Annotated in this window: 63 protein-coding genes and 1 other annotated feature (2 of these 64 running past the window's edge); of the genes, 16 read left to right on the forward strand and 47 right to left on the reverse strand. The window is 46.6% G+C overall.

Features of this window, described 5'->3' with window-relative positions:
- The 17 genes from AC0YNT_RS02195 to AC0YNT_RS02275 all read right to left on the reverse strand — a co-directional run.
- On the reverse strand, positions 1-583 hold the 5' portion of the coding sequence (locus AC0YNT_RS02195; RefSeq protein WP_475803123.1) for an SDR family oxidoreductase. It extends 197 nt beyond the left edge of the window; 583 of the gene's 780 nt are visible here — the first part of the coding sequence; its start codon is at positions 581-583; its stop codon lies beyond the left edge, outside the window.
- Between the two features lie 23 nt (positions 584-606).
- Entirely contained in the window at positions 607-1,314 is a 708-nt protein-coding gene (locus AC0YNT_RS02200; RefSeq protein WP_475803124.1) for a Cthe_2314 family HEPN domain-containing protein, read from the reverse strand.
- A 32-nt stretch (positions 1,315-1,346) separates the two neighbouring features.
- Positions 1,347-3,107, reverse strand: coding sequence for a UbiD family decarboxylase (locus AC0YNT_RS02205; protein WP_475803125.1), 1,761 nt, complete (start codon positions 3,105-3,107; stop codon positions 1,347-1,349).
- Entirely contained in the window at positions 3,104-4,036 is a 933-nt protein-coding gene (locus tag AC0YNT_RS02210) for a COX15/CtaA family protein (RefSeq protein WP_475803126.1), read from the reverse strand. Before AC0YNT_RS02210 ends, AC0YNT_RS02205 begins: the two co-directional genes overlap by 4 nt.
- Before the next feature lie 197 nt (positions 4,037-4,233).
- Positions 4,234-4,578: a thioredoxin family protein gene (locus AC0YNT_RS02215; RefSeq protein ID WP_475803127.1), complete on the reverse strand. Its 345-nt coding sequence runs from the start codon at positions 4,576-4,578 to the stop codon at positions 4,234-4,236.
- 31 nt (positions 4,579-4,609) lie between these two features.
- Complete coding sequence (locus AC0YNT_RS02220; protein ID WP_475803128.1) at positions 4,610-6,154, reverse strand: copper amine oxidase N-terminal domain-containing protein; 1,545 nt, start codon at positions 6,152-6,154, stop codon at positions 4,610-4,612.
- Positions 6,155-6,309: 155 nt separating this feature from the next.
- A complete protein-coding gene (locus AC0YNT_RS02225) occupies positions 6,310-7,950 on the reverse strand; it encodes a putative polysaccharide biosynthesis protein (RefSeq protein ID WP_475803129.1) in 1,641 nt (546 codons plus the stop codon).
- Positions 7,951-7,988: 38 nt separating this feature from the next.
- Positions 7,989-8,714: a ThuA domain-containing protein gene (locus AC0YNT_RS02230; RefSeq protein WP_167280506.1), complete on the reverse strand. Its 726-nt coding sequence runs from the start codon at positions 8,712-8,714 to the stop codon at positions 7,989-7,991.
- 13 nt (positions 8,715-8,727) lie between these two features.
- On the reverse strand, positions 8,728-9,213 hold the full coding sequence (locus tag AC0YNT_RS02235; protein ID WP_475803130.1) for a DUF456 domain-containing protein: 486 nt from the start codon (positions 9,211-9,213) through the stop codon (positions 8,728-8,730).
- Between the two features lie 7 nt (positions 9,214-9,220).
- Positions 9,221-9,973: a Cof-type HAD-IIB family hydrolase gene (locus AC0YNT_RS02240; protein ID WP_475803131.1), complete on the reverse strand. Its 753-nt coding sequence runs from the start codon at positions 9,971-9,973 to the stop codon at positions 9,221-9,223.
- A 179-nt stretch (positions 9,974-10,152) separates the two neighbouring features.
- Positions 10,153-11,025 (reverse strand): metal ABC transporter permease, encoded by an 873-nt coding sequence (locus tag AC0YNT_RS02245; protein WP_475803132.1) that lies wholly within the window; start codon positions 11,023-11,025, stop codon positions 10,153-10,155.
- Positions 11,022-11,978: a metal ABC transporter permease gene (locus AC0YNT_RS02250; protein WP_475803410.1), complete on the reverse strand. Its 957-nt coding sequence runs from the start codon at positions 11,976-11,978 to the stop codon at positions 11,022-11,024. The genes AC0YNT_RS02245 and AC0YNT_RS02250 overlap by 4 nt, the downstream gene beginning before the upstream one ends.
- A 7-nt stretch (positions 11,979-11,985) precedes the next feature.
- Positions 11,986-12,798 (reverse strand): metal ABC transporter ATP-binding protein, encoded by an 813-nt coding sequence (locus AC0YNT_RS02255; protein ID WP_475803133.1) that lies wholly within the window; start codon positions 12,796-12,798, stop codon positions 11,986-11,988.
- 23 nt (positions 12,799-12,821) lie between these two features.
- Positions 12,822-13,742: a metal ABC transporter solute-binding protein, Zn/Mn family gene (locus AC0YNT_RS02260; RefSeq protein WP_475803411.1), complete on the reverse strand. Its 921-nt coding sequence runs from the start codon at positions 13,740-13,742 to the stop codon at positions 12,822-12,824.
- Positions 13,743-13,978: 236 nt separating this feature from the next.
- Positions 13,979-16,039 (reverse strand): peptidoglycan D,D-transpeptidase FtsI family protein, encoded by a 2,061-nt coding sequence (locus tag AC0YNT_RS02265; RefSeq protein WP_475803134.1) that lies wholly within the window; start codon positions 16,037-16,039, stop codon positions 13,979-13,981.
- A gap of 20 nt (positions 16,040-16,059) precedes the next feature.
- On the reverse strand, positions 16,060-17,214 hold the full coding sequence (locus AC0YNT_RS02270; protein WP_475803412.1) for a transglutaminase domain-containing protein: 1,155 nt from the start codon (positions 17,212-17,214) through the stop codon (positions 16,060-16,062).
- A gap of 46 nt (positions 17,215-17,260) precedes the next feature.
- Positions 17,261-17,719, reverse strand: coding sequence for a hypothetical protein (locus AC0YNT_RS02275; protein ID WP_475803135.1), 459 nt, complete (start codon positions 17,717-17,719; stop codon positions 17,261-17,263).
- 165 nt (positions 17,720-17,884) lie between these two features.
- Here AC0YNT_RS02275 and AC0YNT_RS02280 point away from each other — a divergent pair, with 165 nt between their 5' ends.
- The 3 genes from AC0YNT_RS02280 to AC0YNT_RS02290 all read left to right on the forward strand — a co-directional run bounded on the left by AC0YNT_RS02280 (position 17,885) and on the right by AC0YNT_RS02290 (position 19,790).
- Positions 17,885-19,048, forward strand: a complete 1,164-nt coding sequence (locus AC0YNT_RS02280; RefSeq protein ID WP_475803136.1) for an MFS transporter — start codon at positions 17,885-17,887, stop codon at positions 19,046-19,048.
- A 127-nt stretch (positions 19,049-19,175) separates the two neighbouring features.
- Positions 19,176-19,295: a dihydroorotate dehydrogenase gene (locus tag AC0YNT_RS02285; protein WP_139230780.1), complete on the forward strand. Its 120-nt coding sequence runs from the start codon at positions 19,176-19,178 to the stop codon at positions 19,293-19,295.
- A 141-nt stretch (positions 19,296-19,436) separates the two neighbouring features.
- Positions 19,437-19,790, forward strand: coding sequence for a toprim domain-containing protein (locus AC0YNT_RS02290; protein ID WP_475803137.1), 354 nt, complete (start codon positions 19,437-19,439; stop codon positions 19,788-19,790).
- Here the strand turns inward: AC0YNT_RS02290 and AC0YNT_RS02295 are convergent.
- The 3 genes from AC0YNT_RS02295 to cyoE form a co-directional block, all read right to left on the reverse strand.
- Positions 19,768-20,706 carry an AEC family transporter gene (locus AC0YNT_RS02295; protein ID WP_475803138.1) on the reverse strand — a complete coding sequence of 313 codons (939 nt, stop codon included), beginning with the start codon at positions 20,704-20,706 and terminating at the stop codon, positions 19,768-19,770. The two genes, AC0YNT_RS02290 and AC0YNT_RS02295, sit on opposite strands and share 23 nt — an antisense overlap.
- 3 nt (positions 20,707-20,709) lie before the next feature.
- Positions 20,710-21,330: an SCO family protein gene (locus AC0YNT_RS02300; protein ID WP_475803139.1), complete on the reverse strand. Its 621-nt coding sequence runs from the start codon at positions 21,328-21,330 to the stop codon at positions 20,710-20,712.
- Between the two features lie 95 nt (positions 21,331-21,425).
- Positions 21,426-22,301: a heme o synthase gene (gene cyoE, locus AC0YNT_RS02305; RefSeq protein ID WP_475803413.1), complete on the reverse strand. Its 876-nt coding sequence runs from the start codon at positions 22,299-22,301 to the stop codon at positions 21,426-21,428.
- 224 nt (positions 22,302-22,525) lie between these two features.
- Here cyoE and AC0YNT_RS02310 point away from each other — a divergent pair, with 224 nt between their 5' ends.
- On the forward strand, positions 22,526-22,708 hold the full coding sequence (locus AC0YNT_RS02310; RefSeq protein WP_475803140.1) for a hypothetical protein: 183 nt from the start codon (positions 22,526-22,528) through the stop codon (positions 22,706-22,708).
- A gap of 42 nt (positions 22,709-22,750) precedes the next feature.
- The gene (gene gerQ / locus AC0YNT_RS02315) at positions 22,751-23,299 is read left to right on the forward strand and encodes a spore coat protein GerQ (protein ID WP_475803141.1); all 549 of its coding nucleotides are present in this window, start codon (positions 22,751-22,753) and stop codon (positions 23,297-23,299) included.
- On the opposite strand, the gene AC0YNT_RS02320 is transcribed toward gerQ, so the two are convergent.
- Positions 23,290-23,559: a hypothetical protein gene (locus AC0YNT_RS02320; RefSeq protein ID WP_475803142.1), complete on the reverse strand. Its 270-nt coding sequence runs from the start codon at positions 23,557-23,559 to the stop codon at positions 23,290-23,292. The genes gerQ and AC0YNT_RS02320 overlap by 10 nt on opposite strands.
- Before the next feature lie 157 nt (positions 23,560-23,716).
- Here AC0YNT_RS02320 and AC0YNT_RS02325 point away from each other — a divergent pair, with 157 nt between their 5' ends.
- Complete coding sequence (locus AC0YNT_RS02325; protein ID WP_475803143.1) at positions 23,717-24,703, forward strand: metal-dependent hydrolase; 987 nt, start codon at positions 23,717-23,719, stop codon at positions 24,701-24,703.
- A 138-nt stretch (positions 24,704-24,841) separates the two neighbouring features.
- On the opposite strand, the gene AC0YNT_RS02330 is transcribed toward AC0YNT_RS02325, so the two are convergent.
- Entirely contained in the window at positions 24,842-25,069 is a 228-nt protein-coding gene (locus AC0YNT_RS02330; protein WP_441890839.1) for an alpha/beta-type small acid-soluble spore protein, read from the reverse strand.
- 130 nt (positions 25,070-25,199) lie between these two features.
- On the opposite strand from AC0YNT_RS02330, the gene AC0YNT_RS02335 reads away from it, so the two are divergent.
- On the forward strand, positions 25,200-25,382 hold the full coding sequence (locus tag AC0YNT_RS02335) for a DUF5325 family protein (RefSeq protein WP_475803144.1): 183 nt from the start codon (positions 25,200-25,202) through the stop codon (positions 25,380-25,382).
- 42 nt (positions 25,383-25,424) lie between these two features.
- Here AC0YNT_RS02335 and trpS read toward each other — a convergent pair whose 3' ends face one another.
- A complete protein-coding gene (gene trpS, locus AC0YNT_RS02340) occupies positions 25,425-26,414 on the reverse strand; it encodes a tryptophan--tRNA ligase (RefSeq protein ID WP_475803145.1) in 990 nt (329 codons plus the stop codon).
- 69 nt (positions 26,415-26,483) lie between these two features.
- Positions 26,484-26,750, reverse strand: a binding site (T-box leader).
- Positions 26,751-26,905: 155 nt separating this feature from the next.
- Here trpS and AC0YNT_RS02345 point away from each other — a divergent pair.
- Together AC0YNT_RS02345 and AC0YNT_RS02350 are read left to right on the forward strand one after the other, a co-directional pair.
- The gene (locus AC0YNT_RS02345) at positions 26,906-27,931 is read left to right on the forward strand and encodes a permease (protein WP_475803146.1); all 1,026 of its coding nucleotides are present in this window, start codon (positions 26,906-26,908) and stop codon (positions 27,929-27,931) included.
- The gene (locus AC0YNT_RS02350; protein WP_475803147.1) at positions 27,928-28,356 is read left to right on the forward strand and encodes a DUF1980 domain-containing protein; all 429 of its coding nucleotides are present in this window, start codon (positions 27,928-27,930) and stop codon (positions 28,354-28,356) included. The genes AC0YNT_RS02345 and AC0YNT_RS02350 overlap by 4 nt, the downstream gene beginning before the upstream one ends.
- 48 nt (positions 28,357-28,404) lie before the next feature.
- On the opposite strand, the gene AC0YNT_RS02355 is transcribed toward AC0YNT_RS02350, so the two are convergent.
- Positions 28,405-28,812 (reverse strand): O-methyltransferase, encoded by a 408-nt coding sequence (locus AC0YNT_RS02355; protein WP_475803148.1) that lies wholly within the window; start codon positions 28,810-28,812, stop codon positions 28,405-28,407.
- Between the two features lie 242 nt (positions 28,813-29,054).
- Here AC0YNT_RS02355 and AC0YNT_RS02360 point away from each other — a divergent pair, with 242 nt between their 5' ends.
- Both AC0YNT_RS02360 and AC0YNT_RS02365 read left to right on the forward strand, forming a co-directional pair.
- Positions 29,055-30,320: a methyl-accepting chemotaxis protein gene (locus tag AC0YNT_RS02360; RefSeq protein WP_475803149.1), complete on the forward strand. Its 1,266-nt coding sequence runs from the start codon at positions 29,055-29,057 to the stop codon at positions 30,318-30,320.
- 335 nt (positions 30,321-30,655) lie between these two features.
- On the forward strand, positions 30,656-31,465 hold the full coding sequence (locus AC0YNT_RS02365; RefSeq protein ID WP_475803150.1) for a polysaccharide deacetylase family protein: 810 nt from the start codon (positions 30,656-30,658) through the stop codon (positions 31,463-31,465).
- A 28-nt stretch (positions 31,466-31,493) separates the two neighbouring features.
- Here AC0YNT_RS02365 and AC0YNT_RS02370 read toward each other — a convergent pair whose 3' ends face one another.
- The 4 genes from AC0YNT_RS02370 to AC0YNT_RS02385 form a co-directional block, all read right to left on the reverse strand.
- On the reverse strand, positions 31,494-32,129 hold the full coding sequence (locus tag AC0YNT_RS02370; protein ID WP_475803151.1) for a 3D domain-containing protein: 636 nt from the start codon (positions 32,127-32,129) through the stop codon (positions 31,494-31,496).
- 115 nt (positions 32,130-32,244) lie between these two features.
- On the reverse strand, positions 32,245-33,060 hold the full coding sequence (locus AC0YNT_RS02375; RefSeq protein ID WP_475803152.1) for a CAP domain-containing protein: 816 nt from the start codon (positions 33,058-33,060) through the stop codon (positions 32,245-32,247).
- Positions 33,061-33,438: 378 nt separating this feature from the next.
- Positions 33,439-34,458 (reverse strand): Gfo/Idh/MocA family protein, encoded by a 1,020-nt coding sequence (locus tag AC0YNT_RS02380; RefSeq protein WP_475803153.1) that lies wholly within the window; start codon positions 34,456-34,458, stop codon positions 33,439-33,441.
- A gap of 39 nt (positions 34,459-34,497) precedes the next feature.
- Positions 34,498-35,265, reverse strand: a complete 768-nt coding sequence (locus AC0YNT_RS02385) for a sugar phosphate isomerase/epimerase family protein (RefSeq protein ID WP_475803154.1) — start codon at positions 35,263-35,265, stop codon at positions 34,498-34,500.
- Between the two features lie 367 nt (positions 35,266-35,632).
- Here AC0YNT_RS02385 and AC0YNT_RS02390 point away from each other — a divergent pair, with 367 nt between their 5' ends.
- Positions 35,633-35,860 carry a 3-dehydroquinate dehydratase gene (locus tag AC0YNT_RS02390; RefSeq protein ID WP_167280533.1) on the forward strand — a complete coding sequence of 76 codons (228 nt, stop codon included), beginning with the start codon at positions 35,633-35,635 and terminating at the stop codon, positions 35,858-35,860.
- A gap of 83 nt (positions 35,861-35,943) precedes the next feature.
- Here the strand turns inward: AC0YNT_RS02390 and AC0YNT_RS02395 are convergent, their stop codons facing one another.
- From AC0YNT_RS02395 to AC0YNT_RS02420, 6 genes are all read right to left on the reverse strand, one after another.
- Positions 35,944-36,600 carry a hypothetical protein gene (locus tag AC0YNT_RS02395; protein WP_475803155.1) on the reverse strand — a complete coding sequence of 219 codons (657 nt, stop codon included), beginning with the start codon at positions 36,598-36,600 and terminating at the stop codon, positions 35,944-35,946.
- 75 nt (positions 36,601-36,675) lie between these two features.
- On the reverse strand, positions 36,676-39,153 hold the full coding sequence (locus AC0YNT_RS02400) for a CoA-disulfide reductase (RefSeq protein ID WP_475803156.1): 2,478 nt from the start codon (positions 39,151-39,153) through the stop codon (positions 36,676-36,678).
- 38 nt (positions 39,154-39,191) lie between these two features.
- Entirely contained in the window at positions 39,192-39,482 is a 291-nt protein-coding gene (locus tag AC0YNT_RS02405) for an ArsR/SmtB family transcription factor (protein ID WP_475803157.1), read from the reverse strand.
- A gap of 125 nt (positions 39,483-39,607) precedes the next feature.
- The gene (locus tag AC0YNT_RS02410; RefSeq protein WP_475803158.1) at positions 39,608-40,840 is read right to left on the reverse strand and encodes an MFS transporter; all 1,233 of its coding nucleotides are present in this window, start codon (positions 40,838-40,840) and stop codon (positions 39,608-39,610) included.
- 125 nt (positions 40,841-40,965) lie between these two features.
- Entirely contained in the window at positions 40,966-41,307 is a 342-nt protein-coding gene (locus AC0YNT_RS02415; RefSeq protein WP_475803159.1) for a hypothetical protein, read from the reverse strand.
- Positions 41,308-41,439: 132 nt separating this feature from the next.
- Positions 41,440-42,720, reverse strand: coding sequence for a glucuronate isomerase (locus AC0YNT_RS02420; RefSeq protein ID WP_475803160.1), 1,281 nt, complete (start codon positions 42,718-42,720; stop codon positions 41,440-41,442).
- A 163-nt stretch (positions 42,721-42,883) separates the two neighbouring features.
- Between AC0YNT_RS02420 and AC0YNT_RS02425 the strand changes: the two genes are divergently transcribed.
- Positions 42,884-43,753 (forward strand): helix-turn-helix transcriptional regulator, encoded by an 870-nt coding sequence (locus tag AC0YNT_RS02425; protein WP_475803161.1) that lies wholly within the window; start codon positions 42,884-42,886, stop codon positions 43,751-43,753.
- On the opposite strand, the gene AC0YNT_RS02430 is transcribed toward AC0YNT_RS02425, so the two are convergent.
- The 8 genes from AC0YNT_RS02430 to AC0YNT_RS02465 all read right to left on the reverse strand — a co-directional run bounded on the left by AC0YNT_RS02430 (position 43,750) and on the right by AC0YNT_RS02465 (position 49,018).
- Entirely contained in the window at positions 43,750-44,325 is a 576-nt protein-coding gene (locus tag AC0YNT_RS02430; protein WP_475803162.1) for a TetR-like C-terminal domain-containing protein, read from the reverse strand. The two genes, AC0YNT_RS02425 and AC0YNT_RS02430, sit on opposite strands and share 4 nt — an antisense overlap.
- A gap of 45 nt (positions 44,326-44,370) precedes the next feature.
- Positions 44,371-45,096 carry an MBL fold metallo-hydrolase gene (locus AC0YNT_RS02435; protein WP_475803163.1) on the reverse strand — a complete coding sequence of 242 codons (726 nt, stop codon included), beginning with the start codon at positions 45,094-45,096 and terminating at the stop codon, positions 44,371-44,373.
- A 374-nt stretch (positions 45,097-45,470) separates the two neighbouring features.
- The gene (locus AC0YNT_RS02440) at positions 45,471-45,854 is read right to left on the reverse strand and encodes a C40 family peptidase (RefSeq protein WP_475803164.1); all 384 of its coding nucleotides are present in this window, start codon (positions 45,852-45,854) and stop codon (positions 45,471-45,473) included.
- A gap of 3 nt (positions 45,855-45,857) precedes the next feature.
- Positions 45,858-46,565, reverse strand: a complete 708-nt coding sequence (locus AC0YNT_RS02445) for a hypothetical protein (protein ID WP_475803165.1) — start codon at positions 46,563-46,565, stop codon at positions 45,858-45,860.
- Between the two features lie 495 nt (positions 46,566-47,060).
- Entirely contained in the window at positions 47,061-47,204 is a 144-nt protein-coding gene (locus AC0YNT_RS02450; RefSeq protein ID WP_475803166.1) for a hypothetical protein, read from the reverse strand.
- Between the two features lie 142 nt (positions 47,205-47,346).
- On the reverse strand, positions 47,347-47,991 hold the full coding sequence (locus tag AC0YNT_RS02455; protein WP_475803167.1) for a peroxiredoxin-like family protein: 645 nt from the start codon (positions 47,989-47,991) through the stop codon (positions 47,347-47,349).
- 54 nt (positions 47,992-48,045) lie between these two features.
- A complete protein-coding gene (locus tag AC0YNT_RS02460) occupies positions 48,046-48,738 on the reverse strand; it encodes a cytochrome c biogenesis CcdA family protein (protein ID WP_475803168.1) in 693 nt (230 codons plus the stop codon).
- A gap of 25 nt (positions 48,739-48,763) precedes the next feature.
- On the reverse strand, positions 48,764-49,018 hold the full coding sequence (locus tag AC0YNT_RS02465) for a thioredoxin family protein (protein ID WP_475803169.1): 255 nt from the start codon (positions 49,016-49,018) through the stop codon (positions 48,764-48,766).
- Between the two features lie 192 nt (positions 49,019-49,210).
- On the opposite strand from AC0YNT_RS02465, the gene AC0YNT_RS02470 reads away from it, so the two are divergent.
- Positions 49,211-49,924: a response regulator transcription factor gene (locus AC0YNT_RS02470; RefSeq protein WP_475803170.1), complete on the forward strand. Its 714-nt coding sequence runs from the start codon at positions 49,211-49,213 to the stop codon at positions 49,922-49,924.
- Positions 49,921-50,955 (forward strand): sensor histidine kinase, encoded by a 1,035-nt coding sequence (locus tag AC0YNT_RS02475; RefSeq protein ID WP_475803171.1) that lies wholly within the window; start codon positions 49,921-49,923, stop codon positions 50,953-50,955. The genes AC0YNT_RS02470 and AC0YNT_RS02475 overlap by 4 nt, the downstream gene beginning before the upstream one ends.
- Before the next feature lie 197 nt (positions 50,956-51,152).
- Here AC0YNT_RS02475 and AC0YNT_RS02480 read toward each other — a convergent pair whose 3' ends face one another.
- Genes AC0YNT_RS02480 through AC0YNT_RS02495 form a run of 4 tightly spaced genes read right to left on the reverse strand, consistent with a single transcriptional unit; the run spans position 51,153 to position 55,118 of the window.
- Positions 51,153-51,977: an AraC family transcriptional regulator gene (locus AC0YNT_RS02480; protein ID WP_475803172.1), complete on the reverse strand. Its 825-nt coding sequence runs from the start codon at positions 51,975-51,977 to the stop codon at positions 51,153-51,155.
- 1 nt (position 51,978) lies between these two features.
- A complete protein-coding gene (locus AC0YNT_RS02485) occupies positions 51,979-52,842 on the reverse strand; it encodes a sugar phosphate isomerase/epimerase family protein (protein ID WP_475803173.1) in 864 nt (287 codons plus the stop codon).
- Between the two features lie 29 nt (positions 52,843-52,871).
- Complete coding sequence (locus AC0YNT_RS02490; RefSeq protein ID WP_167279481.1) at positions 52,872-53,945, reverse strand: Gfo/Idh/MocA family protein; 1,074 nt, start codon at positions 53,943-53,945, stop codon at positions 52,872-52,874.
- A 15-nt stretch (positions 53,946-53,960) separates the two neighbouring features.
- On the reverse strand, positions 53,961-55,118 hold the full coding sequence (locus tag AC0YNT_RS02495) for a Gfo/Idh/MocA family protein (RefSeq protein WP_208420404.1): 1,158 nt from the start codon (positions 55,116-55,118) through the stop codon (positions 53,961-53,963).
- Positions 55,119-55,705: 587 nt separating this feature from the next.
- Between AC0YNT_RS02495 and AC0YNT_RS02500 the strand changes: the two genes are divergently transcribed.
- Complete coding sequence (locus AC0YNT_RS02500; protein ID WP_475803174.1) at positions 55,706-55,936, forward strand: hypothetical protein; 231 nt, start codon at positions 55,706-55,708, stop codon at positions 55,934-55,936.
- A 135-nt stretch (positions 55,937-56,071) separates the two neighbouring features.
- Here AC0YNT_RS02500 and AC0YNT_RS02505 read toward each other — a convergent pair whose 3' ends face one another.
- On the reverse strand, positions 56,072-57,127 hold the 3' portion of the coding sequence (locus tag AC0YNT_RS02505; RefSeq protein WP_475803175.1) for a serine hydrolase domain-containing protein. It continues 81 nt past the right edge of the window; the window shows 1,056 of its 1,137 coding nt (coding positions 82-1,137); its start codon lies beyond the right edge, outside the window — the gene reads right to left on this strand; the stop codon is at positions 56,072-56,074.

A 57,127-nucleotide genomic window follows, 5' to 3' on the forward strand; every position in this document is an offset into this window, starting at 1 on the left:
GTCCTCGAATATCGCCGGGTGCAATCATGTTGACGGTGATGCCATGTGGCGCTTCTTCTACTGCCAATGATTTAGTGAAAGAGACCAGCCCCGTTTTAGCTGCTGCATAGACAGCCCTGTGAGGCCACGCTCTTGCTTCGTCCGCATGGCCAAAGCCAAGGTGCACAATCCGTCCCCAGCCTCTCTCACGCATGCCAGGGAGCAGCTTATGATCAAGCAGCATCACACCAAGCAGATTACCGTTTAACAGCTGTATAATCATCTCTTCGCTGTATTCGGCGAACAGACGACGCTCCCGCATGAACGGACCAGCGTTATTCACCAGAATATCGACGCCGCCATTCCAGGCTTCCGCAGCTGCTGCAAGCTTTGCTACACCAGCAGGACTTGCAATATCGCCTTGTATAGCCGTCGCTTTTACACCTAGCTTCTCGATCTCACTCTGTAACTCCAGCGCCTCTTGCCCGCTCTCCAGGTAGTTTAACACGATGCTGCAGCCAAGACTTGCGAGCTGCAATGCAGTTCGTTTGCCAAGCCCTTTGGCGCTCCCAGTTACAAGCGCCGTTCTGCCCATCAGCTCCACGAGCAATCCCCCTCGCGATTCGCTTACCTGGTTCGTATAAATTTGCAGGCATAATCAAAGGTAAGACGTAATGATCCTGTCACCAACTGTAATCCATCCTGAAGATCCTGTGACTGTCCTTCAATATTCTCAAGATGCACTTCCTCACCATACATCGTATGGCTTTGGGCTAGGTCATCCTGCATTTCCGTATTCATATAGTGAATCTCCGTGTTACGGCGCTTCCGCAGCCGGCCCATCGGCTCCTTGAGGCTTTCCTTGATATCGCTAAGCTTCCAGGTCAGATCCGGATGCGCCTTCTTGTCACGCATATTGCGAAGAACGGTGAAGTAGGAGAAATGTGGCTTGATCCGCTCCGTCTTCATTCCGAGCATATCATTGAGCAATATGCTCAATTTATCAAGCAATGCGAAAATCCGGATAAACGCATTTTTGTCGAAATACACATAGCGCTGGTAGTTCAGCATCTCTTCCTCCGACATCTGACTGACCGATGATGCCTTAATCTTCTCCTTGAAGCGCCGAGCGGCATAACAGCTCTGCTCGATTTCGTTCAAGGATGCGAGTAAACCCTTCGTCCATACTTCGTAGGTACGCAGTTTATGGTCCGTATCCTTGCCCGCCTCGATCTTCTCGTGAAGCAGTGACACGAACTGATTCATCAGCTGTATCGTTTCAGCAAGACGACCTTCCGGCTCCCGTTCCGGTTCATTGAATAGAAAACGCAGCATCGGCCGCTCCCGCCTCTCTTAGCGATTCATGATTAGAAGTACTCGTTCCATCTGCGATCAACCAGCTCGGTAATATCCTCACGTGTGAATAGTTCATCCGGATAACCCGGCTTCATTCTTGCATCAATCACGATTGGCAGTTTATAGCCAAAATGATGACGGCGAATATCGGCATTGGCATAAATATCATCCGCCGGATTGAACCGAGTAAATACCGTCCATAAGAATGACGTTTGGCCATGAGCAATATCAGCGTCATCAACTAGGAAGATAAGCGGCCACTGCGTACCGCGTTCCGACAATCTTGCAAGCAGGCGTTCCGCAAGCTGCGGCTCTGCTTCATAGGCTGCTCCGGATACAACAAGACATCCTCGGCAATAGACTTGTGCATTATTGATTTCTTCAATAACGCCTTCCTCATAGCTCGATGGCAGCTCTCGAATGGGCTCACCAACACCAAGCATAACCGCTTTACTGCCATGATTAAATTTGCCGCTTGTATAGTCCAGCGTATCATGTGACGTTTCATCAAAGACAAACAGATCGGTCTGCGGCTGGAACCGCTCAAGCACCGTTTCGAGCAAGACGTCAAAGCGCGACAAGTCGATTGGCTGATCAGTCAGTATGAGGAACTTCGTTAAGGTCAACTGACCTTGGCCAAGAATACTGAATGCCGTAGAAAGCGCCTCACGGGAATACGATTCGCGTACGACTGCTGCTGCCAGCGCATGTACGCCGGCTTCCGCGTATGCCCACAGCTCTCTGACGCCTGGCATAACCATCGGGAATGCCGGTGCCAGCAGACGCTGCAAATACTCGCCTAAATAATAGTCTTCTTGACGAGGCTTGCCCACGATCGTAGCCGGGTAGATCGCATCCTTACGATGCCAAACATGATTAACATTAAATACAGGGAAATCATGAACAAGCGAATAATACCCAAAGTGATCGCCAAACGGCCCTTCAGCCCTGCGAATATGCGGCGGTACGTGACCGCTGATCACAAATTCTGCTTCTGCTGGAATCCGATGTTTGCTATGTGGATCAGCTACAACCGGTAGCTTACCTCCCAAGATAAGGGAAGCCATAAGCAGCTCAGGTAGATGTTCTGGCAGCGGTGCGATCGCAGAAGCGATTAGAGCTGGAGGACCACCAAGGAAGACAGACACCGGCAGCGCTTCGTTCCGCTGCTCCGCTTCGTGATAATGGAAGCCGCCGCCTTTATGTATTTGCCAATGCATGCCCGTAGTAGAATCATCAAAGATTTGCATACGGTACATCCCTAGATTATGCGCTTTGCGGGATTTTAAGCTCTCCGTATAGACAAGCGGCAGCGTTACAAACGGTCCGCCATCCTCCTGCCAGCTGGTTACTCTCGGGAGATCCTTCAGCGGGTTTTGACGTTTCAGAGACTGCAGGATCGGCGCCGTACCGCTTGGCACCTCTTTCATGCCTACCTTAAGCATGTCCCAAATCAGCTTTTTCTCGCCCCATAAGGCTTTAGGCGTTGGCGGCATAATCCGATCTGCGGCACCAACAATCTGTTTCATAATTTCTTCGGGACGTGGTCCAAAAGCCAAATCGACACGACGGCTTGTCCCGAACATATTTGTAAGAACAGGGAATGGAGTACCCTTCACATTGGTGAAAAGCAACGCCGGCCCTTCCTCTTCAATGACGCGGCGGTGAATTTCCGCCAGCTCCAAATATGGATCAACCTGCACGTCAATGACGAGCAGGTCCTTTTCTTTCTTTAATACCTCAACAAATTCACGCAGGTTTTGAAAACTCAAACTTTTTCCCGTCCTTCCCGCAGCCGCCAGGAACGTATCAGCATATCACTCAATATTCCAAACAAGCCCGTAATAATCAGATTATGAAGCAAGTTCGTAAACAGGAACCAATCTTCGTTCCCAATTGTCTCTGTTAGCAGCGCACCACTCAAGATCTGCGCAATGACAAGGATAAGCGCCCAGCCGGCAGATTTCGTAAGGCCTTCGCCTTTGCGGCTGATTTTCCGTACATGTACATACAATCCAATGAGAGCAAGACCAAAAATAAGTGCCCCTATACGATGAATAAAGACTGCTGCTGTTGCACCTTCGAGCTCCGGTACAACTTCACCGTTGCAAAGCGGCCAGCCGAGACAGCCACCTGCCGAATCGGTATGGCGAATATAAGCACCGAGGTAAACCACGATATAACAAAATATAGAGACAGCCAGCATACGAGGAAAAATAGCGCGTGGCACTACAAACTCCGCAGGCTTGCCGTTCTTCGCACGGTAAGACCATACAACCAAAAGCAGCGTAAAAGCAAATGCGATCAAGGATATGCCGAAATGAATCGCCATTACCGCAGCAGACTGATACCAAACAACAGCTGCAGCGCCCATCAACGCTTGAACAATCGTGAAGAGTAAAGCTCCGCTTGCATATACAAACGGTTCTTTGTAATCAGGCTTATTTTTCCGAAACAGCAGGTAGATTGCACCAAAGGCAGCCACAACGAGCAGACCTTCGAATCCGGTAATTAAACGATGTGAAAATTCAATCGCAGTTTCCATTGTATAAGAAGGAATAAACTTACCGTTGCAAAGCGGCCAATCATCTCCGCACCCGCGTCCCGAATCGGTATTTGTAACAAGTGCTCCGGCGAGCAATACAAAAAGCATTCCGATGCACGATGCGAGAGCAAGCGTGCGAAAACGGCCGGTAACCATAATAAAATCACCTTTTTTCGGGGTTTTGTTGTCACCTCATTATAGCGATTATAAGGGTCAAAAGCCATGTTGAAAATGTGACACTTCCTAGGGTGTGACAGTTCCGTGGCAATGATGCAGACGAGGAAAATCTTTAATAACAAAAGCCCAAACCTCCTTCAATTTAGAAAGAGAATTCGGGCTTTTATGTGTGTCTTTTAGTTCGGAAGTGCGTTCGCTATCTGCACCGTACGCTCCAGGAATTGTTCAATTTCATCCCGTGTTTTACGCAGCTTGCTGACGAACCGAATCAATTCTTTGCCATTCCGGAAAGCAACGAAGCTTGGAATGCCAAGAATGTTCAGCTCGGAGCATAGATCAGGCAGCTCATCACGGTCAATTTCGTAGAATGAAATTTTCCCGCTGTACTGCTGCTCTACATCCGGCATAAACGGATCAATATAATGGCAGTCTGGACACCAGGTCGTCTTAAATACCGCCATTGTAATACCGTCGCCTTGAACTGCTTCACGGAAAGCTGCATCTGTTGATAGTTTGATCATGGTGGTCATCCTCCCTGCTTAACTACAATGATTAGCTCACTTCACGGTCAATAACAAAGGTATCACTGCCATAGCTGTCATCCCAATGAACTTTCGCACCAAGTGCATTTGCAAAGTCACGGCCTGCTACATACAATGCGCCATCAACGGACTTCGCTACGAACGACCATGTAGCGGCCTTACCGTTAACCGTTACTTTGTCCGAGCCATCCTTCAGAACGATTGTTGTATTCGTCGCTTCATCATAGACTGTAACACTTTTTGTCTTTTTATCATATTTCACCGTAGCGCCAAGCTCTTCAGCGACAGTCCGGAGCGGAACAATCGTCACATATTTTGGCGTTACAATTGCCGGATATCGGCCATAATCAACAGACAGCTCAACCGTTTGTTTGCCGATATGCAGCTGCTGCAGAAGAGCGTACGCAGCGGATTTCGTATCAAACATTCTAAGTACTTGATAGCCTTGCAGCGAATCAAGCTGATCCGATGTAATGGCCGCTTCAGGAATGACTGGAGCATCCGCTTTTACGTCGCCATTTACATTCCACATTTCGCTCTCCATATGGAGTACCAAGCCTTCAAGTGGGAACAGCGCCTGCTCACTTGGTTTAAACGTAACATCAACCGCCTGCTTACGAATATCCAGCTTGTTGTCCACATACAGATCGGCTTTGATCGATGAATCATCATTGAAGATCTGCTTAAGATCCTCTGCACTTTCTTCTTCCAAAGCTTTAAGTTCATCCTGAAGAGATACAATGGCCGCCATAAGTTCATCTGTAGCTTCTTTGATCTGATCCTCTGTTGTTGGCATATCAAGACCAGTCTGCTCGAATGGATTCACGCCAGTATCTTCCCAAAGCTCAGGGTGGCTGCTAACAATCGTAACGATCTGCTTTACAAACTTTTCCATACCATCATGGTCGTTAGCAAGCACGTCTACATATTTTTTCACCCACGCCCAAATTTCGGTGCCACTGAGTTCAGCCTTCACATGGAAGAGCGACGTATTAACTCCGTTAATTGGCTCTTGAACAGTGTTAACCGACAGCTTATCCGGATTAGGCAGATTGTTGATGAAGAAGTCCGTTGCGCTGTCCATAACCTCTTTGCCAATCGCTGTTAATGCTTCTTCGTCCGGTCCAGCTGCAGCATCTGCATCAAGCTCTGCTGTTCCAAGCATGGAACCCAGGCCAGAGCCACTCACATCCAGAACGATCGGAAGCTTTGCACCTTCTACCTCGATCACAGCTGTTGTGTCCGACTGTTTGATCGCGAAGCCTATGTTAACATTTCCGCCAAGAACCAGCTTACCCGCGTATGAAGCGTGGCTAGCATCTTGTACTTTTACGCTATCTAACTGAATCTTAAAATTCGAGAATAATTTCAACAATGAGGCTTCTTCTTCGGACATACCTTCAAAAGCTTCTTCATTCAAGAGAAGCTTCAGTTCTACCGACTGTTTACCTTCGGAAGAAGTCACTTTAAGCGTGTTTTTCAGAACCGCATTAAAGTCAATGCCTGAGATCGCTTGACAGCCCGCCACAATAACGAGGGCCAGAGACAGAATCAATATGATCCCCCTCTTAAACCTTTTCATCCTTTTCAATTTACAAATCTCCCTTCACTACTAGTAATAGGGTAATAGAGTAATAGACCTATAACCCTATTTATTGTAACTGAGGAAAGGGTGTATTGTAAATGTATGGAAAAAGTAGATTTATGTCACTATTTCTGCGTCTCAGAACGGTTAAACAGCTTTAGAAGCAGGATAAACAGCTTACGCAGTGGTCCCGGGAAGGATCTTGCATCTTCCATTGTGACAACACGGAGCAATACCAGGAGCACGAGATATAGCACTCCAATAACGCCACCTGCTACAGCAGCGGATACGAAATAAGTAAGCTTGTCCGGCCAGCTGTCTGTCAGATGTCGAACCCCAACCTCAGCTCCCCAGCCAGCAGCAACAGAAACAACGATCGTTACGATATAAGAAGGCCAGCGACTGCCAAGCACCGTAAATTTCACTTCTTTACGGATCGCTTCCATATTCATCCACGTCATAATAACAAAGCATACGCTTGTTGCCATAACAACACCGTACACCCCATAGACCGGAGCAAGCGCGTAGCTGCATATGATTTTGAGACCAATACCTACGAAGGTGTTCATCATCGGAATACGCTGCTTGCCTAGACCGAACAGAATCGAATTGCTTGTCATCATCGTAATTTGGAAAATCGTCCCTGCTGTTAAAGCAGCTACAACACCGTAACCACTTGCATCAGCGAAGATCAGCCCCGTTACCGAATAAGATGCTGCCGCAATACAAAGCGCTGCTGGCACACCGGTAAATAGAACAATCCGCATAACGAGTGAGGTTTGTCGTTCAACTTCCCTCATATTACGAAGGGAATACGCTGACGATATAACCGGAATGATCGAGGTGCTGAGTGCAATCGCAAGGATTGGCGGAATACCCGCAATCGTCTGTGCTTTAAAGCTAAGTTCCCTCAATACGGCCTTCGCTTCGTGATAACCGCCGTAATAATCTTCCGTTAACCGAATGAAAAGGGAAGAATCAAACGTATAAATAATTTGAACGGTCATCGCCGTAATGACAATCGGAATTGATATCGTGAAAATCTCACGGTAGATCGAACGGAACGGAATTTTCGAAGCTGCTTTTACCGCCTCAATATCTACCACAGGCCGTTCCGCTAAGTCGCCGCGGCGCAGCTTACCAGCATAATAAACCATGACCAGCAAAGCGCCAACGCCACCAATAACGTTACCAAATGATGCCGCTGCTGCTCCCCACTTCTCGCCCCAATCGATGGAGACAACGTAATAAGCAAGTGCAACCCCTACGATAACGCGCAGGATTTGCTCCATGATCTGGGACATGCCGCCCGCCATCATAAATTGACGGCCTTGGAAGTATCCTCTCATCATCGCGATGATCGGGAAAATCAGAAGCGTTGGTGCCACTGCCCGGATCGCAACCTCTGCGCCCGGCGTTTTGGCGATATGAACAGCATAATATGGAGCCGCCGCATACAAGGCAATCGTTAAGATAACCCCAGTTACGATGCCAAATAACAGCGCAGCCTGATAGACACGCTTCGCCTCATGCTCACGTCCAAGCGAATAACGCTCTGCTACCATTTTGCTAATGGCACTAGGAAGTCCTCCGGTTGCGACCACAAGCAGCGTCAAATATACGTTGTTCGCTACTGCAAAATAAGTCCCGCCGTCTCCCTTAAGGATATGATCAAGCGGCACCCGTTGAAAAATCCCGAGGAACCGCGCTATAAGCGCGGCTGCCGCCAGGATTAATGTACCTTTTATAAGCGAATCTTTTTTCATGATTTCCTTCTCTTTCTGCGATTACCTGCCTAAGCAGATTAGGCATTACCCTTGATTGGCTCAAGCGGCTGATGGTTGCCGCGGACAGGTTTCGCTGCACCAGATGGTGCTGCCCAGTTGACGCCGTTGCGAATGATCTGAAGCACCTCTTTGTTGTAGTAAGTAGGGTAAGTTTCATGACCAGGACGGAAGTAAAACACTTTGCCTTGTCCACGGAAGAACGTACAGCCGCTGCGGAATACTTCGCCGCCTTCGAACCAGCTGACGAATACGAGCTCATCTGGTGCTGGAATATCAAAGTGCTCGCCGTACATTTCCTCATGCTCAAGTGTTACATATTCCGGAATGCCTGCAGCAATTGGATGGGCCGGATTAACTGTCCAGATCCGCTCTTTTTCGCCTGCTTCACGCCATTTCAGATCACAGCCGGTACCCATCAGCTTTTTGAAAATTTTCGAGAAGTGGCCGGAGTGCAGAACAATCAAGCCCATGCCGTCCATAACACGTTGATGAACCCGCTCAACAATAGCGTCTTCAACCCGCTCATGGCCCATATGTCCCCACCAGATCAGAACATCGGTGTTGTTCAGTTTTTCCTCGGTCAAGCCATGCTCCGGCTCTTCCAGCGTTGCAGTTTGAACCACGATTTCTTCCGTACGAATGCCTTCCGCCAATGCGTTATGAATACCATTTGGATAAACCTGTCTTACTTCCTCATGCTCTTTCTCATGCAAAAACTCGTTCCATACTGTAACTCTAACCATCGTTTTCATCTCCCTAATTGGACATTAGCCAAATAATAAATAAAACAATCATAACGGCTTGAAGAATAACTTTTACAACAACACTTGTCAATAACCCAACTAATGAGCCGATGCCAACCTTAAACGATTTTTCGATATTTGACCCAACAGCAAGCTCACCAATCACAGCTCCGGCAAATGGACCAATGATAAGACCAAAGGCTGGTATAACAAATGGACCCAAAATAAGGCCTATCGTACTACCGATAATCGACGCCTTGGAGCCGCCGAATCGATGTACGCCCCACGCACTGACCGCATGGTCGGCTATGATGAGGACGATAAGAATTAACGATTGTATCGTCCAGAATACCCAGCCAAACGGCTCAAACGAGAAGAAGAACCCGTATACGAAAAAAGCACCATAGATCGCAAATACGCCGGGCAGTATCGGCCAGATAGCCCCAGCCATCCCGACTACAAATAATATGACGACCAGCGACCAGCCTAAAATATCCACTTAGGCATCAACCTTTCAATACATATTGTTTGATGAGCTCTGCGACGCCGTCCTCGTTATTGGATAACGTCACGACATCAGCCGCTTCTTTCACAGCCAGCTGCGCATTGCCCATCGCTACTCCAAGTCCTGCTTCACGAATAGCGGCAATATCGTTCAAACTGTCACCGGCAGCTACAACCTGCGACATCTCGATACCAAGCATCGTACAAAGCTCACGAATTGCACTCGCCTTCGTGATGCCTTTCGCATTCAACTCAAGGTTCTGTAAGGAGGAGTTGGTAATCTCAAGTGCTCCCCACTCGGTTACTTCGTGCAGGATGCGGTTACGAACGCCGTCATCCTCCGTATAGTAGCCAAACTTGAGCCAATGATGGTCTTCATAGGTCGTCGATGGATCAATCCACTTTTCAAGATTATAGATCCCCTCTGTTGAGTAGGCCCAAAACCATGTCCCTTCATGCTTCAAAGCAAGCTCATGCAGCTGCTTGATATACACCGGGCTCATCAATGTACGCTTGTGCAACACATGCGGTTTCTGCCAGATCTCGCTGCCATTGACCGTAATCATTGGTGTCTCCAGCTTTAGCTGCTCCGCAAACGGTAGCGCCCCGCGGAACCCACGCCCCGTCGAAAAGCTGACCGTGATACCGGCATCAAGCGCGCGCTGAATCCATTCGGCATTCTCCTTGCTGATCTCGCTTTGCTCGTTCAGCAGTGTACCGTCCATATCAAGAGCTATTAATTTGTAATTCCCCATGTATGTAACCTCCTGCCTATATCTACTATGCAATATTTTAGCACAGATTAGGGAGATTCCAAACGTAAGGAACTGCCTATAGTTATTAACGTTGAATAACCTAGGAAAGGTTCAACGAATATGGGACACAAAAAAGCCCCGCCCTGTTAAGGGGCGGGGCTAAAGGGCGAGGCTTATTATTAAGCGGCAAGCTTGCGCAGGCGCAGCTTCTTGGCAACGAGGCCATGTGATGGTGAGAATAGAAACGCCAGCACGAACAGGATGCCTGCCGCGCATACGATACAGCCAGCTATGGAAGCATCTATAATAACAGCAGCTCCGTAACCAATGAAAGTGCTCGTGATACCAACACCTACGCTTAGCAGGATCATCATCCCCAGCCGGTCGGTCAGAAGATAAGCGGTCGCTGCCGGGATGATGAGCATCCCAACAACCAGAATAGCACCAACACTCTCGAAAGAGCTCACCGTTGCCATGGATACCATGCCCATCAGCAAATAATGGAACAATGCAACCGGAATACCTAAGGCGGCAGCAAGCGCCGGATCGAAAGAGATCAGCTTGAACTGCTTATAGAACAAGCTGATTACCGTTACGATTATGATCAAAGTCCCACCGAGCAGCCATACCGCTTTTGGCCCTAGATCAATTCCGTTTACAATCCATGTATTCCAGTGCACATAGGCGATTTCGCCATACAAAATGGCGTCTTGGTCCAGATGCACCTGTCTAGCAAACAAGCTGACGAGCAGCACCCCAATTGCGAATAACGCGGTGAACACCACGCCAATTGAAGCATCAGCCTGCACGCCTTTTTGCTGGAACAGCTGTATGAGGAATACCGCAAATAGGCCACAGGCCATCGCAGCAACCATCATGAGCAGCGAATCCCGCGAGCCGCTTAGCAGGAACGCAATAACGATACCCGGCATAACCGAATGACTGATCGCATCACCGATCATCGCCATTTTACGCAGAACGAGAAAGGCACCAAGGATACCGCTGCAGCTTGCAACCAGTACGCCGGTAAGTAAAATCCAGAAGTCGCTCATAATGCCGCCTCCTTGTTTATCCGCTCATCCACACTTGCTGTTGCTGCCTGTTCTTCATAAGCGAATCCGAGTCTCCGCTTCATTCTCTGCTGGACCAGTCTTCTGATAAGCAGCCCTCGTTTCGAGCCAATCAATAGTGATAGTACAAATAATGTTGTTGCTGCAAGGACGGTAAGCGGCCCCGTTGGCAGACTCGATGCAGTCGAACTGACAATTGCCCCCGTTGCACCACTTATCGCTCCAAATACACCGGATACGGCCACCATTACACCAAGCCGGTCCGTCCAGTACCTGGCGGATACTGCAGGCGTAATGATTAAGGACGCAACCAGAATGACACCAACAGCCTGAATGCCTACAACAACGGCGACAACCATCAGAAGCATTAACAGCTGCTCGTAAAAGCCAACCGAATAACCGATCCCTTTGGCAAAGCCAGGATCAAACGATACTAGCTTGAACTGCTTGAACAAGAAGTAGCAAATTGTTATCAGGAATAGACTTACGATTGACAGAGTCAGCACATCCGAACCAATCATCGACGCCGCCTGGCCAAACAGAAACTTATCAAGCCCTGCCTGATTACCATAGCCGCCATGCTGAACAATTGTCAGGAGAACGATGCCAAGGCCAAAAAATCCGGATAAAACAATCCCCATGGCCGAATCATGCTTAATACGCGAATGCCTCGTGATTAAACCAATACCAAAGGTCGCCACCACTCCCGCAAGACCTGCTCCGATCAGAAAGTACAGAATAGATTTTGTACCCGTCAGCATAAACGCAATACAAATACCCGGCAGCGCAGCATGAGCAAGCGTATCGCCCATGAGGCTTTGCTTACGCAAGTATGAGAAGCAGCCAATAACGCCGCTGCTTAGACCAAGCAGCGTACAGCTGATAAAAATCCAACGCATGTTCGGGTCATGAAGAAGCGTCCATAACGTATTCATAATCCGCTCACCCTTTCGTGATGTCCGGCTGCGCCAACCCGCTCCGGTCAAGAAATGCCAATCTCCCGCCATAAGTACGTTGTAATAAATCCTGTGTAAAAACATCCTTTGTCTTGCCGTAGCCCATTACCTCTACATTAAGCAGCAGCACGGAATCAAAATATTCCTCAACCGTCGCAAGGTCATGATGCACGACAATAACCGTCTTCCCTTCCTGCTTCAGCTCCTGCAGCAGCGTAATGATGGCTTTCTCCGTGGCAGCATCAACGCCGGCAAATGGTTCATCCATAAAGTACAAGCTCGCGTCCTGTGCAAGAGCACGTGCGAGGAACACACGCTGCTGCTGCCCACCGGACAACTGGCTGATCTGACGCGAAGCGAAGTCCGCCATTCCAACCTTAGCCAGGCATTCCATGGCAATTCCACGTTCCTTTGCGCCTGGACGGCCGAACAGGCCTAGATGACCGTATCTGCCCATCATGACGACATCAAGCGCATTCGTTGGGAAATCCCAGTCGACCGATTCACGCTGCGGGACATAACCAACCAGCTTCCGCTGTTGTTTGTAAGGTTTGCCGTATACCAGCACTTCGCCGCTAAGACGCGGAATAAGGCCAAGAGCCGCCTTCATCATCGTTGATTTACCTGCCCCGTTAGGACCGATGACGCCTACCAGCTCTCCCTCCGTAACCGTAAAGGAGACGCCGCGTAATACCGGTTTTTTCTGATAAGCTGCGGTAAGCCCATTAACCGTTAACGGAGGAGCAATAGCCTCCCGTTCCATCACAAATGTTGTAGACTTTGAATCTGTTCTCGACATCACCATCACTCGCTTTCATCCGTTTATCGCAGTGCTCGAACAACCGTATCCACATTATGCTTAACCATTCCGATATACGTGCCTTCCTCTGTACCGGCTTCTCCCATCGCATCAGAGAACAGCTCTCCGCCGATCTTAACTTCATGTCCCATTGATCGTGCGCCTTCGATTACGGACTCAATCGCTTTCTTCGGAACACTGGACTCAATGAAGACTGCTTTGATCTGTTTCTCAACCAGGAAATTCCGAAGGGAGCTAACATCCTTAGAGCCATACTCTGACATCGTGTTCATTCCCTGCAGACCCGTTACCTGAAGCCCATACTCATCACCGAAGTAACCAAAAGCATCATGAGCGGTAACGAGGATTCGGCTTGCTTCCGGGATTGTAGCAATTTGCTCACGAACATATTGGTCTAGCTCCTCCAATTGTCCGATATACGAAGTTGCACGCTCTCTGTATCCGTCAGCATGATCAGGATCCTTCTCGATCAGGGAATCCCTGATGACTTCCGTTGCCGAAATCCACATCTTCACATTGAACCAAATATGCGGGTCATGCGACTGACTCCCTCCACCAGGGAATGCTCGCAGCTGTGACTCCGGTATCCGTGAAGAGATAGCAACCGTAGGCTTTCGCTTCTCCAGCTTCTCGAACATCTCAGCCATTTTCCCCTCCAAATGCAGTCCGTTATAAAAAATAATGTCCGCACGGTCCAGCTTCTTCACATCACCATACGACGCTTTATATAAATGGGGGTCTACTCCAGCTCCCATCAGGCCGGTCACCACAACATCGCCGCCTCCTACTTCCTTCACCACGTCTGCAATCATGCCTGTCGTAGCGGTAACCTTAAGTTTGCCGTCGCCTGCACCTCCGCCATTCTGCTCGGCTCCACAAGCCGTCATTAGAAGAACACTGACTACCAGGAATAAGATCGTCATAATAAATCGCTTGATCGCGGAATTTGTTTTCTTGGATAACTGCACTTCCTGTTCCCCCTACCCTTATGTTTTGCCTGGACGAACATTAGTTAGCTTAACGCCTCTTTGTTTATACTATTCAAAAGTGTTTCTCTGATGCAACTTTTTACGAAATTTAATCGAGGAAGTTTCAATAAAAAAAAGCTGTTCTTAAAGATTCTTTTCGAATCTCTAATAACAGCTTCTTTTTCGTCATATTACGGCTGATTTGTTGTATCAGTAGTACCCGTTGTACCCGTATTCGCCGTGTTGTTTGCTTGATTCTTCAGCTTGCCCGGTGTACCGTTTAAGCCAAACTCATAATCGTAAGCATCAAAGATCTTCCGGGCAATTGGAGCAGCACCCCAACCGCCGAACTCACCGTCCGGTATAACTACTGCTACAGCTAGCTTCGGATTCTCTCTTGGCGCATACGCGATAAATACCGCATTATCCGCGCGTCGTCCAGCTACATCGGATTGAGCTGTACCTGTCTTTCTCTCATAGGTATATGTTACACCCTCGAAGCCCTGCACGTTAACGCGCGACATACCATTTTCGATTTCTGCCCAATAGTTATCAGGGAAATCCACCGAATTCAGGACTTCCGGCTGGAAGGTCTGAACAACATTTCCATCGGCATCCTTAATTTCATTGACGAACTGCGGCTTCATCCGTTTGCCATGGTTGGCAAGCATCGCAGTATATTGTACCAACTGCAGTGGTGTATAACGCGCCTGCTGGCCGAACGCTGCCCGCACCAAGGCCGATTGAGCGCTGGCTGTTTCTGCTTCATGGTAGTAGTCGATGGTACCTTTGGATTCGCCTCTTAGACCACTGCCGGTCAAGACGCCAAGTCCAAACTCCTTCATATAGCTGTCCCAAACATCTACACCTTTTTTGCCGTTATATTTCTTATACATCTGATTCCCGACCATCGCCGCCATAAATGGATTCGAAGAGTGAGCAATAGCAGATGCTGGATCAAGCAGACCGTAAGCATGATTTGAAGCATTACCAATACGTACTTGATGCCCTTCGGCGCCAAAGAAGAATGCGCCGGTATCGTTATACGTGCTTGATGTTGTAAACAGTTTCTCTTTGAGGCCAATCAGGATAGACAATGGCTTCATCGTCGAGCCCGGAGGCACAAGGGAGGATGGATGCTGGTTACGTTCTTTATCCGTCGCGTATTTTGCGAATACCTCTCTTATTGTACCGTTAGATAATACGGCTTCGAAGTTAGCATAATCCTCAGGACTGATTTTCCCCCCGGCGAAGATGTTAGGGTCATAGTCTGGCATACTCGCCATTGCAATAACTTTGCCTGTATCAACTTCCATCGCTACGGCATAACCCGTCTTCGCATATTCCGCCCGCTCGAGCCTATTTGTCGAGGTGCTGATCTTTTTGATCTGATCCATAATCGCGGTTTCCGTCGTTAATTGAACGTTACGGTTGATCGTCAAATACAGATCATCACCCTTTTGCGGATTCGTAATCTGTACGGGACCAATAATACGCTCCGCATTGTTGACCGGATACGTCTTCAAGCCATTCTTACCGCGTAATATATCCTGATACATATACTCGAGGCCGTCGAACCCAACATCCTCTTCATCCAGATATTGAAGCTGAGCATTATCTTCCTCGCCTTTCTCTTTATAGAAGTCCAGCGATTCACGAACACCTTTAAACTTTTTCAAATAACCAACCAATTGAACCGCAACTGTATCGTTACTGTAGTTACGAACACTTTCTTCTACAATATCAATGCCCTTGAACTCTGTGCGATGCTCCATAAAGTAGGCGATTTCCTTTTTGGTTAGACCAGACTTAATCCGTCTAGGCGTAGAAATCGTATTGATCCGGAAATCCAAATCCATCTGCCGGATAATATCATCAACTGTCATCGCTTTTTTAGGATCTTTGTCTCCGTATTTATCGAATACGTCTGCCAGTTTTTCTGCAATCGCTTCAGAATCATCCTTCTTAAAGTCAGGGGAAATTGTAAAATAGAGCGATTGTGTTGAAGTCGAATACGCAATTGGCGTACCTGACGAATCATAAATATTACCGCGAATCGGTGCAATCTTGACGCTGCGCGTGCTCTTCTTGCTGCCCTGTGCGCTTAGCTTAGGTCCATCAACAAACTGTAAAATTGCAAGCTGAATAATAAGTACGCTAAAAAGTCCAAATACAATGAAAAAGAAAAAGTTCAATCGAAACGAGAAATGACGCCGATTCGTTATTTCCCGTTTCTGCGGATCATCATGCAAGCCAAGTCACCTCATCTAAATTAAGTTGCGCGAATATGTGTTGCTTCAAAGCCTGGCGAGTTAAACCAATCACCAGAGGATGCCCAAGTAGCATCGAGTGGAATCCAGGTTCCGTTCTTGCCTCCGATTTGGACTTCATTCCAAGCATGTGGACCGGAGCCTCCCCGCCCATCCAGACCGGTTCCGGTAACAACTTTCACTTCGAGACCAGAAGCGCGGGCCATGACGGCGTAAAGTCTCGCCACATCGATACAGACACCTTTGCGGGTATCAAACGTTTCTTGCGGATTCTGTTCCTTCCAAATCCCGTTCTCCACATAATTATCTGCTTTGTCCCAGTCATACGCAATCCGACTGCCCAGCCAATCATACAAAGCACGAGCCTTCTCTTCTTCGGTAGTCTTGTCCTTTGTAATTTGAAGGGCTGCTTGTTCAATATCCGGCGGAATATTGTAGTCGATAATTTCGTATTTACGCTGCAGTACGTTTTGGAACTCCGCCTGTACAGCTTCGGCGAGAACAGGCCCGCGTTCAGCTAGCATATCTCCCGCAACCGGCTCTAGTACGGCAGATGCCTTCATGTATAACGGCGATTGTTGAATCAATCCCGACCCTATGCCGTTTGGCGAGAGTGATACGTAAATAAACAACGCTGCTACAAACACGAAAGCACGTCCCGCTCCATGAACCGTACCAAATACAGCACCTGCTGCACGGCTTGCTGCACCTCCGCCAGGAAGACGTTCTATGCTCTCATGTCTGCCCGGACGCTGTCGGCTTGCGAACAAGGTCTCGAGCAGCGGTGAAAGGAAAGATGCAACGAACCGAAGCAGCAGATAGGCGGCAAGGAACAGAATACCGTACCTTAATAAGGCGAAATCTCGCAGACTTGTAATAAACGTATACCAAGCCTGCGAAGTTGCACTAAGCTCCCGCTGCGGTATTTCTACATGAGCGCTAAGCCAATCTGCTGCTCGAGGAGATAGGCTGCCAGCGATTTGTCCTGCAAGAACAAGACAAATGATAATGAGGATCCCATCCCAAACAAAAAAGAAAAGACGCCTCGCTGAACCCGACGCGCCTCTTCTCATTCCTTGCAGCAGCGAACCGAGCAGAAGGAGAAGAACGATCAGCGAGACCGGTTCCCATACCGTCCCTGCGCGAATCCATTCCATCAAGTTCACCCCTCCTTGCGTCTTACGCTTTCTTATCTAACTATATCTATACTTTGCCATTCGCCTTCGCTTGGTCAATAAGCGCCTGAATGGTCGTATCAATCTTCATCGTGCCAACTGATTTGCCGTGAAACTTTACATTAACTTCGCCTGCGCCTGGTACACCTGTCAGCTCCAGATTCTCTGTCTTTACAGTGAAGGTACCATCCGAATTGGAGGTGAATGTCGCTTTTTCTACTTCACCAGCCATCGCCGATACGGCTTCCTGCTTCAAGCTGTCGATCGCCTGCGTGCCAATTGATTTCACATCATCAAGGGTATATCCGCTGTAAGCAACAATACCAACAACAATAACAAGTACTAACGCCCATTTCACGAAAGTCTTAACGACTCGAATGATAAAGAGCAATACAACAAGTGCAATGACGAGCACAAGCCAATGGTCTTGTAAAAAGGTGCTCCAAGTATCCCAATCATAACCGGAAAAATCAAAGTAATTATCCAAAAAAGAATCCCCCCTATTATAACTCGTGCAATGTCCTATTATCAAACATTATAACCCACCCATAATATGCCGTAAACGTAAGGCTCCTCATTCGATAGAGACATATCCTGTCCATCTTTTACGTACAAGTAGATTAAGATGTTTTTCGCAAGGAGGAACAGCCTGTTGAAAACCGCAATCTGGCTTTATTTATTTCTATTCGTCGCGTTCTTTGATCTGCACGCGCAGTATCCGATTCTTACCCCATTCGCGATCTCCCTAGGGGCTGCTCCCTCCTTCATCGGTTTGATGATGGGGATGTACTCCATTACTCATTTGCCTGGGAACATCATGGCTGGGTATGGGGTTGATCGGTTCGGCAGCAGGCTGTTTATCGTCTTCAGTCTTATGGGGGCTGGTATTGTATTGCTGTTCCAATCCCAGGTTACCGATCCGTGGCAGCTGCTTGTGCTGCGTTCGATCAGTGGATTTGTACTAGCCTTTCTATCTCCGGCCTGCCTTGCTCTGCTCGCACGCATCTCTAACGACCGCACGCAGCAAGGGAAGTTTATGGCCGGTAATGGACTTGTCCATACGCTGGCAACTGTCGTCTCACCGGCAGCTGGTGCCTATATGGTTGCAAAGATCGGTTTCACAACCGCCTTCTATTTGCTCGGCTGGGTGCTTGTCGTTACAGCCGTCTGTGCCTTATTTTTCATTCGTGACATTAAGGCACAGCCAAGCAGCGAGGAGCAGGAGCAGAAATCTAAAGGTATCAAACCAGCTCTCGCTGAGGCTGCTCCCATTCCGTGGCTTGTCTACGCACTGCCAGTTGGAATCAGCTGCGCACAGGGCATTCTCTCTTTCGAGCTTCCGCTTATGTCTACCTCCGCGGAAGGAATGATGGAAACAGGGCTGCTGTTCTCTGTTGTCAGTATCGGTGCCTTAATTACACTAAGTATGCTGTTCCTCAATAAGCTCTCTTCTTATTACCGGACGTTATGGGGAGCGCTGGCACTAGCTCTCGTTTATTTTGTAATAGCCGCTCATACACCGTTGCCTTTCGCTTTGCTTCTGCTATTCGTCGGGATGGGTAAAGGGATCATCCTCCCTGCGATCTCCACACTGCTTATCGAGCTTAGCGGGGGGGCTCGCTACGGTCGAACCTTCTCGGTCCTGTCGATTGCTTATTCGATCGGCGCCTTCCTTGGCCCGATGCTTGCCGGCCAGCTGCGTGACGTACTATCTCCGTATTATTTGGCCTTTCTAGGTCTGATGATTGGTGTATCTATCTTACCTTTCCACCGAAGAAGAACTACGCTCACACCCATTTTTCCTAAATCTAGGTGAATACACATGGCCACTTGCTCCCCCAGGCATATAATGCACTATGTCATGAGGCCATCAACAAGAGCGGATACACAAAGGAATGTCCGGTCAGCATGACGTTGAAGCTTGCTAGAGAGGGGTGACTTAGATGTCTGAAATTCATGTTTCACCTGTAAGCGATCATCGCGGAGGCGGCTTTAACAATGTGGGGTCTATCCTCGTATTGTTCATCCTGCTCGTAATCATCATCTGCACAATCTGCCATTAAGATTCCCCTTTGAATACAATGAAAACGGGACGGAGCCCATGCTCCGTCCCCTTTTTATTAGGAATCTTTTTCTTGCTCACAAGGAGCGAATTTGGCTACACTACACATAAGAACCTACAGAATAAAAGGCTGGTGACTGCAATGGATATCGCTATTATTGTAGAGGGCAAAAACGACAAAAGCCGTATTCGCCGAGTACTCGGTGAAGCAGTACCAATCTTCTGCACCTTCGGGACGCCTGGCACCCTCCAGCTTGAGAAGCTGCGTAAGCAGGTAGGCAGCAAAGACGTATTTATTTTCACAGATAATGATTCCTCCGGCAAGCGGATCCGAGGTATTCTCCGGGACCTATTCCCTGATGCCGAACATATCTATACCCGCCGAGGTTATCCAGGTGTAGAACATACGCCTGAGGATTACCTCATTGAACAATTTGAAAAAGCCGGTCTCGAGTCTTACATCCAATACCCTGTTAAATATGAAGAAGGAATATAACGACAGCAACGGTTATAATGCTGAGCACGGTTGAAAGAAATACGGTCTGTGAAGCAAATTCAGGCTCATTGTCGAACTCTACAGCCAGCAGGACACTGCTTAGTGAAGTCGGCACGGATGAAGACACGATTAAAGCGGCCGCCATCAGATGATCAATGGATAAGAAAAATCCTAGTCCCCAGACTACAAGCGCAGCTAATGCCGGTCCAACGACAAGGCGCAGGCCGTTTGCGAGCAATACATTTTTGATCAGAACCAGGTTAAGCTCCCACTTCATATTACCAAGCTGCACACCAAGCGTAACAAGCGCTGTACCAATAAAGGCATTTGACAGATAAGTAATAGGTGTTACGATCGGCTGCGGCAATTGAATCTGAAATCCATGCAGCAGGAAGGCGAGCGGGATCACATAAATAATAGGCTGCGACATAATGGTCCGCATCGTTGCCCGCAAGCTCATCTTATGGGCATTCACACTATAAATCCCATATGTATTCGGCAGTAAGGACTGGGTCACCATCACGATAATTTGAATCGATAAGGTAAAGGGATTAGCAGCAAAGGCAAGCTGGTTAAGCGGAATCCCGTAATTCGCACTGTTATAGAACAATACGCTGTTGCGCATTGCCCCGCGCATACCGCCCTCAAGTCCCCTTAAGCGGACAACCGACTCCACAATAATAGCCTGTAACATCATAAATAGGACAACAAACAGGAGTACTTGCCCGATCAAGCTCGCAGATATGTCCGTTGTATACAGCAGATTAAAGATAACCGATGGAGAAAATACATAAAAGTTCAGCTTCGATAAGGTTTTGATATCCAATGAAAAAAGCCGCTGCATTGTGAAGCCAACAGCTATCATCAATGTGAGCGGCAGTACGTTACTCCATAATATGTGCCAAAAGATATCCATCGCTTATTCCTTCGCGAGCTGCTTCAAATCCGCTACCATACTTTCAGGTGTCAGAGATTCGTCGCTGCCGTTGATCCATTTGCGTATTTGGCCTTTCTTATCAACGAGCGTAATAACATTCATATGTATATAGGTATTAGTCTTCTCATCCTTGATTACATCTGCTCCAAAATCCCTCGCAAGCTTCAGGGTTGCCTCTTCATCCCCGCGCAGGAAATCCCAGCCGCCTTCAAGCTTCGCAAAGTTACGAGTAGCGAAATCTCTAATAACTTCTGGTGTATCCGTTACCGGGTCGAATGTAATCGAGATGAGTTCAACCTTTGATCCAAGCAGCCCTTCCTTCTGAAGCTGATCCTCAACCTCTGAGATCATGAAGGTAGTTGGAGGACATACATCCGGACAGCTCGCATAATAGAAATAAACAAGTCGGGCTTTGCCGTTTGTTGAGGCAAGTGATACCTGATTGCCATCAATGTCGGCCATCTCGAAGGCCGGTGCAGCCTTCTGCACCGGCATGGAGCTGGTCCCGCCGCTTGAATAGTTCGTTATGAATAAATAAATGCCCATTGCCAAACATAGCGCCAGCACGGCGAGTTTAAAGCTATGTTTTTTGAGAAATGCCATAAGTTCTCGTCCTTCCCTTAAAAGAATTACCGCACAATTGGCCAGTCTTGGCCAGTTTCGATGATTCTTACTTCGAAAGCATTATCTTAAGAGGATTACTTCACGGTATTTGCCATCATGACTATAAAGATGACCATCAAATAGTTAACGGAAATAAGGAAGTTAACCTTCGCCCATTTCTCGGTATTTTCCGCCTTAATTCCTTTAATCGTATGCACAGTCCAAACAAGCCCAGCGATTACAGAAAGAATCAGGAATACAATACCTGTATACCCATAAGCGTACAGCAGCACGCAAGTTGGAATTAGTAATACGACATAAGGAATCATTTGCAGCTTTGTCCGTTTAATCCCTTTCACAACTGGAAGCAACGGGAAACCAGCTGTACGGTACTCTTCTACCCGGCGAATAGCAAGCGACCAGAAATGTGCCGGCTGCCATAAGAACAAGAAGGCGAACAGGAGCCATGCCCCCATATCCACTTCGGTCGTAACCGCGCAGTAACCAAGTACCGGAGGCATTGCCCCGGAAATACCGCCGATTGACGTACTCCAAGTCGACGTACGCTTCAGCCAAATTGTATAAATAAAGATATAGACAAACCAGCCTAAGAATCCAAGCCAGCCGGTAACAGGATTAACAAGGACAAACAATATCGTAAGACCAACAATCCCAAGCACAATACCATACCCCAGAACAAACCCAGGCTGTAGACGGCCTGTTGGCAATGCGCGATCTTTCGTCCGCTCCATCTTCTGATCAAGCTCACGATCCCAATAATTATTAATCACACAAGCGGAACCTATTGTAATTGCTGAGCCGATGACGACCCATAGCAGCTTCAACCAGTCGAAATCCCATTTGGAAGCGACCCAGAAACCGCCTATCGCGGCAAATACATTAAGCCGGAGCAGCCGTGGTTTGGTTAAGGCAATTAAATCTTTCAACACGAAGCGAGCCTCCCGAGTTATGCAACAAGGCACGCCTTCACGCGCCTATACATTTTCATTGATGAATCGTTTTTAATCATACAGAAAAATAGGTGCTATGACAACGTCGGGCGGCATTGTTCATCAATTCGCCACTCAAATTGTGACAATAAATCAGGAACCCTTTTGCCCACCTTTCAATACTATAGGTATGTAGTCAAGAGCCCAACTCTTTAGATGATGAAGGGAAGTGATGGGGCGAACATATGGCAGTCATCAAAGTAAACGATGAACAGGTGAAGATGCTTGCCAGACTGATGCGTGCCGAAGCAGAAAACGAACGTGAGCTTGGTGATGGTCGTACTTGGTGGCATCAATCGAACAGCGGCCGTTATAAAACCCACTGCTTCTCCATCCCAAGAAGAGATGATTGTCCGAGAGTATACTGATAGGCTAACAAATTCCAAAGATTGAAAGCGAGGATCAACAGCATGTCTTATGGTTATGGTTACAAAAACGGTGTAAGCCCGGCAAGCACGGGAGGTTATGGTGGCGGAGTCAGCCCGTTTTCAGGTGGAGGTTACGGTGGATTCCCATCCGTTCTTCCTGCCAGCACAAATCCTAACATGCCAATGCAGATGCCAATGCAAATGCAAATGCCAATGACAGGAACAATGGGTGCTCAATCCCTTCCAATGGTACCTAATGGCTCAGTCGTCACCCCGTCAGGTGGCAATATTGTTGCCGTTCCGGTCATCGAAGAGTCCTATGTAGAGAACATTTTACGCCTCAACCGCGGTAAACTAGCCACTTTCTACATGACATACGAGAACAACCGTGAATGGAACGCCAAAGTATTCCGTGGCATCATTGAAGCAGCCGGCCGCGACCATATTATTATTAGCGATCCTTCCACAGGCATGCGTTACCTGCTTCTGTCATTGAACTTGGATTATGTAACTTTCGATGGCGAAATCAATTATGAATATCCATTCCAAGGCGGCACAATCACAAATACGACGCCTCTGGCTCAAGGATAATGACTAACCGGCATTCTGCCATCCCCCACTGGCTTGAATGTCCATACATGCATTTTGTCCGCACCGCCCGGAATCCATTCGGCAATGCGGTACCAAGGAGAACGCTCATTGCAGCGTTCTTTTTTTATGGCCTCAGCTTCCTCTTCCGTGCTGGCTGACCAGATCTCAACAAATAAGTTGATTTGATCTGTTCCTTCATATAAATGGACGTTATTTCCCGATTCCTTCATTAAAGTATCTGCATAGGCTAAATAATCCATCCTATTCTCCGCAGTTATCTTATACTCAGCAAAACATATGTACATGCTTGTCATTAACCCCTTTCATTTGCCACTGATAAAGTGAAGCTTCTCCGTTGATACTACATCATAATTGAAACCAAATGATCTGCTTACAATATTTTAGGAGGGTCTAGCTGTGGACACAGGCACGCATCTTGTCATGGGCATCGGACTGGCCGGACTGGCCTGCATCGATCCTGTTGTCGCTAACAACACATCCATCTTCACCGCTGTCTTAATTGGTACCATTGTCGGCTCACAAGCCCCGGACTTTGATACGTTCCTCAGATTGAAAGGAAATGCCATCTATATCAAGAATCATCGCGGCATCTCACATTCCTTGCCGGCTATCGCCATATGGACGATTGTGATTACCGGTCTTCTGCAGTTATTTTATCGCGGAAGCCTTCCTTGGCTTCATATCGGATCCTGGGTACTGCTCGCCGTTTGTATTCATGTTTTTACCGATTTATTTAATACTTATGGCACCCAAGCGATGCGCCCGTTCACGGAAAAGTGGATATCATGGAATATTATCCATATCTTTGATCCGGTTATATTCGCTACCCATGTCGCAGCCATTCTGATTTGGGCATTTGGGTTAGCTAATCCCGTTGCTGTATTCCCGGTACTGTATCTGTTCACCATCTTCTATTATACATGGAGAACAATCGCACACAGAAACACGCTTCGTAAGCTGCCATCACTTGATCCACAGCAGGATGGTACAAAAGCCTATGTAGCGATACCCACCATCTCGCTCTCCCACTGGAACATCGTCAAGCGTGCAGCAGATGGAAGCTTTACGATTGGTGATCTGCGAGGTGGCAAGCTCAGATGGCTGGACAATGTTCGCTGCTCTGACCATCCTGCGGTTTCCAAATCCAGGAATGATAATGCAGTCCGATCATTTCTCTATTTCACGAAGTTTGCTTGTGCGGAAGTCAAAGAGCATGACTGGGGTTATGAGGTTCGTTGGTCTGACGTTAGATACCGCCATCGCAAGCAATATCCGTTCGTCGCTGTTCTTCTCATGAATAAGGAATATGAGACGGTTGGCTCTTATGTTGGATGGTTAAGTGACGATCGATTAATGAAGCGGCTGCGCATGAATACGTATTAGCAAACTTGACGGAAGAAAGCCCCTGCCGCACAATAGAAGGGGCTTTTCTTTTGTAGGTGTCTAAAAACATCGAAAAAAGCTCAAGGGGGTTAACCCTTGAGCTTTGGCTTCCTCTGAAGCATTGTGTATTAACAACGATTAGCGGAAGTTGCCGTTGCCGCCGGACAATTGTTGTTCAGCGATTTGGACAAGTTTCTTTGTAATATATCCGCCAAGCGAACCTGCTTCGCGAGTGGACACGTTACCATAGTAACCGTCTGCTGGGATTTGTACGCCAAGCTCTTGTGCTGCTTCCATTTTGAGTTGGTTAAGAGCTGCTTGTGCTTGTGGAACCACCAATTGATTGCTCGATTTGTTGCTAGCCATGCTGATAATCTCCCTTCAGTTGAGCACTGTGATGTGTTTTGCAAGCTTGCAAACTTATTATGAGCATGTTGGCGTAAATTATGCTAACCTCAAAAAATAATATTAAGGATCTATGAAGGAGAGTTAAACCTTGTCTAAATCACTATCTTTGTTCTTTGCTGTAGTCTCTGTCCTGCTTATGTGTGCCACTGCAATCTCAATGTCTTTCAACGCATGGCTGGCTGTTTTATTTGGAATTCTCACGTTGTTTATGATCGGAGGCGGCTTTGTAGTGAAAGCGAGATTACGCCGCAAAAACGAAAACAAAGGCTGACGCATATTGCGCCAGCCTTTGTTTTTTATTATCCGCGATTTCTTATCCGCGAGGTGCCAGGAAGCCCATTTTCTCTTTTACATCCGCAAGCGTGCGGTCAGCCAGCTCCGATGCACGTGCTGCGCCTTGCTTCAAGATTTCATGGATTTGACCCGATTCACGAATCGCTTTATATTTTTGCTGCAACGGTTCAAGAACACTTACAACATGCTCAGCAAGATCCTTCTTGAAAGGTCCATACCCTTGTCCTTCATAACGCGCTTCAACCTCGGCAATGGAAATATTAGCACAATGCGAGTAAATGCTGATCAAGTTGCTGATCTCCGGTTTGTTTGCCGGATCATATTTCACTTCGCGGCCGGAATCGGTCGTTGCACGGCTGATTTTTTTACGAATAACACCTGGCTCATCAAGAAGCGCGATAAAGCTTCCCACATTCGGGTTACTCTTACTCATCTTCTTGCTTGCATCATCAAGTGACATGATCCGTGCGCCAATCTTAGGAATGTACGGCTCCGGAATTGTGAAGTAATCACCAAAGCGCGAGTTGAAGCGGTTTGCAAGGTCACGAGTCAGCTCCAAGTGCTGCTTCTGGTCATCGCCGACAGGTACGAGGTCCGCGTTATAGACAAGAATATCTGCCGCCATTAGCGATGGATACACGAACAGACCTGCGCCCACTGAATCTTTGCCCGCAGACTTATCTTTGAATTGCGTCATACGCTCGAGCTCACCCATACCTGTAAGGGTTGTTAATATCCAGCCTAGCTCTGCATGTGCACGCACATGGGATTGTACGAAAATATTAGCTTTCGCCGGGTCAATACCCGCAGCGATAAAGAGTGCTGCTACAGACTCCGATTGTTCGCGAAGCATAGCTGGATCCTGCGGCACAGTGATCGCATGCAGATCCACGACCATAAAGAAGCATTCTTCCGTTTCCTGCAGCTTCACAAAGTTTTGCATTGCGCCGATATAATTGCCCAGCGTAAGCTGACCGCTCGGCTGAATGCCGGAAAGTACTTTTTTCATTGATTTCGTCCCCTTTTCTATTCTGAATAATCATCAACCTGCGTATATGAACGCAAAAAATCCCCCGCCGCAAGGGACGAGGGACCGTGGTGCCACCCTAATTTACTTATTGTCTGCGCATCCATTCACTAAGGAATGCGTCTTAGCCAATAAGCCTTCATTGTTCCGTAACGGGGAACTGCCGGAGAAGCATTGGCAGCGCCTTAATAGCTTGGCTGCTTTCCGCTTTCCGCTCCAGGATCCATTCAGCAATCAGGCTTGCACTGGTTTGCACCTTCCACCAGCTCTCTGTCCGCATTAACACCTGAGCTTACTTGTTCCCATCATCGCATTTCGTATCCTGATTATAGCGCAATTCGCTACCATCATGTCAAGCCTCTTCCAATTCCATTCCCCTGCTTCATCCTTTAAAAAGTTGTCCTATCCGGTAAATGATCCGCATAAGCTGTTTATCATCGTCATCTTTAATGGTAATAAAGAGAGGTTGGCCTATGCTGAACTTGTTATTCCGATTCGGGACACCGATGCTCGCCATCGGCTGTCTAGTCATGATCTGCCTTATTTTAGCCGGACAACCCTGGTCGCTTGCTTTATTGGAATCAGGCGGCGCACAGGAATTCAAGATCGTATTTTTAAGCTTTATATTAGAAGCCTTTCCATTCATTCTGCTTGGTGTGATCTTCTCAGCCCTGCTTCAGGTATTCGTAACCGACGAGATGATTCAAAAGCTGACTCCAAAACATCATATCGTAGGCATCCTATTTGGCGCTTTGCTTGGTCTGGTATTTCCGTTATGCGAATGCGGTATGATCCCCGTTGTAAGGCGATTAATCCGCAAAGGCATGCCTGCTTATATCGGAATTGTATATTTGCTTGCTGGACCTATTATTAACCCTATCGTCTTTACATCCACTTATGCTGCCTTCCGCGCAGAGCCACAGATGGCTTACGATCGGATTATCATTGCGTTTATCGTAGCCATTGTCATCGGTCTGCTGCTTCATCGATTTATGAAAGGCAATCCGCTGAAAGAAACTGCAGTAAACCATGAACATATCCATCATCATCATCACGATCATCCAGAAAGACATGAGTCGGTTAAACCAAGCTGGGGTTCACGCCTGTCCGCCACACTTGGCCATGCATCGGATGAATTTTTCGATATGGGCAAATATTTAATATTTGGTGCTCTGCTAACAGCTGTTATTCAATCCTTTATTGACCGACAGGCATTTGAGTCTGTTGCCAACCAGCCTGTGCTGTCTTATTTCTTCATGATGGGGCTGGCCTTCCTCCTCTCGATCTGCTCAACCTCAGACGCCTTTATCGCTGCATCGTTTGGCGGCATGTTTGATCATGGTCCACTGCTTGCATTCCTCGTATTTGGGCCCATGATTGATTTAAAAAATCTGCTGATGATGCTGTCCGCGTTCCGGACAAAAATCGTCCTGTCCATTGCCGCAATGACCTTTACTCTTGTCCTGATCAGCGTATGGCTGCTGGAGGTGATTAGGTGAACCATAATTGGATACGGGCAGGCTTTCTTTCCGCCTTTGCTTTCCTTATTATCTATCTCGACAGGCTAGGCCAATTGCCTATATACCTCGCACCCCGTATGGAGCTTTACGTCAAGTTGTCCGCAATTGTGCTTAATGCGGCTGCCGTTCATCAAGCCTTTCTCGCTCTGCGCTTAAAAGCTCATTCTGACGATTGTACAGAATGCAGCCATGATCATTCTCATCATCATGATCATCATCACCATGATCACGATCATGACCATGACCATTCGATGTCTCCCTTAAAAAGCATCCTTGTCTATGGACTATTCCTGCTTCCGCTTCTGCTTGGTTTTCTGCTTCCGGCAGCGGCGCATGACCATGAGGTTAACAGCAGCAGAATACCACATCTGCATTCGGGTCAGATACCTAAGGCCGAAAAATGAACAATAAGAGGCCGTGCGGTTATTTCCCACACGGCCTTTAATGTGAAATTAGAAATCAAAACCTCTATTTTGCTTCGGTTGTTGGTATCGATAGCTCCAATTCGATGTATTGTAATTGGATTCATAGCAGATGCTAGCCGACCAGGTGCCCGTGTTTTGCCGGACAGCGAAATCGTACACGATCTCACCATGAGTCCAATTTTTCCGCAATCTCAAAGCATCAATCGCAAGTTTGCGAAAATCTTGAACTTGAGTCGGGGTCATTCCTCCCTCATCCTCTTGCTCCAATTTACCATTTTTACTTTCAATTGGATTATGCCGAAGTGCAAATTTGCCTACTACATTATTCCTAATAAGAATGTGTACCGTCCCTCCAACGGCATGGGTAAGCTCTTCTTCTAATTGACGAAAAACAAAATCAACTTGCCGTGCCAATGGCATAGCATCTAAATTCATATTATTTCTCCTCCTTTCTACCCTTAAAATATGGAAACTAGATGTTTATAACTAGTTCTTAGGTCTGATTATAAAATCTTTTCTATTAATTGACAATATAGTAATTTATGTTTTTTCGAAATTATCACACAATTACATATTTTTCTTTATCAAATGTTCTCTCGATCTTATTCGACATTTATAGACCAATTTCACTGCTGATGCTATAATATGGTTATTCTATCAAAAGGAGCGCTTACATAATGAGCCAATGGTACTATTCATTATCGATTAGAGGTAAGCTGTTGACTTCCATTTATTTTAATTTGGCGCTAGTGGCAATTGCACTAAATTTAGTTATTCTGTTAAGCGGCGGCTCCTTCCTTGCAGGCATTATTGTAACGGTGGTATTGGCAATCGTTGCTTATCCAACAGTTGGTTTTATCCAGAGAGCACTCAGCTCATCGTTTGAAGAAATGTCGAATGCGGCATTTCGAATTTCGAAAGGTGATTTCACACAAAGAATTGACAGCGCTTCAAATGCATCTCTTGGCGAAGTTGGACATGCCTTCAACAGCATGGTGGACAAGCTTCGCGATATTCTTACGGAAACATCTAATATTACGAGGCATGTATCGGAAACAAGCCGAAATATTTTTGATAAAAACAATCACATCCAAGTAGCTATGGAGCAGGTTGCTGCCTCTTCCAACGAACTTGCTACTGGGGCTAATGAAATTTCCGAGGATGTCGCTGACATGAGCGAATCCATCGCCGAGATCGAGAAGAAGGTCGCGAACTATGCGAGCGCTACGAAAGAAATGAATGAACGCTCGGAATTCACTTTAAGCCTTGTCGATAAAGGCCGTGAAGCACTCGAAGCGCAGTCCGAAGGGATGCGCCGCAACGTGGAGGCAACTGAGAAGGTTTCCGAGACGATTACGGACCTCGCCCGTAAGGCACAAGGCATTACAGCGATGACGACAGCAATCTCTGATATTGCTGAGCAGACTAACCTGTTGTCGCTTAATGCTTCCATTGAGGCAGCCCGTGCCGGCGAGCATGGTCGGGGCTTCGCAGTTGTTGCACAAGAGGTTCGTAAGCTTGCTGAAGAATCAACTGCATCAACGAAAGAAGTATTTGGTCTGGTGAAGAGTATTGATCAAGGCATCAAACAAACGATCAATCATATGAAGGTTAACGAAGAGGTTGTTAAGATTCAGACGGAGCGTATCCGCGAATCCGAGATGGTCTTCTCTGAAATTGTGCAAAGCGTCCAATTCATTACGCGCCAAATCGCGGCTTTCGCAAGCGAGAGTGATCAGATGCTGGACAGCGCGCGTAAAATTTCCGACGCCATCCAAAACATCTCCGCGATTACCGAGGAATCTGCTGCTGGTACGCAGCAAGTATCTGCATCGATGAACGAGCAGATTTCTTCCGTTCAAGCCGTTGTCCAAGAGACAGAACGGATGCTAAATATGGCAACTCAGCTTCAACGAACGATTCAAGTATTCAAAATGAAATAATCATTGCTTAATAATAGCAAAAGCGGTCGTGTGGATTTTAAACCCATACGACCGCTTTTGTTTTTTTATCAATTGTTGCTTTCCATTTTAAGAATTTAATAAGGGTTAACGGTAACCGGAACAATTCGAATGATTCTGGAGATCGCTTTTGCTCTGGGAAATCCAACCTTACTACTTTAATTCAAGGAATCCCCGAGCAATGGCGATCGGAAGAACATTCAATTGTGCAGGTTGCAGCTCTAACCCAAATAAATCTTAATAGGAGCCAACGAATGATCCCTTGTCGTTCGGGAAAAATAGCCCCACAGACTACATAAGAATGGGGGCAAGAAATAATGGCGCGAATGCCGAACTCGGGCCTGCTCGGCAGAAGCAGAAGATGGGTTGTTTTTGTACTGACAATTATATTGCTGCTTGCATCAGTGGATCAAACGAGCGCATCTTCCCCATCACAGCCGAAGAAAAAACGTTCGGCGGATATGTCCTGGGTAAAGATGCATAAGCAATTCCCGGATGCCTTTATCGTCAATGGACCAAGAAACAGCAAACGTGTGGCTTTAACCTTCGATGACGCACCGGATCCACGGTTCACGCCACAAATTTTAGATGTACTTGCCAGCTACGATGTATGCGCAACATTCTTTGTTGTTGGCAACCGCGCAGCCAAGCATCCTGCTCTTGTCCAGCGTATTCACCGTGAAGGGCATACTATCGGCAATCATTCTTATAATCATGCCGTCATGTCCCAGCTCAAGGATCGTGATTTTCACAGTCAAATTTGGAAAACAGATGCTATCGTCAGCCGCATCATTGGGTATCACCCCCGATTCGTGCGGCCGCCTTATGGCGAAATGCTGCCAGCACAGGTAGCCTGGTCAAAAAAGAGCGGCTATACCATCGTGAATTGGGATGTTGATTCGGTGGATTGGCGGAACAACCCTTCCAGTACTTCAATTCTTCGCAACATTAAGAAGACATTACAGCCTGGCTCCATTGTATTACAGCATGCAGGTGGTGGTTATGGCCAGGATCTCTCCGGTACGATACAGGCTCTGCCGGTTCTAATCTCACAGCTAAGACAGAAAGGTTACCAGTTTGTAACGCTCCCCGAGCTGTTAAACCAATCTGCTGCTAAAATAAAATAACCGGAAGCCCATTCGCCTCCGGTTACTCTTATTTCAAGACATATACTTTTACATTTTGAATACCAAACTTACTCGCTTGCGAGGAAGAACCTGGCACGTAAATATCAATATGATTACCTTTGATTGCACTGCCAACATCAGATGCTGTAGCAACCATACCATCTGTAGGCAGACCGTTGTAGGTATAGCCTGTAACATATAGCTTTGTACCAAGCGGGATCACTTTAGGATCAACGGCAACTGTACCTACTTTAAGCTTATTGCCGAAGTAATCCAGACCTGCCCATCCGCCATTCTCTGAAGCAGCACCGCTGTATGCCGTTGCCTTTACAGTCAATTGCTTGCTGAAGGTATGAATCGTTCCTGCTTTATCCATCACGCTTTGCGCGCTAATCGTTTTCGCCTTCGTCGCAGCAGCTGCTTTAACTGTTGCAGTTGCTGTAGTTGGAATCACGATCTTAAGTCCAGCATAGACGTTCGAAGCACTAACCTTTGAATTCGCTTGCATAAGCTTATCAACCGAAACATGATATTTCTGCGAGAGCTTCCAAAATGTATCGCCCTCAACAGCCGTATGTGTTTTACTGGCCGCATGAACCGATCCTGTGGCAATTATAAGAGATAAGCCTAGTACTGCCGTAGTAAGCATCGAAGCTTTCTTCATATGTGTTGTCCCCCTGGTTTTCTGCGTATTCTAAGTACCTTTGTTAAAAAGAAAGCGTCAGGCGGATACGCCTGACGCTGCGTGTTTCCGAAATCATTTATTTATTGGTTATGAATTAGCCTGTGAATTCTTGAACCCACTCGCCGTTCACATAAGCAACGCCGATTTTTGTGTAGTTACCGCTAAGAATGTTAGCACGGTGACCAGCACTGTTCATCCAAGCTGTCATTACTTCTGTTGGCGATTTTTGACCCATGGCAATGTTCTCACCAGCGTAGCTATAAGTCACTCCAAACGATTTCATCATGTCAAATGGCGAACCGTAAGTTGGAGAGTTATGATCGAAGTAGTTGTTATCGTACATGTCTTTTGCTTTTGCAGTTGCAACTTTAGTCAAGAGTGCATCAGATGTCAAAGCTTTAAGGCCTTGTTTCGCACGCTCTTGGTTAACCAGAGTAACAACTTGTGCTGCAAACTCGCTTTGGGATACTGTACCGCTGCCTGTGTTGCCTGTATTACCAGTACCTGTGCTAGGTGTTGTTGGCTTTGTTGTGTTACCAGTACCTGTGCTTGGTGTAGTTGGCTTTGTTGTGTTGCCAGTACCTGTGCTTGGTGTTGATGGTTTAGTTGGTGTTGTTGGTTTAGTTGGCGTTGTAGGCTTCGTTGTGTTGCCAGTGCCAGTGCTAGGTGTTGTTGGCTTAGTTACTTGTGTAGGCAATTGAATTGTAATGCCGCCGAAAGTAATTTTGCTCAAATCAATACCGTATTGCTTTGCAATTTCGTTGATTTGATCCATCGAAACGTTATTCAAGTTGGAGTAAGTCTTCACAGCTGGTGCTGCACCTACAGTTGGAGCCGTTACACCTACTACACTGATCAACGCTGCTGCTGCTATGCTTGCGACACCCACTCGTAATGTTTGCATCTTCATGAAATCATCCTCCTAGGATTGTATATTAGAATAATTGCTTATTTGGCTTGGCTAGTTAAGCACTTGCCCTCCGACGCCACTTATCGTAACATGCCTTTTAACCCTGTTTCATGGCACAAAAACTGGCAAGAAGTGCGTTTTCACTGTAAAAACAGGGGGTTGAGCATGTTTATGAGAAAGTGCTCACTTTTCAATAACAGCGCAACATCAGGCGGGCATTGAACGTTTCGATAAAATGTCTGAATATTTCAACTCAATGTCCGCAGAAACATTAGAATCCTTTTAGAAAGCGTTTTCAACCAGCAGAAAAACAAAAGAAACTCCTCTTGCAATCACCTGATAAGGCGATGCTCTGAGGAGTTTCTTCTAATAAAGTGATTAGTTCACTTTGATGAACTGGCCAGTTGCTTGCGATTCAAATGCGCTAAGAATAACTTTCAACGATTTACGGCCTTCTTCACCCGAAATAGCAGGTACGGTGTCATTAACGATCGAATCGATGAACGCATCAACAATGCCGCTCGACAATTGTTTCGTGTTTGTGGAGATTTCGCCCACTTTATGCTTATCAATGGAACCATTACGAAGCTCAACAATAACTTGATCTTCTGGATGAGTTCCGATTTTCATAACGCCTTTTTCACACCACAGAACTGTGCTGTTGTCTTCACCTTTGTAGTAAGTCCAGCTTGCAACAAGGGATCCGATTGCGCCGCTTTGCATACGAACAATAACGTTTGCGTTGTCGTCTACGTCGCCTGGTTTGTCAATTGTTGCGATAAATGCTGCTACTTCAGATACTTCATCATTCAACAGGTAACGGATAAGGTCGGATTTGTGTACGCCAAGATCGCCCATAGCGCCCATGATTGCTTCTTGCTTGCGGAAGAACCAGCTGCCTGCACCGTCGATGCTCCAGCCGTCTGGACCTGGGTGGCCAAACGATGTACGGAACGTCAATACTTTGCCAAGCACACCGGAATCAAGGATTTGTTTTGCCTTCACGTGTGGAGGCATCAGACGTTGGTTATGTCCAACCATCAGCTTCACACCGTTTTTCGCTGCAGCTTCGTTCATTGCTGCCGCTTCTTCGTCTGTAACTGCCATTGGCTTCTCAACCAGAACATGCGCGCCAGCGTTCGCTGCTGCAATAGACATTGGAGCATGCAGATAGTTAGGCGTACATACGCTTACTGCGTCCGGTTTAATCTCAGCCAGCATAGTTTCGTAATCAGCAAAAGCTTTGCCGCCGTGTTTCGCTGCATACTCTTCAGCACGCTCGATCACTGGATCAACGAAGGCAACAAGCTCTACATTGTTATTGTCTGCATACTCAGGAATGTGACGATGTTTGGAGATGGAACCACAACCGATTACTGCAACTCTTACTTTACTCATTATTTTCCCCTGCCTCTTCTATGTTTGAAAAAACAATTATTAGTTCAGATAGTTTGCTTTCAGCCAGTCGATGCTTGATTCAACGGATTGAAGTGGCGGATTCGCACAACGGTCTTGTTCGACGATAAGCCATTTCACATCAGATTGCTCCGATTGTTTAATGAGTGGCAGAAGATCCAAATCTCCGTTGCCAAGCTCAACCGTATCGATTTCCGCTTTTTCTGCATTTTTAACGAAGTCTTTCAAGTGAACAAGCGGCAGTCTGCCAGCGTATTTCGCAATGTATTCAAGCGTGTCGCGGCCCGCATATTGTACCCAGCCAAGATCCATCTCAACTTGCAGAAGGTCTGCACTAATTGTCTCATAGAGCTTATCGAATACAATTTGTCCATCAATCTCAACTTCAAATTCAAACTCATGGTTATGATAGCAGAAAATAATGCCTTCTTCTTGGAATCGCTTACCGAATTCCGCGAAGCTTACAAGATGCTTCTTCCATGCTTCAGCATCACGCACTTCAACAGGAAGCCAAGGGCAAATAGCGTACTTTGCTCCGATTGTTTTCAGATAAGCAATTTCCTCTTCAATCTTTGTTTCCAGATTTACAAGAGGTACATGGTTGCCGATTGCAATCAGGTTAAGCTCATCTAGCAGCGCTTTCATTTTATCGGCAGGAATATCTCCGTAGCCAGCAAATTCAACACCTTCATAGCCCATAGCTGCAACTTGACGCAATGTACCTTCGAAGTCTTGAGCGGTTTCTTCACGAAGCGTATACAATTGTAAACCGATTCCCGGACGTGTCATTCGTTAAGCACTCCTTTTATCATATAATCATGTAATTCATTATAACTGTCTGTTTATTGTAGTCTTACGATTATCATTATACGGGTAATGGGACATAGAAAAACAGTTGTCTTATTACTCTTTTCTTATGCGATTTTGTCATTCTTTTGAGTGAATCTGATTCCTTCGCTAGTCCGGATGACAGATTTTGGAGTCATTTTCCGCTTAATTGTAAAGAAATCATAACCAAATTTTAAGATTATCTTAATCTTTATCCATTAGAATAGGATCAAACAGTAAGCTAAATATTATTCAGACGAAACTTTCTGCTTGTTTGATTCGTATAAATGATATCAAAGCCTATTAATGGAATGGAGGCATTCTCTATATGAAAACAATGATTTTATTTAATAATCGTACAATTCCCGTTTACTTAACCGATACAAATAAAAAAGCAATCGAGAAGTTATCCGATGTGCTGAACCGCAAACTTACAACAGGCAAAAATGCCTTGAAAAATTGCATCAAATCTTTAATTAGCGTAGAGATTGTCGGCAGTGAAGCGACGCTCCATTCGTTATATGAGAAAGACAGTCTTACGATCTCCTTGTATTAAAAACAACGAATTAAGAACAACGAAAGATAACATAGCTTAACGATAAAAAAGGAAGAAGCAGCCCACCTGCTTCTTCCTTTTTGTTATTTTGTAGTCGTTTGCTGCTCGTCTGCTGGCTGCTGGCCATCTTGAGCTCCGCCATTTTGGAACTGACCACGGCCGCCGCCGCCAAATCCTCCACCAAAGCCGCCAATCCGGATGGATTCAGCTTCCTGCGTATCATCTTTCAACTGCACAGTAATAATGTCATCTGCCTTTAAGTCCGCAAGTGTCTTATCGGTTTCGGTCATTTTACCGTCTGCAAAGGTTGCCGATACGATCTTCGTTGAGTCAGTTACTGTAATATCCATCGTTTCATCCGAGAACATATTCTCCATGTTCCGCTGACGATCGCCAGAAGGCGCTTGTCCATTACCATCTTGCGGGGCTGCTCCGGCATCACCAGCTGGTGCATCACCTTGCGGAGGTGCACCATTACCGCCCATTCCGCCTCCCTCAGGACGCTCGAAAGAAGATTTATAAATCGTAATCGTCTGTCCGTTTATCGCTTTGATCTTCCCGATGGTTCCCATCATTGCTCTGCCTTGCCCTTGACCTTGTTGAGAACCTTGCTGCTGGTCTTGCTGTACAGCTTGACCACTAGCCGTCGTATTTGTCGTTGTATCTTCCGATTTGGAGCCGCAGCCTGTCAAGGCTACCGCGATTACGACACCACTTAATGTGATTTTCCATTTGTTCATCTCACGTGTTCCTCTCTGTCCCATTTTGATTGCATTGTAGCAGAACAATATGAACGTGAAATGAACGGTTGTCCTTTAAATAAACAGGTTAATACCGGATTGATCCGCCTTGCCGAGGTAATAGCCTACACCTGCAATTTTGACGCCATCAATCAATTCTTCCTTCTGAATACCCATCAGATCCATCGACATCTGGCAGGCAACAACTTCAACACCTTGCGAGATAGCCGTCTCAATAAGCTCTTCAAGAGATGAGACATTATTACTGCTCATCACTCCGCGAATCATCTTAGCACCCATGCCCATCATATTCATCTTAGATAAGCTTAGCTTCCGGCTGCCTCGTGGCATCATCATGCCAAACATACGGCCAATCAGGTTTTTCGATACTGGAATCTTCTCCGGTCTGCGGATAACGTTAAGTCCCCAGAACGTAAAGAACATCGTTACTTTTTTACCGCTGGATGCAGCACCATTCGCAATAATAAACGATGCAATTGCTTTGTCTAGATCTCCGCTGAACACAATCATTGTGCTGTTGTCTGGTCCTTGAACCACGGCTTGATTGGCCTCAGAAGCAATCTCTGAATCACCTTTCCGAACAAATGCTTCAATCGTGCCGTCCTGATGCTTGGTCAGTTTCTCCACTCGATTATGGGTCATTCCTGCCCAAGCTTGGATATCTTCATAAAAGCCCGGATCCGTCGCTGTTACTTTCAGCACATCATCTGCCTTAAGCCCATCGATTTGCTGTTTAACTTGAATAAGGGGTCCTGGGCAGCATAATCCGCAGGCATCCAAAGTCGCATCTGCTTGCAGTATACCTGCAGCTGTTTCTTTCAACCCTTCAGTAACTGTCTCCACGGCCGCTGCGTGTACGGGAGGCTGTTCATTTTTCTTTGGCGTATATTGAGTCAGAAGGTATGTTTTATAACCACCGGTGAGGTTTCTTACTTTAAAACCGCTCTGACGTAAAATACGTGAAGCCGTATAACCCCGCAGTCCAACCTGACAATATACCCAAATCTCTTTGTTTCGGTCCAGTTCATCCAGTCTGCCGCGAAGTTCGTCTACAGGAATAAGAATCGAACCCGGAATATGTCCGTTATCATGCTCCATCTTAGACCTAACATCAACTAGAATGGAGTTTTGCTCGTCCCTCGATGTTAATTGCTCCGTAACGAACACATCCGTCAGCCCGGATAAAATATTTTCAGCCGTATATCCTGCCATATTAACCGGATCCTTGGCTGAGGAGAATGGAGGTGCATAAGCAAGCTCAAGCTCCGTTAAGTCTGTAACTGTTCCTTTTAATCGCATAACGGTCGCAATCGTATCGATCCGTTTGTCTACACCATCACGCCCTACTGCTTGAGCACCTAAAATCCGCCCTTCTTCATTAAACAACAGCTTCAGCGACATCGGCACTGCACCTGGGTAATAACCTGCATGTGAATTCGGATGCACGTAAGTCATCTGATACGGAATACCTTGCGCCCGCAGCGTTTTCTCATTATTGCCTGTCGCTGCTCCTGTAAGGCCAAACACTTTAATAATTGAAGTGCCTTGTGTACCTTTGAAGGTAGTTGGCAAACCCGCAACATTGTCTGCCGCTATCCGGCCCTGCTTATTCGCAGGTCCTGCAAGCGGAATCGCTGTTTGTTTTCCGTTTACGAAATCCGTTACTTCCACCGCATCGCCAACTGCATAGATATTCGGCAGATTGGTTTCCATCCGGTTGTTAACAACAATATGACCACGGTCACCAAAGGAAAGGCCGCTGCCTTGCAGGAACGCCGTATCCGGTGTTACACCAATAGCCGAAATAACAAGCTCTGTCTGCACTACCCTTCCGGAAGACAGATGAACTTCCACACGATTATGCTCTAACGGACTGAACGACAACACTTGCTCCTTGAACAAGAGCTGGACGCCGTTATCTTCTAATTCCTTCGCCATCATGCCTGCCATCTCTCCATCAAATGGAGACAGAATCTGATCACCGGATTGAACTAGCGTAACCTCAAGTCCAAGCTCCTTCAGATTTTCCGCCATCTCGATGCCGATAAAGCCGCCGCCAATCACGACAGCAGATTTGGTGTCCGACTGAGTAACTTTTCCCTTAATCCGATCCGTATCTGCCAGGTTGCGAAGCGACACAATAGAAGTATGGTCCGCACCTGGTACATTCGGACGAATTGGCTTTGCTCCAGGTGACAAGATCATTTGATCATAGCTTTCTTCATATTGCTCACCACTTGCGAGGTTACGTACAGTCACCGTGTTTGAAGCCGGGTTAATGGCTACAACTTCACTTTGTGTCCGAATATCGATATTGAAACGTTTGAACATGGCTTCTGGCGTTTGAACAAGCAGCTTGCTGCGCTCCTTGATCGAACCGCCGATATAATATGGCAGACCGCAGTTCGCAAACGAAATATAGTCATTACGTTCAAACATAACAATATGCGCCGCTTCATCAAGTCTGCGAAGCCTTGCTGCTGCGGAAGCTCCCCCAGCAACTCCCCCGACAATAATCACTTTTTTTCTCATGTTGTATGCCTCCTGATGTATGGTGTAATTTTATAAAATTAAGCCTCTCCGTCGCTGAACATCGCTTGAATTAATCTCGCGACCTTTGGAGAAGCGATTGTATAATGAATTTCCAGCCCGCTTCGCTCTGCTGCAACAATGCCGGCGCTTCTCAGCTTCTGCAGATGCTGCGATACCGTCGACTGCGGCAGATCAAGACAATCCTGCATGAACGAAACATTACAGCGGCCCTTCTGGAGCAGCCCTTTTACAATACATAGCCGTACTGGATGCGCTAATGCCTTCAGCATCTCAGCGGCATCATCATACGCTTTAAAGTTGTTATCCATTTCCCCACCTCAATCTCATCAATAAATCATAATATCGTAATATTACGATATAACGATGATAAAAACAAGCCGAATTATAAAAAAGAAAAAAAGGACCTGTATCCAGGTCCTTCCCACGATAAGCGTCAGCTTGGCGCTTGCTCTTGTTTTAATGCTTTTCTATTTCCGAACAAGAACAACGCCGTCCCGATCCAACCGCATATCGAAGCGTTCACAAGCAGCATTGATAACGATACACTGTCCGATAGACCTGCTCCTAGCAGCGGCCCTAACGTTCCACGTACCCCAAACAACATCAGATGAACGCCAAATACAGTTGCTTCTCTTCCTGGAGCAAGCTTGGATACGAAAGCAAGAATACCAATATCCCAAATGGCTTCCCCTACGCCTTGAATGCCATTGCCCACAATAACTGCGGTATAAGTTCCCCATACACCATATAACATGGGAACGATCGCATAAGCACTAATCCCGCATACTAAGACATGCTTAATATCTATTCGATCAATTAACCGCCCTGCAATTAAATAAGTAAGCAGCAAGCCGGCAAAATAAGAAATACGGGCATAGCCTATTTGTAAGTTGCTCAGCTCCAGCACCTGCACCTGAATAATCTGGTAAAGCGGATTAGACAGCATATTACCAAAGCCAGCAAATGTCGTAGCTGCGAGGAATACGGCGAGCTTACGATTCCCTGATACGAGTACCCACTGGTCTCTCAGCGAGAATTTAGCTGCTGTCCTAGATGGTACAGGCATGAGCTGCTTTGGAAGCCGAAGCGAGTTAAATAAAATAACAGAAGCTGTACCAAAGATCGCGGCTGTAATAAGTGGACCAGCTGGTCCTGCTCCGTCAGCCCAAATGCCAACAATATAAGCAAGAGGAATCATTAATGCACCACTTGCTACTCGGACATATCCCATAAGACGGCCTCTGACATCAGCTGGATACATCCGGGCCACAAGCGAGGCGTAAGCCGGGGCTTGGATTCCCATTAATATTTGGAAGACCAGTGCAGTAGCCACATACACGGAAGGAAATGCAAACAAGGCTGGAAAGATGATCAACATCCTGCCGATTACATTCGGAATAATAACGAAAGGCTTAGGATTTCCAGTCTTCTCGATCCAGGCCGCCCAGATCGGCGAGAACAGTAATCCCACTGCAGGTGCAGCGGATAACAGCCCAACCTGAAGGTTGCTGGCTCCTTCTTGAATAGCAAACGGCATAAAAAATTGATTCAATACTACGTTAAAAATACTAAATAATAAGGTCGCGCTAAAATCAATTCTTGCATTAAACCAGACACGCGGCATCATTTGCATGCCGAGCTTATACACACTGCCCTTCGTTTCCATCTCGTTGCAATCCTTTCGCTCCACTGACCGTTTCTATATTTATAAGACATACCCATTAGATCAGAGATTATTGCAAAGCGCAACAATAAAAAAACGGTCCTTATCGGACCGAAGGCTGCTACCTATTACATCACCATTAGCAATAAACCAAAACAGGCGATAGATGTACCTGTATAGCCCCATGCTGCCGCAAGACTGCAATCCCTAAGTTTCCAAATCCGAATCAGGTAGACCACCGTAAAACCAATGGAAATAATCATGATTCCCATCATGATACCGTCCATGAAGGGATCATTCATCATACCGTTCATCCCGCCGCCGCTATGATGCATATTGGACCATTCCAATGCACTGACACCACCTGTCAGAAGAAGCGGAATAAGCAAATGAATGCCATGTACGACAATTGGAAATAACATGCCGCCAATAGAGAGAAGAGAGCTGCGCGGCAATCGTTTGTTGGACACGAGCAATCGCCTCCATTTCTGTTGCACTACTCCAGTATATGGCGCAGAAAGACAGAGATTCGCAATATTTTCTAAAGAATGACGGCGTACAGGCACAAAAAAAAGCAGACATTTGTCTGCTTCTCCATTAGCTTATTCCGGTTGTTCCTTACCGAGGAAGCGCCAGAAATTCCGGTTGAACAAATCATCCAGATCTCGCTTGATCTCTTCCTCCGTGACTTTCCATCCACTGTTATACAGCCGCTCATACTTCGAAGCCAGCACTTGGCCGATGATACGGCGCGAATGCTCCCACTTGTAAATCAGCTGTTCAAACACCCTGCAGTCCGAATGCTGAGGAATAACGGAGGTACCAAGCAGCTCCAAACGGAACTTCGTCATTTCCTCCACCATTGATTCAATATGGAGGAACCACCAGCAGCCAAACACCATCAGATTGCGGAATTTCCGTGCAAGCACAGTCAGCTCATGCTGGTTACTGCGAGCAAGCATAGTGATCAGGAACTTCTGCGAAGGATATGTTCTGCACAAAGCTTCAACTGCCGAGACATCTGAATCCATGCTCATATCTCCCGCCAAGCGAAGCTCGGGATTCACACGACGGCGAACACCAATCATAAGGGCAAATGGAATACCATGCTTTTGGCAGACCGGTACCATTGCTTCGTCAATCATTCGGGTGCGGTGATCTTCCGCTGGATATACGAAATCACCAGGCATCGATACAGCCAAATATAAAGCATCCATTCGTACAATCCACTCCGAGAGGAAACGCCGTACTTCTTCCTTCGTCCGTTCCGTCCATTCTACTGAAGCCTCATAGCCAAGCGAACGCAGATGATCAACGGCATTAGGCCAATCATTAAGCAAGGAGTCTACACGCAAAGCCGCTGAGAACCGGGAGTCGGTATTTCCTTCGCGGTTCAGCCATACTTCACGTTCTACCGCATCAAATGGATCATTTGTCATTACGACATGCTTCACATTCGAAATACGAAGTACTTCATCTACCTGCTGGGCAGTCGTACGATTAGCTAGCTCCTCACGATATTCATTCAAATTGCGCGAAGAAACATCAAGTCCCAGACGGTGAAGAATCGTAATGAAGCCATTAGCTGCTTCACTGACTGGTGAATGCTCGATAAAGAGCTTATTCCAGATCCAATCGGCCTGTTCACGCTTCGTCATTGCCCAGAATGCCTCATATGTCTCTTCATCGCTCGACCAGCGGAACGACTCCGATATTAAATAATGATAAATAAGAAGCTCATCTATACCCCAAAGCAGCAAATCACCAAAGTCAGCGGAAAATAAATGCGTATGCATATCCGTTACCGGCATTGTCATCGCGAGCTGCTCAACGATTTCTTTTACCGTAGTGACGGAATCAATCGTCTGTTGTTCCTTAATCATGCGATATTCCTCCTCAGCTTGTCCTACCTTCATCGTACCACCGGAAGAAATGTACCGCTTCTATACGGTTATCGTTGATTAGCATCTCATTTATACGTGGTTGGTGTATTAAGAAGAGCGCTGTATAATGAATCTGCACCATATTCATATCTTGGAGGATCACATGAGCACTCTAGAACAACACTCGCTTCCAATTGAGGCTATGTATAATACATCCCAAATTCCTACCGACTTTCATTCCCATCTGGAGTATGAAATATATTATTTCCACAGCGGAAAATGCAAGTTGTTAATCGGTGACAGCATCTATGACCTTACTCCAGGTAATCTCATCCTGATGAACGGCATGACGCTTCATTATCCATCTATAGATAATCGTTATGAGTATTGCCGAACGGTCGTTCATTTCGACCCTGCTTTCGCTTCTGGATTATTCCAGCCGCCGTTCCTCATTCCGCTGCTGCTCCCGTTCGAGCGTCAGACTAACCGCCTGATCTCGCTGCATCCGGAGGAACGTTCGCGAATCGAGCCGCTGCTTGAACGGCTATGTGAACTTCGTCAAAGTGAAGATCCATTGTCACATGACCGGCTGATCCTATGTTTTCAAGAGCTGCTTCTGCTCATCTATGAACTATCTAACATGCCTAGCTACGGACAAGCCACTCCGCCAACTAGTGTGAAGCATCAAAATGTCCAGAAGTTAATCGCCTATATCGAGGAGCATTATCAGAATGATATTCAACTCGATGATTTGGCTGGCTACATGCATTTGAACAAGCATTATATCGTCAAAATTTTCAAAGAAACAACAGGCATTACCTTATTTCATTATCTATACCAACGTCGTATAAATCAGGCGAAAATGTTGTTCACGATGAATCCGAACCGATCAATTACGGAGATGGCATTCGAGGTGGGCTTCAAATATGTTTCGCATTTCAGCCAAACGTTCAAAAAATATACCGGGCAATCGCCCGACGAATATCGTAAGGGAATTGCCCGGTCCTATAAAGATTCAGCTATTTTCCGTTAAGAACGGAATTGTTCCCGAATACCTGATAAATAAGCTTGCAGCACAACCTGGATACTCTCATCCAGATTAACCGGCAGGCCAAATCCACCGCTTCGTTCAAGAGAGGCGAAACCATGCATGAGGCTGCGAAATCCTCTTACAAGATGAATCGTATCTTCCTGCTTCATCTCATATGCATGATGCATCACTTGTATAATAAGCTGAATCAGCTCTTCGCTTACTTTCAGAAGCTCCGCATCTTCGGAATGCTGGGCAGGAAGTGTAGCTTCATATAAACCTGGATGCTCCCTTGCAAACTGTATATAGGCCCTTCCAATGGCAAAGACAGCATCGTCACCGGACCTGCCGGCTGCTGCCCGAAGCAGCTTATTATGCAGATTTTTCAAGCCGTATAGAGCAAGCTTTTCCTTCAGTCCGCTTAGTCCATCTACATGATTGTACAAAGAGGGGGAGCGGATACCGAGTTTTTGCGCTAATGAGGCAAGTGTTACGGACTCCAGCCCGTGCTCATCCGCCAGCTCGGCAGCCTTCTGTATAATGGTTGGTAAATCCAATCCTAATCGTGGTGACATATATTATTCTCCCTTATCTTCATTCCTGCTTTAGTCTAATTTCCTTTATACCAATACCGATTCAAGCTTTCTTGCAGCCTCCTGAACCGCTTGTTCCATGGCTGCTTCCGGATTAAGAAGCATTTTCCCATGACCAACAGCAAGCAAGGTCGGCTTCAGCTTAAGCAGCTTCATCGCACTATTAAGTGATTCTTTCTTGTTCCAGGTAGCCATTGCCGGGAACGGAAACCATGGACGTACCTGCCCGCTAACCGCAACTCCCCCTCGTGTTTGGAAAGCATCTCCCACTATTAAAGCCTGGTTTCGCGAATCAAGAAAGGACATGGAGCCTGGCGTATGTCCTGGCGTTGATACTGCGAGCAGCGAGCCAACACGATCTCCATCCTGCAGCAGCACATCTGGCAGCGTCAATATCTTGCCCGGCTTTGGCACGCCGCCTCTAATCGCCGTGTTTGGTTCATTCGCGTCAAGCGAGCGATCGCCGCTCAGCAGGCGGGAATCCCTAGCGGAAATATAAACAGTTGCATCAGGCAGTTGCTTCTCCAGCGCATCCAGTGCACCAATATGATCACCATGAGCATGAGTCAACACGATACGGGTAATGGGTTTGCCAATCTCATGGGCTGCTTTCAGAATAGCAGCCGCATTGTTTGGCATTGCTGCATCGATTAACGTTAAGCTCTTCTCTTCTTCGACCAAATAACAATTTACAGGAAATACGTTTGGCAAATACGTTAATTGATAAACAAATTCATGACGAGTTATTTTCATTTAAAATAACCACCTTCGCTTATAAACTAATATCGTTAGTTTTATAATAACTAATACCATTAGTTTTGGCAAGAGGGAATTTGCCTTTATAGAAAAAAATTTCTTCTAGTACAACGACAAGAAAATTACCTCTTTAGCGACATGAAAATCCCTACTAAGCCTTAAACTATGTTTTTCCACGACATGAAATTAAAGATATTACGGTTCTTAAATTGAGAATGACAAAAGCCCAAGGAAGTAGCAACTTCCTTGGGCTTTTGTATCGTTTTACCTCAATTCACTTGCAGTTATTCAGAAGTTTTGATTAACGACAGTTGATCGTCATGGTCGGCTGCCTTCATGTCTTTAATGAGAAATAATCTCCCCTACTGTGGTTATATAAGAATTCTTCTTGCGAATAGGTATTTACTCCTCCAATAAGGCTTATTCATATCAGTTAGAAAAAAATTAGAAGTCGGAAGACAATGAACTATCTTTTGATTGCCCGCATAGATGGCAACATGCCCGACCTGGCCTTTCTTGGGGTTTCGATCAGGTATATGATAGAACACCAAATCCCCAGGGCGAAGATCATTAATGTTGACCTTTATCCCCTGCTTCGCTTGATCTCCTGAAGTACGAGGTAATCGTATGCCATATCTAGCGAAAGCCATTTGAGTAAACAAAGAGCAGTCAATGTCCATAGGAGACGGATTCCGTTTTAACTGCATACCAACGTACCGTTTAGCGTAGTTCACAATCTTTATTGGAAGGATCATTTATTAATCAAACCATTTTGTGAAAGTACTATCTGGTACTCCAGGACTTTTATTTTTGTTACTACGACAAATACACATACTCGCTTCGCCAGCCATATAATTGGTGAATTTTCCTGTTGGATGTCGGTAACCTTCCCTATGCAGCCATGCATGATGAAGTGAACCGGCTAAAACTTGATTAGTTACACCTGTGTTTGAGATTGCTTTAGGATTGACTGTTATAGACAAAGAGTTCTTCTCCGGATCAGAAGCATTCACGCCTTTAATCGTCGAAGTTGTGCCTGCTGGTGGAATAGCATACATGATAAAAGCTTTAGCAGCGCGATTAAAACCATTCGCTGTAATCTGTGTAGTGAAACCATCCATTTGTATAGCAGCTGCAACTGCCCCATTAGTAATTTTTTCTTCGAACCACACTGGTGCTAAATTAAACTTCGCATACTTGTTTACGCAATTTTGATAAGCAGAGCGTTGCCCTGCATTTACGGCTTCTTGATGTTCTTGCCATTCAAGAAGAACTAGACCAATGATGGTTTTTATGCGATTGACTTGTACTGTGGTAAAGCGAGTATCAATCGAGAAACTCATTTTTGAAGGTAAAGGTTCTAACACAGGTGCATCAGGTACATTTACAGTAATGGTTTTATACGTTGCTGATATTCGAATAGGCTTTTTTAATGACACACCAAATCGGTGTATTTTTTTACGCATTAGTCTCACCATCCATTTCTATTTCTACTATTCTATGTAGAGAAGAAGATTTGGAGACACAGAATGATAGCTTCTTGTTTAATTGGTTATGTTGGCCATTGATCTGAAGACCTTTATTGAGAATTTATATAATGGGAAAATTCACGCCAAACTGCCTGAGCTTAATATAAAAAAGGGGTCTGAACCCTCCCATTGTATTTTTTGTGGCCAGTCCATTAAAATGGGATTTTCACATCCAAAATAAAACGACAAGAAAATCTGTACAAATGAAAAAGAGCCTTGATATATCGAGGTTCTAAATCGGGATTATTATGTCGTTGTACTCTTCTCTAGGAGGAGGAGGAATAGCAGAATGTATATATGCTCTGAGGTGTCAGCGATCGAATTGAGGATACGAGGAATTAATCTCATTGTTAACTTTATTCATAACCAATCAAATATCTTCTCCCAGAATTGCAAGAAAACTGCATCTAAGATGGATGCCACTTTCTATTATTAAAGAGAGTGCTTCTCAACAGTCTCAGCTTGGTTTGCTTTCAGTGCCCGCTCATCTAAGAATTGATCCAATCGATGAAGTGCTTGCTCCATTTCATCATGCTTGTTCAGCAGCTTATCTACATGTCTACAATTTTTCACCATTAACCTGACATTTTCCTCTTCTATCTCCAGATGAAATTGGAATCCATTAACGTAGTCTCGGTAAACAAAAGTTTGATTTAAACAAGCCCACCCATGCGTCGTCAACGCATGGGTCTTGGACTTGAGTCGTGCGGATGGCAGCTCACAACTTCCTTAACTCATCCAGAATATCCTCCGGCTCCAAGCGCTTCATAAAATCCGGGTTGACGTACGCGGAACGGATAATGCCGGACTCGTCGATCATGAAGGTGGAAGGAATGGGGAGTATCCACCGCTCGGTCGCGTTGTATTCGGCCAGATTCAGCTTGAATAGGTTCGTCTTCATCTCCTGAATGTACGGCGGTACGTCGTACAAAATATTGTAAAACGCTGCTACCAGACCGTTCGTATCGCTCAGTACCTGGAACTGTAGTTCTTCCTTCTCTTGATGGGAAAGCGTATTGTCTGGGCTTTGTGGGCTCACCGCGATGAGCCTAGCACCTAGCGCTTCAATCTCCGGCAGCACTGTCTGATACGCCCGGAGCTGCGAGTTGCAGTAAGGGCACCAGCCGCCGCGGTAGAAGGTGAGAACGACAGGTCCTTTGGCCAGTTCGTCGTACAAGTGAACGGGAATGCCCATCGAGTTTTTCAGCGTAAAATCTTTCGCCTTCTGCCCTTCCTGCAGACCATACTGCATTCCCGACTCGATCTGCTCCCGGATCGAACGGAACATCTTGGCCTGGACTTCTGCGGGCGAATGGGCGATAAAGTGTTGTTTCATTTCTTCTAGCTCTTGATTTAATGACATGAATGATTCTCCTCCAACTATATAAATGTATTCTCCTGTTTCTCGCTAAGGCCATTATTTCATAATGCCAATAAACAGAAATGCGATACCGATTACGATTGAGAGGTAACCGGCAACTTTTCTTACAGTACCGCCCCATTTGGCTAATTTGCTAAGAATGGAAATGGAAAAGACGCCAACGGCAACGAGGATTACGCCTTTCCCTAACGAATAGGTCGTCATGAGTAATGCTCCGTGAATCGGATTTCCCTGAAGTGCTATATAGCTGATCAGCGCAAAAAAGATTGGGATTGCACAGGGTGAAATGACAAGTCCATAAGGAATTCCTAGCTTGAAAGCGGCCATGTTGTTTTGCGGAAGTTCTGGCCGGCTGAGCGGCTTTTGGAATGCAGGCATTGCGAATGAAATGACGCCAAGCAACTGTAGCCCGGCCAATATGTCAAAAAGTGGCGGAACCCAGGTTAGCAAACGATATTTCTCAACAGAGGGCATGAACTGCTGGCCGAGCAATGCAAAGATCAAACCAATCAATACTGAAGTGACAACCATACCCAAGATAAAGTTGATCGTGATCCGAATGGCTTTTCTTTTATCACCGGCAGCTCCTTTCTGCACATAACTCGCAAACATAGCAAGCACAGGCATATAACATGGCAATACCGCGCTCACGATTCCGACGACGAACACAAGGATGTAAGTAGAGGCGGAAACAACGCCCGTGATCGTAAAATGATATAATTCTTCCATTTGTTTCTCCTTTTATCTAGTGGATTTATCGATTAAGTAATTCACACACACGTTCACGAAGCTTAGGCAGTGAGGGCAAAGTTGCAAATTCCGCTTCCCCATTGATGAGAATCGCTCCGGCGCCGAAAATGTTCAGTTCCTGGAGACGTTCAAACTGCTCGACCACATGTAATTCCTGAATCTCGATTTGCGGAAATTCCACCGCTACTTGCTTAACTAGTTTTAGAGCTTTTTGACAGATTGAACATCCTGGTCCAGCTGACACCACCTCAATTAACAAAAGAACTCCTCCTTCTTTTTAATTCCGTTAAACATCCTCCATGCCAAAAGAAGATTTGCTTTGATTATAAAGGTCGAGCTGTTAAATCCTTGTTAAGTAAGTGAAGCTCCGAAAGACTTCATGATTTTCCTCGTTTCGCGAAAAAATGTGTGATAATCTATTCTCATTGTCTTGGAAGGAAGGAGTGGTACTATGCGAATCCTCATTGTTGAAGATGAGGAGGATCTTTCACGTGCATTAGCCAAGGGTTTAAGGCGGGAAGGTTACGCAGTGGACATCGCTGTTGACGGACTAACCGGGTGGGAGCTCGCGGATACCAATGATTATGACGTGATTCTCCTCGATATCAATCTTCCGGAGCTGGATGGCATTTCACTTTGTCAACGAATTCGCCAGTCCTCGCACAACAACGATGTTTTTATTCTCATGCTGACAGCGCGCAGCCATCCGGATGAAGTAGAAGAAGGGCTCGATTCGGGCGCGGATGACTACCTCCGTAAACCCTTTGTGTTTAATGAATTGCTTGCCCGCATCCGGGCGCTCCTTCGCCGGAGCTCGTCGGTGAAAAGCACCATTCTGCAGTTCGATCAGCTCACCCTTGATTCGAAGACAAGGGAAGTCTGGTTCGAGAATGCTCTAATTTCATTGACGAAAAAAGAATTCGGATTGCTCGAATATCTGATGTTGCATCCCGGCGAGGTCATTTCGTCAGAACGGCTTCTCGAACATGTTTGGGATATCCATGCGGATCCCCTTTCCTCAACGGTCCGGGTTCACATCAATTCCTTGCGCAGAAAGCTCTCGTATCATGATCCAGAGGCAGGAGATCGTTATATTCAGACCGTTCAAGGTTATGGGTATAAATGGGCTCTACGCACACCTGCAAAGAAAGAGGGCACGACATGAAACCATGGAACCGGCTTTCGCTGCGTGCAAGAGTAACGCTGTTTTCTATTCTTTTTTTGGCGATATTGATTACTTTATATGTGGCTATAGAGTCTTTTTTCTCCGTTTTCAAAATTGTATCCGAGTTGCAGGGGCGAATCATAAGCTTAGTTGTCGTTCTAACAGGCATGATTCTCAGTTCGCACTGGCTCGCCGTGATTATCCTGAAGCCTGTGAAACGGATGAGCGAAACAGCCGCTGGAATAACGGCAACCACCCTGCATAAACGTCTCGAAATTGACCAGCTACATGACGAATTGAAGAAGCTCGGGGTCGTATTTAATACGATGATGGATGGGCTGGAACACTCTTTTAAACAACAGGCTCGTTTCGTTTCCGCGGCTGCGCATGAATTAAGAACGCCGCTCTCCATTCTGCGCACGAATCTTGAAGTGGCTGGCGATGGCGATGGCATTGATCCAAGCGATTGGAGAGATTACAGGGCGACAACGGAACGAACGCTTTCACGACTAGAGTCATTAACGGAGGATTTGCTGCTGCTGGCTGACGGCACGTACGATCAGACGCAAAGTGAGCACAAGGTTATAGAGCTAGCCAACATTCTCGCAGATGCAAAATCATTTATGGAACCGATGGCAGTCAAATACGGGGTGACGCTTCATCTAATGGAGCCCTGCACTGCTTTGGTTAAGGGGGAAGAAAGCTTCTTATTCCTGGTCTTTCGAAACCTGTTGGACAACGCCATCCGGTATAATCGGCCAAATGGGAACGTTACGCTGCAGGTTTTGCATGAAAATGGACGAATTGCGGTTCGGGTTTCAGACACGGGGAAGGGAATATCCCCTCCGTCCAGGGAACTGGTTTTTGAGCGGTTTTATCGAATCGACTCGTCACGGGCACGTAGGAATGGCGGGGCGGGGCTTGGTCTTTCGATTGTCCGCCATTTGCTTGCATTTTTCGAGGGGACCGTTGAACTGGAGACGAGTTCCGAATTAGGAAGTGTGTTTAAGGTCACGTTGGTCCGGGGTTAAAAAGCTCAACTTCACACTGACCCCTTTCTTTCAAATCACCTATTACGGCTAAATTGGTTGTCATCGGATCGAGTCTACGTAGAACGCATTCTACAATACATAAAAATAAAAAAGAACCTTGATTTATCAAGGTTCTTTTTCATTTTTATGTCGTTGTACTCTCACGAAGAGGCAACAACGCCAGAGATTTTTCACATTCACAAAATCGGTTCCCGCTTCCGGAACTGTTCAGGTGTCATGCCCGCATACTGCTTGAACAGCCGGCTGAAATGGGCCAGATGCTTGAAGCCAAGACGGAAACACACCTCCGTAACCGTTAGTTCAGGCTGCATGAGGAATAAGATTTTGGCTTCGTTAATTCGCCTTCTATAAATAAAATGAAAGATCGTTACACCGGTGACTTCCTTAAACAGCTTGGATAGATACGACTTACTAAGATGAAGCTGTTCCTCCAGCTGTTCCATATTAATATCCTCGGTATAACGCTCCTCCAGCACCGAAATAATTCGTTGTACGGTCGCTTCCTTCTCGGAGCTGTATTCCTGTCTGTTCCGATGAAGAAGCGGCTGCTCACAGAGATCGAGAATGAAGTACAGCAAATCAACAAACGCCAGTCGCAGCCGATTTTCACCAATCGTATCCCCGCGCTTCTGATATTCATTCATCCTTGCCAGAATTCGCTCAACCTCTGCCTTATCCTCACCCCGCAGCCGCAGCCTGTAATTGTTGAGCTGTTGAAACGGCTGAAGAACATTCCGAGCATGAGGCAGTTCGAGATAAGGCTGGAGCATAGTTGGCTCAAAATGAATAATCGAACGGATATATTCAACCGTTGGGTCTGTCTTGGCGCAATGAAGCGTCATGCCGTACATAATAATCAGATCACCTGGGGCAAGCTCATAAATCTGGTCGCCGATCAAATAGTTGCATTTGCCACCGTGGAAATAATAAACCTCGTAGAACATATGTGAGTGAAAAAACGGCTCCATCGGCTGGTCCGACCAGTAATGCAAATCCAGCATATTAAGCCTCGGCTTGCAGCAGCTCTTGCATATATTGGACAAAATGTTTTAGCATTTGCTGCGTTTCCGGGAACTGTCCGCTAAAGTCTTCTACACCAAGGTAACCGTCGTAACCTACTGCCTTCAGATCGGCGATAACCTGTTTCCAAGGCACGACGCCTTCCTTAACACCGCTCCATTCCGACTTCCAGCGTGTGCTTCCGTCCTCGGCTATTCCGTCTGTTACGAAACCTGCATTTTTAACATGTACATGTGCAAGGTAAGGACCAAGAAGCTCCATTCCCATCCGGTAGTTCTCGAACCCTTCATGCACCATGTTGCCCGGATCAAATAAGACGCCGATAAAGGAAGGATCAAGCCCTTCTACCAAGCGGTAAGCTGCCGATGCGCTTGGCGCAATCGTCTGATGATGAGTCTCGACCAAGCCTTTAATGCCGTACTGACGACAAAGGGCTTCCGAATCCTTCAAATATTGACGAGTCAGCGTGAACAGCTCACCAAAAGATCGGGAACGGTCATAACCAGGAACACCAAGGCGGATAAACTTCGCACCCATACGCTTAGCCGCACGAAGCACATCTTCGGTTGCTTCCAAATCACCAGCTGTCAAATAAGGCGTTACGCTGATCGAGCTTAAGCCCTGCGAAGCTGCTGCTTCACGGAAACGATCAACCATCGCTTCGCCTCCTGAAGGAAGCAGTGTACACAGGTTGTTGCCCCAGAAGGATGGCTTTTGCTCTGCTGCATTTTCTGGCGCTTCTTTATATCGCCATTCAATACCATCAATTCCGGCTTCGCGTGCAACGCTTACTAATTCCTCCGGCGTCAGCTCAGGTGTTGCGACTGTGAAGATAGACAGTTTCATATAAGAACCCTCTTTCGCTAATGGTTGTTCTATTCGACCCGTATAGCTTGTCTTTGCGCCTCAAGGCATAGTTCGGCTGCTTTGAATGTATGCTCCTGCGGCATTGCCAGATCCGTTCCGTTCAATATATCAAGAATGAGTGCTCCAAAGTAAGGGAAGCCTACTTGGTCCTTCACTTCAATCTTATGTTCACCTTCGCCATTTACCAGGAACAGATGGTCTCCCGTGTTACTTCTCGCGATATCCACGTATTTGCGGAGTTCGATATAACCGTTGGTACCAAGAATCATTGTTCTGCCATCACCCCAGGTAGACAAGCCATCTGGTGTAAACCAGTCAACACGGAAGTAGTTCGTAGCCCCGTTATCTCCGATAAGGTTAGCATCCCCATAATCCTCAAGCTCTGGGTATTGCTTATTATTATAGTTAGCTACTTTGCTGTGCTGGACTGTAGCGTCTTTGCAGCCGGCATAATACAGGAATTGCTCAATCTGATGACTGCCGATATCACACAGGATACCGCCGTACTGTTCTTTTTTGAAAAACCAATCCGGACGCATATGCGCATTCAGGCGGTGTGGCCCTAATCCAATAACTTGCAGCACACGGCCAATTGCACCGTCTTTAATAAGCTGTCCTGCAAATTCAGCGCTTTCAACATGCAGACGTTCACTGTAATAGACCGAATATTTTTTAGCTGTCTCTGCAGCTGTCTTCTTGGCATCGGCCAATTGATCAAGCGTTGTGAACGGTGCTTTATCTGTGAAATAATGCTTGCCGTGCTGCATGACTTTCACACCAAGCGGTCCGCGCTCGTTCGTTACTGCCGCCGCAGCCACCAGCATGACTTCATTATCCTGCAGGATTTGTTCCTGAGAAAACGCTACTTGCACCTCCGGATACGTACGGCAGAATACTTCTACCTTAGCAGGATCTGGATCGTAGACCCATTTCAGAGTACCGCCCGCTTCGCGAAGGCCGTTACACATGCCATATATATGTCCGTGGTCAAGCGACATCGCAGCGAAGATGAACTCGCCTTGTGTAACAACAGGACGTGGTTTACCTTGCGGCGCATAATTCATTCCATTAGATGAAGACATGATTTGACCTCCTGATTAATGAGTACCTGTAACATCAAGCGTATGGTATTCATTTGCATTTTTCTTCGATTCGGATTTCGCGATTTGCTCTTGCAGCTTGTTATAGAACAACTCTTCGTCAATCGGCAGATCTACCCAGCTGTCTGTCCAAGTAGAGAGCAGCATCGCGTTCGAGATCATCAGGCCTTTAATTCCCTCTTCGCCAGGAGCAATAAGTGCTGTTCCTTTGTTAATCGCATCTGCCCAGTTTTGGGTAATTTCCATATGGCTGCCGCCGCCGTTGCTAATTGGAATATCGAACTTCCAGCATTCCGGTGAGCCAAAGCCGCCCGTGAAGGTATTATTAAATTCCGTCTCCGATACACGCAGACGATGGAAGGTTAGTTTATTATCTTCGATAACGATTTTGCCGCGGTCGCCCGAAATTTCGAACCGGTTTGTACCCGGCGCCTCGAACGTAGAAGTTACGAATACGCCAGTAGCACCGTTCTCATATTCAACGTAAGCCGTAACATCATTCTCCACTTCAATATCACGGTGCTTGCCGAATTGGCAGAACGCACGGACGCGTTTTGGCATAAGACCTGTTGTCCATTGCCACAGATCGAGCTGATGTGGATCTTGGTTAATAAGGACGCCGCCGCCTTCGCCGGCCCAAGTTGCACGCCAGCCGCCAGAGTTATAGTAGCTTTGCGAACGGTACCAGTCTGTAATAATCCAGTTTGTACGGCGCACTTCGCCTAGTTCACCGGATGCAATCAGCTCTTTAAGCTTCGCATACAGCGGATTCGTACGCTGATTGTACATGATGCTGAAGACTTTGCCGCTTTGCGCTGCTGCTTCATTCATTTCGCGAACCGCACGTGTGTACACACCAGCCGGCTTCTCGATCAATACATGAAGACCTGCGTTTAATGCTGCGATCGCCTGCTCTGGATGATCATAATGTGGTGTGCAAATAATGACGCCGTCTACCGCTCCGGACTCGAACAGTTCCTGCGGGCTGAGGAAGCCTTGAATATGATCGCCCCATTCTTCCTTCACTTCTGCCAAACGCTCCGGACGAACATCGGATACTGCCGTCAACTCAGCTCCTTTGACGCCTCCTGTAATCAAATAACGGGCATGCCCCGTTCCCATATTTCCTAATCCAACGATACCGATACGTACCATAATTACACCCTCTCCATGCTTGATGAAATAAGGAATCTCTTCCTTCATTCTAGCACGTGAGCTATGTAAGCGCTTGATTCTAATGAGCCAATAATGGACTTCATTTAACTGTGGTTGTTCTGAGTTGGAAGATATCACAGTTAAATACTCTTCATGAACAAGCCTATGGACACTGTAATAAAGCTCCGGGCTTCGGCCGCTGTTGTTTTTGAATACACTTGTATTTAACTTTCACAGTTAAAATACAGGAACAAAGGCGAGCGCTCCCGCTCCGAAAGCTCCAAGTTTTTTTCTCCGTTTCACGTCTTTTTAACTTCAATCCCATATCTGATCCAATTTATCTGAGTAAAATAGGATTGCCTTACTATAGTCTTGGATTCCCTCATCCTTACTTGTTTCTGCTAACTGCTTTAATAAAACTGACATCGCTTCACTGAATGCAGTTTGCAGCTTCTAATTGATTCATGATTATCACCCTCGCGCTTTTCATTAATTTCATCTAACAGCAAATTTCGCAATTTCACAAGGTTTAAGGTAGACGGGAATATGGGTAAGTAGATATACAATCTACTTGTGAGGTGACAGCGATGAAGCCATTCGAACGAAGCGCCGACCGCCGACGACAGCAGCAAGGCAAGCGCGATAATCCGGAGGGCATTCCGACGGAAAAAGAAAGCTTGTTCGACAGGTTCGCCAGCGAGCGTACGGTTGATCCGATCCCGGGCGAGGACCAGACCATCGGGCAGCAGGATGAGAAGAACAAGAGCCGTACGAAACAGGATTCCTCCAGCGAACGTAAGTATCGTACGGGGATTTGAACTCTGTCAGAATCCCCGCGACGCCGAGGACGGTGGAAACATAGAAATGGCAGCAGATCCTCAGATCAGCTGCCATTTTTATGTTTCTAAACTATCGTTCCTTGCTAACATATTACCTCTGACTGTCCGGCTGCCTTATGACAAACACGAGTACACGATGTTTTTTAATCGAGGATGTACGTAGGGCTCCTGATTGTTCACCAAATGCTGCGCATACATGACGGTCAACTGCGAATCGGGATCGATGATCGCGAAGCAGCCGGCCGCCCCGCTCCAGCCGAATTCGCCGAGCGGTGACAGGGAGCCGCTGCCCGCTTTAGAAATATGGGTTCTTACGCCAAGCCCATAACCATAACCGGCGTGATGCTCCCAGTTATAGTCGCTTCGCGTGTTCTCGGTCAGATGGTCAGTCCTCATCAGATCAACGCTGGCAGTTGACAAGATACACACGCCTTCCGGGCTTGTACCTCGATTGGTCAACATGTTCAGGAAAAGCGAATAATCGCTTACGGTTGACAGTAAGCCGGCCCCGCCGCTCTCGAATTCTGTACCGATGCGGTACCAGTCCCCGTCCATACGAACGGCCTTGCCAAGCTCATCATTGTATTCATATTGCGGAACAAGACGGCTTTGTTGCGCTTCTGACAGGTTGAAGCAAGTATCGAGCATACCTAGCGGTCCAGTAATTTCTTCGTGCACGTATGAACTGAACCGCCTTCCATCGACCTCCTCAACAAGTGCTGCAAGAACGTCATGGCACAGACTGTAGTTCCACCGGGTCCCCGGCTCGAACAGCAGCGGCTCCTTGGCGAGGGCTACAGCAAATTCGCGGGTCGCCAACCTGCCGTTCGTGCGTTCCACTGCCTCCCGTATGGAAGGGGACGCAATGTCGTAGGAGAAGCCGGCAGTCATTGTGAACAGGTCGCGAATCGTGATTGGACGCTCCGACAACTCTGTTGTATCTCCATCGTCCGACTGCTTCTTTTGCACCATCATTTCAGTGAACTCTGGCAGATAGGAGGAGATAGGATCGCCGAGCAGAATCGCTCCCTTTTCAACCAGTTGAAGTGCAGCCGTGCATGTCAGTAATTTCGTAAGCGAATAGAGGTAAATAATACTATCCTCGTCAATCGGGGTCTTCGCTTCCAGATCGGCGTATCCCGCCCGGTAGCGGAAAACCGTCTCATTGCG

The sequence above is a fragment of the Paenibacillus sp. J22R56 genome, assembly GCF_056269375.1.

Coding starts and splice junctions, on each gene's coding strand:
- AC0YNT_RS02310 (WP_475803140.1), top strand. CDS start 22,526: ATGGCAGTCATCAAAGTAAACGATGAACAGGTGAAGATGCTTGCCAGA.
- AC0YNT_RS02345 (WP_475803146.1), top strand. CDS start 26,906: ATGCTGAACTTGTTATTCCGATTCGGGACACCGATGCTCGCCATCGGC.
- AC0YNT_RS02380 (WP_475803153.1), bottom strand. CDS start 34,458: ATGAGTAAAGTAAGAGTTGCAGTAATCGGTTGTGGTTCCATCTCCAAA.
- AC0YNT_RS02385 (WP_475803154.1), bottom strand. CDS start 35,265: ATGACACGTCCGGGAATCGGTTTACAATTGTATACGCTTCGTGAAGAA.
- AC0YNT_RS02475 (WP_475803171.1), top strand. CDS start 49,921: ATGAAACCATGGAACCGGCTTTCGCTGCGTGCAAGAGTAACGCTGTTT.
- AC0YNT_RS02445 (WP_475803165.1), bottom strand. CDS start 46,565: ATGCGTAAAAAAATACACCGATTTGGTGTGTCATTAAAAAAGCCTATT.
- AC0YNT_RS02480 (WP_475803172.1), bottom strand. CDS start 51,977: ATGCTGGATTTGCATTACTGGTCGGACCAGCCGATGGAGCCGTTTTTT.
- AC0YNT_RS02355 (WP_475803148.1), bottom strand. CDS start 28,812: ATGAATTTAGATGCTATGCCATTGGCACGGCAAGTTGATTTTGTTTTT.
- AC0YNT_RS02270 (WP_475803412.1), bottom strand. CDS start 17,214: ATGGAATGGATTCGCGCAGGGACGGTATGGGAACCGGTCTCGCTGATC.
- AC0YNT_RS02225 (WP_475803129.1), bottom strand. CDS start 7,950: ATGAAAAAAGATTCGCTTATAAAAGGTACATTAATCCTGGCGGCAGCC.
- AC0YNT_RS02450 (WP_475803166.1), bottom strand. CDS start 47,204: ATGGTGAAAAATTGTAGACATGTAGATAAGCTGCTGAACAAGCATGAT.
- AC0YNT_RS02365 (WP_475803150.1), top strand. CDS start 30,656: ATGGCGCGAATGCCGAACTCGGGCCTGCTCGGCAGAAGCAGAAGATGG.
- AC0YNT_RS02400 (WP_475803156.1), bottom strand. CDS start 39,153: ATGAGAAAAAAAGTGATTATTGTCGGGGGAGTTGCTGGGGGAGCTTCC.
- AC0YNT_RS02370 (WP_475803151.1), bottom strand. CDS start 32,129: ATGAAGAAAGCTTCGATGCTTACTACGGCAGTACTAGGCTTATCTCTT.
- AC0YNT_RS02255 (WP_475803133.1), bottom strand. CDS start 12,798: ATGTCGAGAACAGATTCAAAGTCTACAACATTTGTGATGGAACGGGAG.
- AC0YNT_RS02425 (WP_475803161.1), top strand. CDS start 42,884: ATGAGCACTCTAGAACAACACTCGCTTCCAATTGAGGCTATGTATAAT.
- AC0YNT_RS02260 (WP_475803411.1), bottom strand. CDS start 13,742: ATGACGATCTTATTCCTGGTAGTCAGTGTTCTTCTAATGACGGCTTGT.
- AC0YNT_RS02210 (WP_475803126.1), bottom strand. CDS start 4,036: ATGGTTACCGGCCGTTTTCGCACGCTTGCTCTCGCATCGTGCATCGGA.
- AC0YNT_RS02500 (WP_475803174.1), top strand. CDS start 55,706: ATGAAGCCATTCGAACGAAGCGCCGACCGCCGACGACAGCAGCAAGGC.
- AC0YNT_RS02495 (WP_208420404.1), bottom strand. CDS start 55,118: ATGGTACGTATCGGTATCGTTGGATTAGGAAATATGGGAACGGGGCAT.
- AC0YNT_RS02240 (WP_475803131.1), bottom strand. CDS start 9,973: ATGGGGAATTACAAATTAATAGCTCTTGATATGGACGGTACACTGCTG.
- AC0YNT_RS02485 (WP_475803173.1), bottom strand. CDS start 52,842: ATGAAACTGTCTATCTTCACAGTCGCAACACCTGAGCTGACGCCGGAG.
- AC0YNT_RS02285 (WP_139230780.1), top strand. CDS start 19,176: ATGTCTGAAATTCATGTTTCACCTGTAAGCGATCATCGCGGAGGCGGC.
- AC0YNT_RS02405 (WP_475803157.1), bottom strand. CDS start 39,482: ATGGATAACAACTTTAAAGCGTATGATGATGCCGCTGAGATGCTGAAG.
- AC0YNT_RS02250 (WP_475803410.1), bottom strand. CDS start 11,978: ATGAATACGTTATGGACGCTTCTTCATGACCCGAACATGCGTTGGATT.
- AC0YNT_RS02390 (WP_167280533.1), top strand. CDS start 35,633: ATGAAAACAATGATTTTATTTAATAATCGTACAATTCCCGTTTACTTA.
- AC0YNT_RS02295 (WP_475803138.1), bottom strand. CDS start 20,706: ATGGATATCTTTTGGCACATATTATGGAGTAACGTACTGCCGCTCACA.
- AC0YNT_RS02455 (WP_475803167.1), bottom strand. CDS start 47,991: ATGTCATTAAATCAAGAGCTAGAAGAAATGAAACAACACTTTATCGCC.
- AC0YNT_RS02320 (WP_475803142.1), bottom strand. CDS start 23,559: ATGGATTATTTAGCCTATGCAGATACTTTAATGAAGGAATCGGGAAAT.
- AC0YNT_RS02215 (WP_475803127.1), bottom strand. CDS start 4,578: ATGATCAAACTATCAACAGATGCAGCTTTCCGTGAAGCAGTTCAAGGC.
- AC0YNT_RS02490 (WP_167279481.1), bottom strand. CDS start 53,945: ATGTCTTCATCTAATGGAATGAATTATGCGCCGCAAGGTAAACCACGT.
- AC0YNT_RS02200 (WP_475803124.1), bottom strand. CDS start 1,314: ATGCTGCGTTTTCTATTCAATGAACCGGAACGGGAGCCGGAAGGTCGT.
- AC0YNT_RS02375 (WP_475803152.1), bottom strand. CDS start 33,060: ATGAAGATGCAAACATTACGAGTGGGTGTCGCAAGCATAGCAGCAGCA.
- AC0YNT_RS02420 (WP_475803160.1), bottom strand. CDS start 42,720: ATGATTAAGGAACAACAGACGATTGATTCCGTCACTACGGTAAAAGAA.
- AC0YNT_RS02435 (WP_475803163.1), bottom strand. CDS start 45,096: ATGAAAATAACTCGTCATGAATTTGTTTATCAATTAACGTATTTGCCA.
- AC0YNT_RS02470 (WP_475803170.1), top strand. CDS start 49,211: ATGCGAATCCTCATTGTTGAAGATGAGGAGGATCTTTCACGTGCATTA.
- trpS (WP_475803145.1), bottom strand. CDS start 26,414: ATGAAAAAAGTACTTTCCGGCATTCAGCCGAGCGGTCAGCTTACGCTG.
- AC0YNT_RS02290 (WP_475803137.1), top strand. CDS start 19,437: ATGGATATCGCTATTATTGTAGAGGGCAAAAACGACAAAAGCCGTATT.
- AC0YNT_RS02330 (WP_441890839.1), bottom strand. CDS start 25,069: ATGGCTAGCAACAAATCGAGCAATCAATTGGTGGTTCCACAAGCACAA.
- AC0YNT_RS02440 (WP_475803164.1), bottom strand. CDS start 45,854: ATGATCCTTCCAATAAAGATTGTGAACTACGCTAAACGGTACGTTGGT.
- AC0YNT_RS02460 (WP_475803168.1), bottom strand. CDS start 48,738: ATGGAAGAATTATATCATTTTACGATCACGGGCGTTGTTTCCGCCTCT.
- AC0YNT_RS02410 (WP_475803158.1), bottom strand. CDS start 40,840: ATGGAAACGAAGGGCAGTGTGTATAAGCTCGGCATGCAAATGATGCCG.
- gerQ (WP_475803141.1), top strand. CDS start 22,751: ATGTCTTATGGTTATGGTTACAAAAACGGTGTAAGCCCGGCAAGCACG.
- AC0YNT_RS02245 (WP_475803132.1), bottom strand. CDS start 11,025: ATGAGCGACTTCTGGATTTTACTTACCGGCGTACTGGTTGCAAGCTGC.
- AC0YNT_RS02395 (WP_475803155.1), bottom strand. CDS start 36,600: ATGAACAAATGGAAAATCACATTAAGTGGTGTCGTAATCGCGGTAGCC.
- AC0YNT_RS02230 (WP_167280506.1), bottom strand. CDS start 8,714: ATGGTTAGAGTTACAGTATGGAACGAGTTTTTGCATGAGAAAGAGCAT.
- AC0YNT_RS02430 (WP_475803162.1), bottom strand. CDS start 44,325: ATGTCACCACGATTAGGATTGGATTTACCAACCATTATACAGAAGGCT.
- AC0YNT_RS02360 (WP_475803149.1), top strand. CDS start 29,055: ATGAGCCAATGGTACTATTCATTATCGATTAGAGGTAAGCTGTTGACT.
- AC0YNT_RS02300 (WP_475803139.1), bottom strand. CDS start 21,330: ATGGCATTTCTCAAAAAACATAGCTTTAAACTCGCCGTGCTGGCGCTA.